The sequence below is a fragment of the Acetobacter cibinongensis genome, from assembly GCF_000963925.1.
Taxonomy (GTDB): domain Bacteria; phylum Pseudomonadota; class Alphaproteobacteria; order Acetobacterales; family Acetobacteraceae; genus Acetobacter; species Acetobacter cibinongensis.
On the sequence record NZ_BAMV01000003.1, the window covers coordinates 113,226 to 163,603 of the forward strand.

Below are 50,378 nucleotides of genomic sequence, written 5' to 3' on the forward strand. Positions count from 1 at the left end.
CTTATGGAACCAGTTGAACGGCTGGCTGCCCACCGTTCTTGCCTATGTTGGGCAAGTTATTCTTGCTATCATTGTGCTGCTTATCGGCTGGACCATCATTAATATGGTTATCCGGGCGCTGGACCGCATGATGGCAGCCAGCCACCTTGAACCAACACTGCGCGGTTTTCTGTTAAGCGTTGCAGGGCTGTTGCTGAAGGCGCTGCTGCTTATCAGTGTTGCCTCCATGGTTGGTATTGCCACAACGTCCTTCGTGGCGGTTCTGGGTGCTGCTGGCTTGGCCGTAGGTATGGCGTTGCAGGGTAGTCTGGCCAACTTTGCAGGCGGTGTACTTATCCTGCTGTTCCGGCCATTCAAGGTGGGGGATTCTATTACAGCCAGCGGGAGCTCCGGCACAGTCGTGGCTATCGAGATGTTTCGTACCGTGTTGTGTGATGCCAGCAACAAGTTCATTTATGTGCCCAACGGTACACTCTCCAACAATGTGCTGGTTAATTCGTCTCAGGCAGACAGCATTGCGGCGTCTGTCACCCTGTTGATTGACTATAATGACGATATTGATAAAGCCCGCGCCCTTATTCTGGGTCTGGTGCAGGATGACGCGCTGGTTCTTAAAACACCGGCTCCGTCCGTAACGTTCCTGCCGCAGCCTGCTAACGTGGCTGTGTCACTCAGTTTCTGGTGCGCTCCGGGAAATGCCACACCGTTGGTTGGTAAATATTCTGAAGCCGCTATCAAGGTGCTTAAAAAAGAAGGCTACCGCTTGGGCGTAAGTACACGCACTGCAGCGTAGTATTTTTGTGCAATGGCTTTGGTGCCATAGGCAAACGGGAAGGGCAGGCTGTTACAAAGCCTGCCCTTTTTTGTTCAGGAACGCTGCGGTTCCGCTTTGATAATTGTGCGGCAGAACCACGCACAGATAGCGCAAAAAACAATCAGGCCCGCTACAGCGGAAACAGGGGCAGGCACCCATGCGCCTAAGGAGAGTGCATCCTCCTTGCTCAGAGCGCCTGAGAGCACAGCCAGCGCCACCCCTGTCAGGCTCTCGCCAACAATGAAGCCGGATGCCAGCATGGTGGCAATACTGGCATCATGCTCTGGTGCGGCGGCGGGCATGATGCTCTCTGGCGCAAAAGAGGACGCACGGCGGTTACTCAAATGGCGTTTGAGCAGCCACCCAAGAATGGCCCCGACTGCCAGCGTTACGCTTACGGAAGGGGGAAGATAAATACCTACAGCAACACCCAAAGGCGGTAGAGCCAGTGCCCGGCGGCGTAGCAGCAGGTCCACCGCCACAAGCACGGCACCAAGCCCCATGCCGATGGACAACATCGACCAGTCGAGAGATTGCGTGAAAATACCTTTGGCGATCATGGCAATCAGGGCTGGTTGCGGGGCTGACAGTGCGTGTGCGGGGTCCATTCCGGGGCGCGGCATGGCCCCTGCAAACCCGTAAGCCTGATACAGAATATTGAGCACAGGCGGAATGACCGCAGCCCCTACAACGCACCCGGCTATCAGAGCCACCTGTTGCTTCCAGGGGGACGCCCCAACAAGCTGGCCTGTTTTAAGATCTTGCAGGTTATCGTTGGAAATTGCGGCTGTGGCAGTAATGGCGGAGAGCAGCAGGATGGTAAAGCCGGTTGCCAGAGCGTGGCCATTGGCCATCATTTCAGCGGGCATCAGGCCACAGGCCTCAAGGCCCAGAATCATCATGGCAGACAGAACGGCGGCAATAATGACAATGCCGGAAATGGGCGAGGAGGAAGAGCCGACAATGCCAGCCATGTAGCCACACGCTGCGGCCATGACAAAACCAAAGACCACACAGAAAATAACGGCAGCCGTGACAATAGGCCAGATGCCCTGCGCAACCGGAGCCAGAAAAGCTGCAAACAGCCCACCAAGCAACACAACCGTGACAGCCAGCAAAGCCCCTAATGTACGGGGGCCAAGGTCTTTATCCTGCTCCGTAACAGTTGTGGCGCGTTGCGCTTGCATCATGGAGCGCAACCCGCGTGCAACAGGGCCCATCAGTTCAATCAACGTCCAGATGGAGGCCATGGCAATAGCGCCAGCACCGACAAAACGGACCTTATGCAACCAGACGGATTGGGCAAATGCGGCAGCGGTCAGATGGTCTGTATTGGGTGTGTGAACAGTAAGCCACGGAACCCCAAAGCCCCAGGCCAGTATGCACCCCACCAGCATGGCCAGCCCTCCGGCTAACCCGACCAGATACCCAGCCCCGATCAAAGCCAGAGAAAGCCCCCCGGAGGCCTGAAACACCGCACTGCCAACGCTGGCTGTGACGGATACACTGTCTGACAGCAGGCGCAGGCCATTGCTGGCAAAGGTGAACAGCGTGGCCACAACCCCGCCACTGATCAAGGCGGACAGGCTTTTGCTGTTTCCCTCTTCCGCCCCGGCCCGCAAAATTTCTGCCGCGGCAACACCTTCCGGGTAAGGGAGAGCACTTTCCGTCACCAACGCGCGGCGCAGAGGAATGGTGAACAGCACCCCCGCCACACCCCCGGCAAGGGACAAGCCAGCCGTCTGCCAGAAGGGGAAGTTACTCCATAGCCCGGCCATAACCAGACCGGGGAAGGTTGCAAACACGCAGGACAGGGTGCCAGCGGCTGATGCCTGACTTTGCACCATATTGTTTTCCAGAATGGAGCCATTGCCCAAGGCCCGCAGCACCGCCATGGAAATAACCGCAGCGGGGATGGAGGACGCAAATGTCAGGCCAATACGCAGGCCGAGATAGACGTTGGATGCCGTGAACACGACGGTAATGAGCGCCCCAAGAATAAGGCCGCGCACGGTCAGTTCTCTTGGGGTCAGGGGGTGCGCCATAGGCGGGCCTCGTGAAAGCTGGTGTCATCAGAAAAATGCCCTGGCAAACGCAGGGGGCGTTCTTCTTCGATAGAACGTGAGCGCCCGTTTGTCGCCCTGAAAAGAACCGTTTATGGAATGAAAAAAGGGGCAAAGGCGCTTTGGCCTCTGCCCCTTCGCATGGTGCAGGCTGTCTTAGAATGTCAGTTCAAGGTTGCTCTGCACGTAAGCGCCGGATGATGCACCAGCCTTGACCATGGCTTTGGAGGCAAAGATATATTCTCCGTCCAAGCTAAACGTGACATGGCGTGTAGCACGCCACGTAAAGCTGGCCTGTGGCATGGTGGCTGTGTACCCGCCGCTGGGGCGGAAGCGGTACGCCGCAGTTGAGTTTGCGTAAATGGCATCATTGGTGGAGCTGCGCCACACCACGGGCACCTTCATCAGCAGGGTCGTGTTGCGGCTTGTGGCCACTGTGGCAATGGGGCCTACGTCAATCAGGTTAGCGTTGCCAATATAGGTGCTCATATCCAGATAGTAGGCGCTGGGCACAAATGGGCTCAGGAAGCTGTTCCATGTGCTGTTTGGCCCTTTATGGGTATTCCCGCCGGAAATATCATCGGCCTGTATGCCAATGGCCGGACGCCCCCACCATTTGGCAAACCGCCAGGAGACCTGAGCATTGAGTGAGTAGGCAGAAACCGCGCGTGTGGGGGAGGCTTGCTTGGCAGGCCGGAACTCCCCGCCCTGCCACATGCCGCCAAGCGAAAATTCAATGGGGCCAGCGTTACCCCATACGCGGCTTCCGGGCGTATCGCGCCGGGTGGAGCCAGCAATGGTGCCTGTGGCAGAGGCAATTGGGCTGCTGGCCAGCAGATAGCCCATATAGAACGTATCCACAAAAATCTGGCTGCTGCGGCCCATGAGCTTGAATTCCGGCACAGCGTAGGACGTATAGGCACCGTACCAGCGTGTGCGGTAGCCAACCTGATCATGGAAGGCCGTTGTGGGGGCATTGTTGGTGAGTGTCAGGTCAAACAGGTCAACACGGAAGCGCTTCCAGAAAGCGTAGCCACGGACACCGTTCCAGGAATACGGCACGGCAGGGTACACTGAACCTGCGGTAATATAGGGTGGCGCGTCCAGAAACGTCATGCGCCCGACCATCACGCCCATATTGGCGTTGAGCACATGGCCTTTTACTTCAACAAAGGCCTGCTGTGCATCCAGCTTGCTGCGCCAGCGGCCACCAGCATAACCATAATAGTTTGTACCGCCTGCCTGTGCGCTCAGCAGTTCCCCATAAAGCCGTACATGCTCGCCCAGATGCAGGTCCGCCCCGGCGTTCCAGCGCATGTTCTGGCGGTAGGCCGGAGCCGTGCGGAGCGTGCCAAAGCCCGCCTTCTGGTCATAAAAGTTATGCTGGCGGAAGTTGCCGCTCAGGGACAGGTAAATGGACCCGCTCTGATTAAGCGGAATGTATTTCAGTGGGTCCATCCAGTCTATGCGGTTCCGTTTGTCGCGCAGGTTCGACCAGTCTTCTGCCCAACGGGAGACGGCATAATACCCAACGGTGCCAAAGCCCGCAGCCGCCCCTGTGTTGCTGTTAAACACGCCCCACGGCCCCTGATGCAGCAGCGCTGAGGGTAAGGGGCTGAGTTCTAGAGACTGCGGCTGACCGTATGCTTCCGGTCGGCTGGTCAGAGGGGGCAGGAGCATGTTGTCCCAGAAGCCCCCCGTCTTTCTAGGTGCTGTGGCTGTTACGGGAGCAACAGGGGTTGCGCCGTGCGGGTCCGGTTGGCTGTTTGCAGATGCCTTATGGGTGGTTGGCGTATGCGGGTACTGCGGAAACGCGGCCAGAGGCGCTGTTTCCGCCGCAAGGGTGGTGGAGCAGCCTAGTGCGACCAAAAGGCCGACGGACCCTGCAAGGAGGGATGCTGTGAGGGTGCGGGAGTATGGGAGGCAATTATGTTTCATGTGAAAAAGCTCAAAAACATCATGTCCAGAAACAAGCATAGGCTGGCCGTTATAAGGGCCTGCAATGCTTACTGACTTTTGAGGAGAAAAGGGCCGAAGGTTTTAGCGTGTAAGGCGCTGACCTGCGGCAGGACGCGCCATAAGGCGCACGGAGCCGGACAGATGCGGGGGATGCCCGCTGTGCTGAAATAGAGAAGAGAGAACAGCGGTGTGGCATTGACCAAAAGAAACACACATAGAAGGCAGTCCCCTGTTTGGGAGGCATAGTTAGGAGTAAACTCCGGCTATGCTTTTTGTTTTTTCTGACCTGCTTAATAGGTATGCCTGTTTTGAGCGTCTGTCATATCGCAATTGCGTGTAGCGGTTGAATTTATACAGGCACTTACGCGGTGTTCAGGTGGCGCGGGGTATTGTGCCTAGCGCATCCAGGCAATGTTTGGCGCGCACCGCCAGACGCAGGTCATGCACGTCTGCCACAGCGCGCTTTACCTGTGCGCGCCACACGGCATTCATACCGACAGGTTTGCAAATTGTATCCGTACTCAGTGCCATGCCCTTGTCCTCCGTTGTTTCAGCCAGAACCGTTGCCGGGTGGTGGGGCAGGGTTGAGCGCATGGCCTGTTGTAGGGACCGTGCTGTGCCGGGGTCAGCCAATGGCATAAGCTCCGGCACCACACGGGCCGCGTCAGGCTGCCCGGATGTTACGGCCTGCCGAACTTCCGACCATTTATGATCGTGGCTGAGTGTTTCCGCCGTCTGCCGTGCGCCGTTGCTCTCAATCATTTGCAACAGGTGCTGTGAAGACGATTCTGTGGGCGCCCGCTCAATTGGAGTGGCGGTGTGCGTGCTTAGGGACAGCAAGGGCGCACCAATGGCCCCACCAATCAGCAGGAAAAGGACTGAAGTTCTGGCAAGGCGCATAGTGTCAGGCTCCTTTTTCAACAAAAGTGGTCTGGCGGGTGGCTGTTGTGCGCCGGTTTACCCCATGCAGGCCACCTGAAGTCCGCAGCTTGGTCTTGCAACACGGTCTCAACGCCAGCAGGCCGGAAAAAAATGGCGCAGTGAAGGCAGTAGCACGGAAAGGTTGCGGCCAAGGGGAGGGCTGTCCTATAGCGGGCGCATTAGGTCGTGCTTTGGGGGTGCCCTGCCGGTTGTCCGGTGCCAGCATTTCTGGAGCAGGCCTGCTTTAACCCACACCTTCCGAGGATTGAGTCTCCATGAGCGGCAGCACCCCTTCTCCTTCCGAAATTGCGCGTTTGCAGGTGTCTTTGCGCCGTCTGCTGGGCTCTCCCGGCCTTACCGTTAACCCACCACCGCGCGCTGGCATGTCTGTTGAACTCGCCGTCAATGGTGAGGTTATTGGCACCATTCATCGTGATGATGATGAGGGCGAAGTGTCCTACGCCATCAACATGGTGCTGCTTGAAGAAGACCTTCCTGCAGAAAAATAAGGGGCAACGAAGGCCTACGGGCCTTCAACCCAACAAAAAAGGCGGCCCGGTTTTGCTACCGGCGCCGCCTTTTTTATGCGGTGAGGCCTTGAGCCACTCAGGCGTTGGAAGGCGATGCAGAGGCCGTAAGTGTTGGCGTACGCTGAGTGGGGAATTCCACCTTGGTGACTTTCCAACGCCAGTTCTGAATACGCATTTCAACTTTCAGCGGTGTCTCGTTCTGGTGGCCGGGGAGTGGCACCTGCATTTCAAACTGGTCCAGCCGTGCAAACCGGAAGGAGGCATGGCTGATGAGGCTGGAAAGAGCCGATGTGTCATGCGTGGTCTGGTTTACGGCAGGCATGGCTTCATCCACCAATGTGCCAAGATTCGCCTGAGAGACATGCACATCCACCGCGTTGGAGACGGCTGTGGACGCGAAGGAAGAGCCGAATTCCGGCAGTTCATCCGATGCAGGTTGTAGCAGATGCATGCCAGAGAGCGCCTGCTGCTTGATGGAAGCATCCAGCAGGCCCCAGTTAATGGCGCTGCCAAGCGTCTTCATGTCATGGGACTGAATGCTGGAGCTTATGCTCCACAGTGCCGCAAAAGGTGAGGCCAGATACAGGCCAAATGCTGCGACTGAGGCCCCAATACACACCTTACGCGCTGTCTGGCGCAAAGGCAGACCGGCAGGCCGGGCAGCGTAGTGTCCGACTGAGGTGAAGGGGCTCATAAAATGCAATCCTCTTATGCTTAATTGACATTCCACCCATAACAGACGCACGAACCCGCTTCCAGTTCTATGACAAAAAATTCATAATTTTGTCTGCGGCACGAGGGGAGTATGAGGGGGGCACGGTCCGGCTTTCCACGCTCCGCAGGCACAGCCGGACATGGCGCGCAAGACAGATAAAGGGACGCAAACGTATGACGCTGGACTTCACTGAAAACGAGATTCAGCGCTATTCCCGCCATATTCTGCTGCCGGAGGTAGGGGGAACAGGGCAGGCGGCCCTGCGTGCTGCATCCGTGCTGATTGTGGGGGCAGGGGGCCTTGGGTCTCCCGCAGCACTCTATCTGGCCGCTGCCGGGGTGGGCCGCATCGGGCTTGTGGATGATGACGTGGTGGAACTCTCCAACCTGCAACGTCAGATTCTGCATGACACGGCAGCAGTTGGCCACCGTAAGGTCGAGTCTGCCAAAAGCAGGCTGGCAGCCCTGAACCCGGATATTCAGATAGACACATGGCCTGTCCGCCTAAGCCCGGATACGGTGGATGAACTTGTCAGCCAGTATGACCTTGTGTGTGACGGCTGTGACAATTTCGCCACCCGCTATCTGGTCAACGCAGCCTGTGTGCGGGCACGTAAACCGCTTGTCTCGGCAGCAGCACAGCGGTTTGGCGGGCAGCTTTCCACCTTCCGGCCCTGGCAGGGCGGGCCTTGCTATCATTGTTTGTATCCGCAGACAGACGGAGAGGCCGATGGCCTGAGTTGTAGTGACGCCGGTGTTTTTGGCGCAGTGACCGGCGTGATGGGCACCTTGCAGGCCACCGAGGCTTTGAAAGAACTTCTGGGGCTTGGAACCTCTCTGGCCGGGCGGCTCCTGATGTGGGATGCCTTGTCCACCCGCTTTACAACCATCGCCCTGCACCGGGACCCCACATGCCCGGTCTGCGGGCCTGAACAGGATGTTTGCGCATGAGTATTTCTACTGGTTCCCGCACGCCGCCCGCTTCTTTTCCCGCTCACCCGGCTCAGCCGCCTGTTGGGGCGTCCGGCCTCTCCGTAGCCATTCCGCAAGGGGATGCAGACGGGTGTGAACTGGCTATCATGATTGTTGAAGCCCGGTATGAGCGCCTGCACGCGGCCTTTATGCTGGCTGTTACGGCCTGCGCGCTGGGGCAGCGGGTTGTGCTGTTTGGCATGGGGGCGGGTGTTGCCGCGTTTTGCAAAAACTGGGACGGGCTGGAACAGCCAGAGCGTGATGCCGCACGCCAGGAGGCAGGCGTAGCCGGTCTTGAAGATTTGCGCACAGCCCTGCTGGATTTTGAGGAACCCACCCTGATGGTGTGCGACTCCGGATTGAAAGCTGTGCGACTGACAGAAGAGGCGCTGGTTGCTGGTGTAAGCTGTGTTGGCCTTCCCACTTTTCTGGACCACGCACAGACCGCCCGGCTGGCGGTTTTCTAAGGGTCATGCACGCTTATGGTGGCTGTGGCGCCTGCATCATGCAGCTAGCCTCTTGCCGCCACGGTCCGCTCTTGGCAGGGATGCAGCCATGATGTTCAAATCTTCCCTCTCTTACCGCTTTCGTCTGCTGTCCTGCATGGCAGGTTGTTTTGTGGCTTTGTCTGCGGCCCATGCTGCTGACAAGAAGCCTGAAGCTCATAAGCATCACGCCCATGCAGGGGCCGGGCATGATGCAGCAGGCAGCAAAAAAGCCGCCACAAAGAAGGCGGCTGGTAAGACGGCCGAAGCGCAGAAAAAAGCCGCTGCCAAACACCTGAAGCATGATGACAGCGCCAGTGCTGCCCATGCGGCAAAAGCACAGCACAGTGCGGCCCACCATAAAGCTGACAAACATCGTGCCGCCAAAGCGGCCCTTGCCGGGGCCGGTACGGCTGCGGCTGTCGGCGCAGGTGCTGCTGCGGCCACTCCTGCGGCAGACGCTGCCGGAGCTCAGCCCCCAGTGCCGCCTCCCTCATTGGAAGATCAGAGCAAAGGAGCCGTAACCGGACTGCCGTTGCCCCGCTATGCCTCCCTGCGTGCGGATGAGGTGAATTTGCGTGCAGGGCCGGGGCGTCGTTTCCCAATTCTGTGGGTTTATCATCGCCGTGGCATGCCTGTTCGTATTGAACGCGAATTTGATGTGTGGCGTCTGGTGGAAGATGCAACAGGCCAGAAAGGCTGGGTTCAGCAGGCTACGGCTTCTGGCGGCCGGGACTTCATGGTCCCCGGTGAGCCTGCGGGAGACGAAGCGCCACTGGTGGAAAAAACGGACCAGAACGGCGCAAAAGTCGCGTCTTCCGGTCATATGGATAGCCGCGTGCTGGGCACGGTTGCCAGCGCAGCCGAGGCCAAAGACCTGCCCGGTAGCGTGCTGATGCACACTGCCAGCAATGACCAGTCTCCGGTTGTTGCCATTCTCAAACCGGGTACGATCGGCTCGGTCAAGGAGTGTGCAGCCGGGTCAGACTGGTGCAGGGTGTCCGTCAAGCAATATAGTGGCTGGGTCCAGCGCCATGCGATCTGGGGTGTGGACGCGGAAGAGGTGATTGCCCCTTCCTGATACCGCCACCTGAAGGCCGAACAAGGAACAGGATAGACCATGCCGACAACACACGCGCTTCACTGCCGGACCAAAATTGTTGCCACTCTTGGCCCGTCTTCCACAGATTACGAGACTATTCGTGATCTGGCTCTGGCCGGGGCTGACGTCTTCCGTTTCAACTTCTCCCACGGCACGCATGATGACCACGCAGCCCGCCACGCCATTGTCCGGCGTGTAGAGGCTGAACTGGGTGAGCCGATTGGTATTCTGGCAGATATGCAAGGCCCCAAGCTACGGGTTGGCAAATTTGCAGCCGGCAAGGTTCTGCTGGAAAAAGGAGCGCCCTTCCGGCTGGACCTGTCCGATGCACCGGGGGATGAAACCCGTGTGCAACTGCCGCACCCGGAAATTATAGCTGTCGCCAAACCCGGCAGCCGCCTGCTGATGGACGATGGCAAGCTGGCCGTGGTGGTTGAGCATGTTGGCGCGGACTGGCTGGACACCCGTGTGGACGTTGGGGGTGTGCTTTCCAACAATAAGGGCGTAAATGTTCCTGACGTTACATTGCCCATTCCGGCCCTGACGGAAAAAGACCGGCGTGATCTGGCGTTTGCCCTTGGGTTAGGGGTGGATTATGTGGCGCTGTCTTTTGTGCAGCGCCCTGAAGATGTGAGCGAGGCCCGCGCCCTGATTGGTGAGCGCGCCAACCTGCTGGTCAAGCTTGAGAAACCACAGGCCATGGATAATCTGGAGGCCATTCTGGCCCTGACAGATGCCGTGATGGTTGCCCGTGGAGACCTGGGCGTAGAACTGCCGCCTGAAAATGTGCCGTTGGCTCAAAAACGAATTATCCGTCAGGCGCGCAAATTGGGTAAGCCGGTTGTAGTGGCCACCCAGATGCTGGAGAGCATGATCTCCGCACCCACCCCCACACGGGCTGAAGCGTCAGATGTGGCAACCGCCGTGTTTGATGGGGCAGATGCCGTCATGCTCTCTGCGGAATCCGCCGCTGGGCAGTACCCGCGTGAAGCTGTGCAGATCATGAATCGGATTATCTGGCGGACCGAGCAGGACCCGGAATGGCAGTCCATGATGGCAGTAGCCCGTCTGGCCCCGGAAGATTATGTGGCGGATGCCATTGCCAGTGCTGCCCAGCAGGTGGCGGATACCCTCAAAGCTGCGGCCATTGTGGCCTATACGCACCGTGGGGCCACGGCGTTCCGTATTGCGCGGGAGCGGCCGCTATGCCCGGTTATAGGTGTGACCCCCACGCATGAGGCAGCCCGCCGTATGGCATTGGTGTGGGGTGTACGGGCCTTTGTGGGAGAGAGCACAAAACCCGTCACCAGTGTGGAAGAAATGGTCGAAACGGCTCAGGCTGTTGTGGCCAAGGCCCGCATTGGCGGGACGGGCAATTCCATTGTTATTGCTGCTGGCGTGCCGTTTGGTGTGGCGGGGTCCACCAACCTGCTGCGGGTTGCAAAAATACCCTGATCTGTTTGGCACGACCCGTCATTGGGGCAGGTGTGCGGGCCGGGTGCGTGACAGGGCGCGCGCACCACGCTATGCCGGGCTAAGAGCGGCGGTAAGGACGGCGGGAGCGTAACAGACAGCATGAAGGCAGCCACCAAACACCTGCAACGGCGTGCCCTTATACAGGGTCTTGGTTGTTTTTCAGCGGGGTTGGCTGTTGCCGGTGCCGCTCCGCCCCCCGAAATTGCAGATACTGCCCGCCCGCCGGATGTTACAACCACCCCGCCGCGCCAGTGGGGGCCAAGTGCCCCGCCGTCCTACACGCCAGACCCGGACGTGGTGGTCATAGATCGTTCTTTCCGCGACCTGCTGTTTGGCGCGGCAAGCCTGCACCGCGTGTGGGATAAGGGAACATGGCTGGAAGGCCCCGCCTGGAGTTCTGAAGGACGGTATCTTATTCTGAGTGATACGGTCACCAGCCGACAGTACCGGTATTTATGGGAGACGGGAGAAGTTACCCTTTTCCGCCCGGAATCCTACCACGCCAATGGAAATTGTTTTGATTATCAGGGGCGGCAGATCTCCTGTGAGCATTTCTTTCGCCGGGTTATCCGGTGGGAGCATGATGGCTCCGTGCATGTGGTGGCAGACCATTACGAAAGCCGACCCCTGAATTCCCCCAATGATGTTGTGGCGCATCCTGATGGGAGCATCTGGTTTACGGACCCCAGCTATGGAACCGGATTTACCGAAGGCCATGCGGATGAGCCGGGGGGTGAGGCTAATCCAGACGGGCGTATCCGCTGGCGTATCGGGTCTGAACTCATCGGGGCGATTGGCGGTACCAAGCGTCAGGCCGATCACACTTTCAGGGTGGATCCGTCAGGCCGGATTGACGCCGTGCTGACACAGCAGCAACTCCCTAACCCCAACGGCCTGTGTTTTTCACCAGACCATAAGAGCCTGTATGTCATTTCCTCCGGTCGGCAGGCAGGCGGAAACGGGCATGATGGAGATTTGGGCGTGCATGTGTTTGACGTGCAACCGGACCACACTCTGGGCAACCCGCGGCTGTTCACCAATATGCGTTTTCAGGGTGTGCAGATGGGGCCGGACGGGATGAAGACCGATATTTTCGGCAATCTATGGTGTGGCGTGAGCGGCCCGCTTGGGCTGTGCGGCGTCTTTGTCTTCAATCCGGAGGGACACCTGATCGGGCGTATCCGGCTGCCGCAAGGTGTGTCCAACCTGACTTTTGGTGGCCCTAAACGGAACTGGCTGTTTATGTGTGCGGGAGAATCTTTGTACCGCCTGCAAGTAAATACCCAAGGCGCGGGCTCCTCCTGAGACGGGCTGCGGGCTGCGATTAGGGATGATGCCATTACATTCTGGTCGGGTTCAGAGCATAGTCTTATGCGTGTGCCAGAATAGGTAAACTACGGAACCTTAAAGACTACAGTAAATAGACAGCTAGTGCCCTACAATGACGGAGTGCGAGCCGGAACAGGGTCAATGCGGAATACGGAACACAAAAACAGCGATATCCTGCATCGTGATATCGCTGATAATGGCACCGTAGCGAAAGTGATTACCGCATGGCAAGTCGCTGCAGTTTTCTACGAACGTAGTTTGATGGTATTTTTTCTATGAAATTATATAATAGAGATGCAGCCAAAACGCATATTGTAGAAGAAAAAAAGATATAGAAGACAGTATTTTTCATGTAGGATAAAGCGTAGTAATCCAGCGCCTTATTCAAGAGAATCAGTGTAGTGAAATGCGTTAAATAAAGAGTATAGGATATACTTCCTAAAAACATTAAAAACTTGGCGGGTTTAAACCTCAAAATTGCATCTAACAATACAACTGTCGCGAAAATTGCTACTGAGGCCATCCCGTTTATATAATGATTATCGGGAATAGTCATCCAGTCTAATGAAAAAGCAACGCCAAGGCCGAGCAGGAAATAAGGAAGATAGGGAATTTGGATGATTTTAGCATGATATTTTTGTATATACAGAAAAATATAGGCAATAAATCCCCCAAAAAGGAATTCAAGCATAAAAGGATTTGCCATGATGTTGTAATAAGGTGGTGAGTAGTTTTGGAATAAAAAAGTATCAAAAGTAAATTTACCCAATTTCATGGGGATGAAGCAGACCGTTATATATATAAATAAAGACAATGCGATAAATCTATATTTCTTAAATAATAAACATACAGAAAAAACAATATAAAAATACATCTCAAAAATTAATGTCCAGCCTACAGCCAAGGGAATGCCAAAATAGAAAACATATGTTTCTGGGAGGAATACCATAGACCGAAAAAAGGCAGCGCGATTATGAGGAGAAAGAAAGTAACTAAATCCTGATGTTAGTAATATGTACAATAATGTTGCTATAAAATAAGGCGGAGAAATTCGCGACACACGCTTGATCATAAAATTCAAAATATCACGAATAGTTCCCTGATATTTGAGAGTAGATATAATCATGATAAATCCACTTATCATGAAGAATAAATCCACCCCCATTCCGCCAACTATTAGTATATTTTCGTATTTATTATGGACCTCAGGTGCAAGGTAGAAGCGTGAGTGGCAAAAAACCACTACTAAAGCTGCTATGCCTCGCAGCATTTGTATTGAATTTATGGAATTGTTCATTAAAAATAGACGTCCTTGAATGTGAAATATTTTTTAGCTTTTTATAGAGATAAATGAGTGTTTTCAATAATTTTTGTTCGATGTGTTTTGGAAAAATTACCTCTTTAGCATGCACTATAGTCTATTAAATGAGATGACTGAGACCATAATTAGGACGTTTTTCACGCCGCTTTGAGAGTAGTGAAAAAGGATGGAATTTTTATATCAAATATTTAAAAGTATTGTATCCTAAAAAATATACATTTTTCTATAAAATTACAGTAAGAGTTGGCGAATAATTGATCCAAACAGATGTTGTTTTTTGCTGCTTGCAAGTAAACACACAAGGCGCAGGCCCATCCTGAGAAGGGCTGCTGCGGTATCTCGCCAGACTATCCTGCTTATCAGGCGCTTTTTTTCAGGCAGAGCGGCAGGAGTGTGAACAGCCCGCACACTATTGAAACAAAGTAGGGCAGACCGTGCGGCCCCAGTTCAAGCGCGGTGCCTGCCAGTTCTGGCCCCGCAAAAGCCCCAACGCCCCATGCAACCGAACTGGCTGCATAAATGGAGACGAGGTCTCCCCCTTGAAATTTGCTGCCCACCACAGACATGGCCAGCATATACAGAGCAGCAAACAGACCATCCCACACAAAGAGAATACCATAGGCCCAACCGTGGTGGGTAATGCCCCATGGCCAGAGCAAGGCACCAAGGCATGATATGGTGCCAAGCGCGATCATCAGCTTACGGCGGTCCATACGGTCGCCCAGCCACCCAAGCGGGAACTGGAGTGCTATGGCCCCTAACAGCATGGCTGTGAGCAGGAGTGTGGCGGCTTGCTCAGCCCACCCATTGCGGATGGCATACAACGTCAGGAAGGATGATCCGGCTGCCTCTAGCATGGCCATAAGAAGGGTTACGCCAATGGCAATGGGTGCCAGCTTGACATAACGCCACAGGCCGCGGTGTTGGGGCGCTTCCAGTTTGGGATTTCGCATCCACGGCATGCAGATCAGAATAAGGGCCATCAGAACAAAGCCTGCGCTTATGCCAAAGGGAGCAAAACCATGCCGCCCCACCGCGGCCAGAATAAATGGCCCGGCCGCAAAACCCAGCGAGAGGGTGATGCCATACAGCGCCATGGTGCGGGTGCGGCTTTCGTCAGGTGTCAGATGGTTCAGCCAGCTTTCAGACAGGATAAGCAGAACCTCGGTCGCGGTGCCAAGGGCCAGCCTGAGCGGAAACCATACCCATACGGAGGGCACCAAAGGCATGGCGACAAGCACACACATAATCGTGGCAAGCGCCAACGTTAAAGGTCGCTTGGGGCCAAACCGTGCGGCAAGGCGTGGCAGGAAGGGGGCAATGGCCAGCACGCCCACCGCGTGCATCATGGCATTTGCCGCAATAAATTGCGGGCCGTAGCCTTTTTCTGTCAGTTCCAGCGTGAAGAGCGGAGCGCTCAGGCCATAAGTCAGGCCGAAAATGCACCCCACAGCCATAAGAGACAGCAAAGGCAGGACAGACACAGCGGCGGACGGACGTGCAATGGAATGAGGCATGTCCACGTCTCTATCGTGTCTGTCCTGCACAGGCAAAACCTGCGTAGGTTTTGGGGCGTTAGCGCCGTGCGTTACGGTGTGAATGCACGGGCAATCTGGTGGCGCATCTCGGCAATAACGGCGGGCAGGCCATCAAAAATAGCCTGACCAATCAGGAAGTGCCCGATATTGAGTTCCCGTATTTCCGGCAACGCAGCAATGGGGCCAACATTCTTATAGGTCAGGCCATGGCCTGCATGGACTTCCAGCCCACCTGCATGGGCCAGAGCGGCCCCGGCACGCAGGCGTTCCAACTCACCAGGGTGGTTTTCCGCATAAGCGCCGGTATGCAATTCAACAACCTGTGCCCCCGTTTTTATGGCGGCTTCAATTTGCGTGGGGTCAGGGTCAATGAACAGTGACACCCGAATACCCTTGGCAGCCAAGGCCTGAACCTTTGGGGTCAGGCTGGCAAGGTGGCCAGCAACATTCAGGCCGCCCTCTGTGGTCAGTTCCTCACGCCGTTCGGGGACAATGCAGCAGGCGTGCGGGAGTAGAGTGCTGGCGATCAGCACCATCTCATCAGTTGCCGCCATTTCCATATTGAGGGGCACGGTAAGCTGCTCGCGCAGATGTTTAAGGTCTGTGTCCCGAATATGGCGGCGGTCTTCGCGCAAATGCGCCGTAATGCCGTCAGCTCCGGCGTTTTGGGCCAGCAGGGCAGCCGCTACCGGGTCAGGGTGGTGGCCACCGCGAGCATTACGAACAGTGGCCACATGGTCAATATTGACACCAAGACGAATAGCGGGGCGGTGGGCAACGCTCATGGGGTGTTCTTTCTGTTATGGACCAGTGTTGCAGCAAGCCGCAGTGCCGCCAGCAGGCTGGATGGGTCAGCGCTATTGCTTCCTGCAATATCAAAGGCCGTTCCGTGGTCAGGAGAGGTGCGGATAATAGGCAGACCGAGTGTCACGTTCACGCCTTCAGCCATATCCAACGTTTTAAGCGGAATAAGCCCCTGATCATGATACATGCAGAGCGCCACATCATATTTGGCCCGAGCGTGCGGCGTGAAGAGTGTGTCTGGCGGGTAGGGTCCAGTGATGTTTAGTCCCTCAGCCTGAAGGGTGCGAATGGCGGGCAGAATAATGTTCTGCTCCTCCGTACCCATAAGGCCATTTTCGCCAGCGTGCGGGTTCAGGCCTGCTACGGCAATGCGCGGAGAGGGTAATGCGAAGTCACGCCGCAGCCCTTGCGCTACGGTACGCGCGGTCCGGATGATCAAGTCTGCGGAAAGCTGCTGGATGGCCTGACGCAACGCTACATGCACTGTAACTGGCACAACCCGCAGCGATGGGCCTGCCAGCATCATGACATCCTGCCCCGGCACATTGCAGAGTTCGGCAAGATAGGAGGTATGGCCCGGATGCGCAAAACCTGTTTTCTGCACAACCTCTTTGCTAATTGGGTTGGTCACAACAGCAGAGGCCTGCCCCTGCTGCACCAGTGCAACAGCGCGAGCAATGCTTTCAATAACGCTGGGGGCATTTCGGCTATCTGGCTGGCCCGCTAGGGCAGGGGTGGCTAGTTCCAGCGGCAGCACTGGCAGTGCATGCGGGAAAATAGTGGCAGCCTCTGCCGGTGCTGCAACCGTTTGCACAGGTACAAACGGTTGCAGCAGTTCCGGTGCGCCTAAAAACACAAAGCCAGGTCCATGCTGGCGGTTGGCCTGCCAGGCTTTGGCGGTAATTTCCGGCCCAATGCCGGCAGGGTCGCCTTGTGTCAGAACCAGCATGACTGTCCTTGGTGTCTTGGAGTGAAAGGTTATTCCGGAGCCTGCCCGGTCAGGGCGTACAGCACACGCACCCAGGACCGGATACCTTTATGGAAGCAACTCAGGTCATATTTCTCGTTGGGTGAGTGAATACGGTCATCATCCAGCCCAAAGCCGATTAGCAAAGAGTTCATGCCCAGAGCGTGCTGTATTTCTGTCACAACAGGAATAGAGCCGCCGCAGCCAATAACCGCCGCTTCCTGCTGCCATTCTGCGGCCAGAGCTTTAAGGGCAGGGGGCAGGAAGGGCATATCACCCGCAACAATGCTGGCGCGTGAACCGCCATGTTCTTCAAATTCTACAGAGCAGTCGGCTGGCAGGCGGGCCTGCACATGGGCGCGGAATGCTGCGCGAATTTTATCCGGGTCCTGATCGCCCACAAGACGAAAGGAGACCTTGGCCATGGCTTTAGAAGGCAGAACCGTCTTGAAGCCTTTTTCTTCATAGCCCCCGCTAATGCCGTTAATTTCGCAGCTAGGGCGGCTCCATGTCTGCTCCAGCGCGGTGTAACCGGCCTCGCCAGCGGGAAGGTGCAAACCAACCGGGCCTAAGCTGTCAGCATCGCTGGGGCCAATCTTGCGCCACATGGCGCGGGTTTCTTCCGGTATGACAGGCACACCCTCATAAAAACCGGGCAGTGTCACACGGCCAGTCGCGCCATCACGCAGGTCGGAGAGAATATCGCACAGAACCTGAATCGGGTTGCGGGCCGCATTACCGTACATGCCGGAATGCAGGTCGCGTGATGCGGCGGTAATGGTGACTTCCTCGCCCACCATGCCGCGCAACATGGTGGTAATGGCTGGTAGGCCACGGCCCAGCATGTTTGTGTCGCAAATAAGCGCCACATCGGCCTTCAGTTCGTCCCGGTTTGCTTCCAGGAAGGGTAGAAGATTGGCACCACCAGACTCTTCTTCACCTTCTATCAGCATTGTGACGGTCAGGGGGAGGGTGCCATCTGCCTGCTTCAGGGCGCGGCAGGCTTCTACAAAGGTCATGACCTGCCCTTTGTCATCCGCTGCACCACGGGCCGTAATTTCCTGCTCACCCGTGGGGCCTTTAACCAGAACAGGCTCAAAGGGGGCGGAATGCCAGAGGTTTAGCGGGTCAACTGGCTGGACGTCATAATGTCCATAAAACAGCACATGGGGGGCACCGGCAGGGCCTTTGGCATGGGCTACAACCATCGGGTGGCCGGGTGTTTCCCGCGTGCTGGCATTAAAGCCGATCGTTTTAAGCGTTTCTACAAGCCACTCGGCAGCTTTGCGACAGTCTGGCGCATGGTCTGCCTGTGTGGAAATGCTGGGAATACGCAGCAGGTCAAAAAGCCGGTTCAGGCTGGCATCCAGCCCTTTATCTGCTTCAGACAGCGCGGCCTGTATGGTCATGAGTAGTCTATCCCCTGCAAGGTCTTGAAACGGTGGGGCCGCCAAAGGGGCAACCCGTTGTAAAACACTACTATACCGTAAGACGGTGTTTCAAAAGTTCAGAGTTGGGAGCGGGCACAAAAAGACATACCAGCCCAGTGGGAGAACTTTTGACGCACTTTTATTGCGTGTGGGGTGACGTTTCAGAAACCGTTGGGTGTAAAATCAGTCAGGAAAAAATAAAGCAGGTTAGGGACGTACCCATATTCCACCATGGTGTGAGACTGCGGCACCGCCTTGGCGTACCAGATAGGGTCAAAATATTCAGACAAGGCCACACGGTCAGGCAAAGACCGGTCTGCCAGCAGGAAGTGGCAAAATGGCGCAAGCGCTTCCAACCCGTCATCCGCCGCGCGATGCTGCTGGTACATATCAGGGTTAAAGAACAGATGCCCCCGTACCCTTTGGGCAGCCCCTACCCGCAAATAATGGTCATAGCCATTTTTGTAACCCTGCTGCATCAGTGCGCTGGGTGTCAGGTTTTCGCCTTGCTTGATGTAATAGCGCTCTGAAAAAAGATAGTGTGGAGACTGGGTTTTGTAACCACGGTTGCAATAATGCTCAAAACCGGAGCGGTAGGTCTGGTTGGAAATACCTTCCAGTGCATCCGAGCAATTGCGCCGGTACCACTCCTCATCAAAATACGGGTTGGGGGAGTGACCGGAGAAGGCCCCTTGCGTTTCGTACCAGTGCTGGAGCCCCTCATCCGGCAGGGAGAGAGCTTCCCCCAACACGTCTTTATAGGCGGTCCGATACCATGTCGCGTCAAAGTCCTGCCACAGGGGTGTAAGCAACGGTTCCGTCATACGCCGGGCCTTCTATAAGCAAAAGGGGGTGGGAGCGTTCAGAAAGACAGCCTGCGCTCAGCTTGCCGCACGGCGACTGCGCCACAAGTCAGCAAAATCAATCTGCTGGATCACAATTGGCAGGAACCCGGCTTCACGGCTGAGCGTGGTCAGCAGGTTACGCGCTGCGGGAAAGAGCAGGCGGGGGGCTTCAACCAGCAACAAGGGCTCAAGCGTTTCCGGCGTTGAGTTCTGAAGGGTGAAAATACCTGCGTAGGTCAGGGACGCCTCAAAGAAGACCACCGTTTTCTCACCGCTGCTCATAGGGTTGTTCTGGCCCTGACAGCGCAGAATCAGTTCTACCTCAAAGCTGGGCTGGTTTTCGGCAAGCTGGTTGGCTTTTACGTCCACCACAAGCGCTGTGTGTGGGCGTTCCTGTGTTCTGGCGTAAACAGCGGGGGCGTTGTAAACCTGAAATGTGACCGCTTTGCTGTATTGAATGCCCAGCAACATACCGGGAGTAGAAGGGGTGCTGGTGCTTCCGCCAAGGGAATCCGTTGAATGCTGTTTACGGCCAGTCATAGTATGGGAAGGCTCCTTGGGCGCGGCGGCACTAAAGCGATGGCAGGAAAAAAGAATGACTTAAAGATGCAGCAGCAGTAACAGATAAGTTCTGGAAGTGCGAGACCCAACTCTCAGTTTGTAATGCATAAAAAGAGACGAGCAGAGCGTTACATCAGGCCTTGTTATAGCTGTTTTATTTTTTACCAACACTTCCCGGTCTGCCGTTTTCTTGCGCTTACCCCTGCCTGAGGCTAGGAGAAAAATATGATAAGACTGATCGTTGTTGTCCCATTCCTGCTTGCACTTGTGGTGTTCAGTGCCAGTAATCAGGATCCACAGGATATGTGGATGCTCACTTATAGCTGGAAATGCGCCATAGGCGTCCTGGCGCTTATTGTGGCGGCTGTTGCGTTTCTGGCAGGTGCCTTTTGTTTCTGGGTTGCTGAATTCGGGCAGCGCCGGCGTGCTCGTAAGGCCGAGCAGCGCGTGCGTGAGCTTGAGGCACAGGTAGCACAAATTCAGGCTGCCGCCGCCGCGCAGGCCCCTGTACGTGCCCCAGCAGATGCGTTGAATGCACCCCATACCGCATCTGGCACAATTGTCCCGCCCCCTTCAGAAGACCTGATATAATCCATGACACGCAAAACCGGCCTGATTGCCGCCCTTGATACGCAAGACCCAGCAACAGCCAAAGCCTGGGCACAGGCTGTTGCGCCCTCAGCCGGGGCTATAAAACTGGGGCTGGAATTTGCCTATGCCGCTGGCTTTCAGGCTGTGGCGGATGTTGCAGGCTCAGCCCCTCTGTTTCTTGACCTGAAGCTGCATGACATTCCCAATACGGTTGGGTCTGCTGTGCGGGCCTTGTCTCATCTTCGGCCCAAAATGTTGACGCTCCATGCTTCCGGTGGTCGCGCCATGATGGAAGCGGCCCGCCAAGCGTGTGATGACGCTTTTCCGGCGCATGAACGCCCCGCTTTGCTGGCGGTGACTGTTCTGACAAGTATGGATGACCACGGCTTGCAGGAGATTGGCGTGGCAGCCACCGCGCGGGATCAGGTGGTGCGCCTTGGTAAACTGGCAATGGCGGCAGGCATGGACGGGCTGATCTGTTCAGCGCATGAACTGGCCCCATTGCGGGATGTGTTGGGAGACAAGCCATTGCTTGTTACTCCCGGTATCCGTCCTGCCGGCAGTCAGGCAGGCGACCAGAAGCGTATCATGACGCCCGCTCAGGCACGTGCTGCCGGAGCAGACTGGATTGTGGTTGGGCGTCCCATTACGCAGTCAGACAACCCGGCCGCCGCAGCAGCAGCAATTGTTGCTGAACTGGCGGGCTGATGATGATGGGCCACAAGGAGAGCGCTACTATTGGCATCAAGATTTGTGGCCTGACAGAAGAAGCGGGTTTTGATGCCTGTGTTGCGCAAAAAGTAGATTGGGTGGGGTTCGTGTTTTTTGAGCGCTCCCCGCGCAATGTTACGGCAACGCAGGCAGCCGCTTTGTCCGCACGGCATAAAGGCGGCCCGCAAAGGGTGGGACTGTTTGTGCACCCTGATGACGCAACCCTTGATCATGTGCTCAACACGGTGGCGCTTGATGTTTTGCAGCTTTACGCCACGCCTGTCCGCGCTCTGGCTATTCGCCAGCGGTATGGCTTGCCAGTCTGGCTTTCCCAGCCCGTTGCAACGCAAGCCGAACTCCCGCAACGCTGCCTAGTGGACCGCCTGCTGATAGAACCAAAGCCCCCTGCGGATGCAACCCGCCCCGGCGGTAACGCACAGCAACTGGATTGGGACCTTCTTGCAGGATGGAATCCGACCTACCCGTGGATGCTGGCTGGTGGGTTGAACCCTCAGAATGTGGCGCAGGCTATTCGCCAAACTGGCGCTCCGGCAGTCGATGTCTCATCAGGTGTAGAGAGTGCTCCCGGCATCAAAAATCCGGATGCTATTGCGCACTTCGTCCAAAATGCGCGGAGCAGTAAATTTTTAAGCTGAAAAGTGCATTTAGGCTAAAATTTCCTCTTGCCTGTTTCGTCAATCTTGGTATTACCAACCCCGCGCCGGAGAGATGGCCGAGTGGCTTAAGGCGCACGCTTGGAAAGCGTGTGTACGTTAATAGCGTACCCAGGGTTCGAATCCCTGTCTCTCCGCCATTTGATATATCCCATGACAATCTTTAGCGTCCATAGCACATAAACAGTGGCGGTTTTCTGCTGTTTGTACACTTTATAGCGCTCTGTGATGTTCCTTCACGCTCAAGCATTGTGGGGGTAGATATGGGGGTATCGATGCTGACAGATTGTCAGTTACGCCGCCTCATTCAGGCGAGAAGCCATTCAAGCTGTCAGATGCGGGTGGACGTGCATTTTCGTGTAGACTGGGCCCAAGGCCTGCTAATTTGTTGAATTGAACGGTGTTCTGTGATTCACAGCCGTTCGCTCAGTTCTATAAATTAATAAATCCTGAGCCTAGGTTCTCCCCACTCAAACCTCGATCACAACCAGAATGCGGAACTCACTCTCTACAGATCAGGGTGTGTGAGAGCAGATTCAGGCTCCCGCTGAGTGGAATAGTAATGAGGGAATACGCTCCCACACACTTGGAAGCCTTGAGAACATTCTCAAGCGTTGAAGCGTTATTATCAGCGTAAATTAGGCAATTATTAACTAAGGTCGTGCTATCGCCCTCACGCTGGAGAATTCTCAAAACTTCTTCGTTTTGTATGCATATCTGTGATTCCATATCTTCTGTGGTAACTGGGTGGATGAATAATGAAGCAGCCGGGGGTCTTTGATATGGAAGAACGGCTTGCTTGTTCGAGAGAGTCTGGCGCCCAACTCGATGGCTTTTCCCAAATTGTGGAGTCTGAGGTATTCCGTCCAGATTTAGGCCTATCAGGCTTACTGCCTGATGCCAAAACGGTCTGCTTGTTCCGTGAGAGTCTGACACAGGCAGGTGAGATCGATAGTTTATTCAATCGTCATGACGCGATTTCGTTGTATGCTGGTTATTCTCCAATGCCAAGTCAGATGCTCAAGTACTCCAGTGCTGTGAAATCCGTCATCCGGTTCCCTGTCGAATCTATTTTTGCTGATCAGAAATTACAGCATGACTGTTCGTCAGGACACAAGGCATCACCCGTGCCACCGCATGGCCCCTTAGTGGGTGCAATACTCCACACGGGTAAAAATGGCACAACCCTGAAATTAGAAGGGAGGAGTTAAAAAACAGGTTTTCAACCTCTTCACCTTCTTTGTGCCAAGCAGCGCTATAGCCTCCAGTCTTATTTTCACCCTGAAAAGCTTACCTGCTGATGAGTTGGTATGGGGCGGGAAGATGGCGTCTGGGCGAGTGGAAAAGCAGCATTGTCATTGGGTGACTATCTCCCCAACAGGCAAATGAGTATTTTGTTGAGTACTATGCACTCGTCTCGTCCTTATAGCGTCCGCAACAAACACGCTGTCATGCCAGGAGTTAAGTCAGCGTAAATTCACAAAGAACTCGAATTACCAGGGCATTGTCCTTTTAAACCGACAGTTCCTTGTATTTCTCTTACGCAAAAGGAAAGTTAATATGGCGACTGGTGATGTATATAGTTCGTATGTAAGTGGCGCTATTGCTTACACCCATAATGACAGCACAACTATTCAGAATGGCGGGTCAATATCTGGCTATATTGACGCAGGCGGCACAGCACACCTCAATCAGGCCACTGCTTCAGGTACATTATCCGGCGCTACGGCGAACATGTATGGTGTGCTTCTTGCAGATAATTTCAATGGGAATACATCTGTTGACAGGAACGATCTGCTTCTGAGCGCCGTTATCAAATCGGGCGGTGGTGCATTTGCAGCCAATGGCGGGGTAATCAGCGGAGCCACTGTTTCTGCTGGCGGTGGTCTGGGTGTGGCAGCTGGTGTTTCCGAGTATGGCTCCCTTGATAAACCCGGGAAAATCATAGATCCCTATGTTATGTCAGGAGGAACAGTCGCGGCTGGTGCCTTCACGGCCAAGGGGCAAAGCTTCCTCGGTACAGGTATTGTCTCAGGTGGTAAGTTTGAGGTTGGTGCTACTGAACTGCTGAGTTCTTCCTATGCGTATGGGGGAGACTTTAAAGGCACGCAGCTTGTTCTCAATGGTGCCAGCGCATTTGGCGGTATTTTCCATGATGGTGGTGTGCAGCTTATAGGTGGGTATTATCTCTCCTCTGCAAATGCCTCTGGTGGTACAACAACACGTCTTGCAAATTCACCTGGAAGCGAAAGTGGCTGGGTTGCAAACAAGGGTTATGCCAGCGGTGCGCAGATTCTTGCTGGTGGTACAGCCATAGTTCTTGCTGGTGGAACGTCCGTTAGTGGTACAGTGAGCAGTGGCGGTACGGAAGTCATTTCTTCCGGCGGTGTTGCTAGCGGCACACTCGTGAGTGGCGGCACGGAAATTGTTCAGAGTGGTGGTGTGACCTCCGGGGCGACTGTCGTTTCTGGTGGTAAGGAAATTCTGAGCGGCGGTACGGCGTCTGCAACCACTGTTGGCAGTGGCGGTTCCCAGTTGGTAAGCGCTGGCGGGACAGCCGTAAAATCCCTTATCAGCGGCGGTACAGCAATCGTTACCAGCGGTGGCACAACCATTTCAGCCTCTGTATTCACGAGTGGCCTTGAAGTCGTGAGCTCCGGTGGTATTGCCTCTGCTTCTGTCGTGTCGGGCGGCACGCAGACCATCAGCGGTGGTGTTGCATCCAGCACGGTTGTGCGTGCAGGTGGCACGGAGGTTGTCGTTGCAGGGAAGACAGTTTCCGCGACCATCAGCAATGGCGGTGCCGCGGTAATCAGTTCCGGCGGTGTGGCTTCCGGAAGCGTTGTTTACAGTGGCGGCACGCAAACACTCAGTGGTGGAACTGCGTCCAATATTGTGATCTCTGGCGGTACGCAGACCATTTCTGGCGGTACGGCAATCAGCACGGTTATCTCTGGTGGCACGGAAATTGTGCAGACTGGTGTGACATCTGGTGCCACTATCGGCAGTAAGGGTGTCGGGATTATCAGCGCAGGCGGCACTGCTGTTCAGTCAGTCATTGGTAATGGTGGTACGCTAAGCGCATATAATGGTGCAACGCTTTCTGGCACGGTGACGGTGGCTGGTGGCGCGACCCTTGCTCTGGGTGGCAACAACGGCAATGCAGTTATTGACCTGGCTGGAACCACAGCAGCAACGCCAGCAAAAGTCGTTATTGCTGCGGGTGTAACAGATGTTCCAGAACAATTCACAAGCTGGAGCGATGGTGATCAGATCATCTTCAGCGGTGTTGCATCCAGCGTCTCCGCTGTCTCGTTTTCAGATGCAGACCACATCAAGTTTACGGTTGGTGGCAATACCTACACTCTCAACATTATAGGCATTCAGGGCAAGTTCAAGTTCGTGTCCTCCACCTCGGGGTTAACGCTTGAAACCTGCTTCCTGACAGGCACTCTGATCCGTATGCTTGATGGTCGGATTGCGGTTGAGGATGTTCGCCCTGGTGATAGCGTGATGGTGCGTAAAGGTGACGCGTTCGTGGCCAGCACAGTGACATGGGTTGGTAAGAACAAATCTATAGTCCGGTCTGATGCCGCCTATACAGATGAAGCAGGTTACCCTGTGCTCATCATGAAGGGGGCTTTGGCAGACGGCGTGCCGTTCAAAGATTTACGTGTGACACCAGAGCATTGCCTGTTCATTGATGGCCAGTTCATCCCTGCCCGTATGCTGGTCAATGGTCGCAGTATTCGTTATGACACAAACTATGCTGTCTATGACTACTACCATATTGAAACAGCAAATCATTCTGTGATCGAAGCTGACGGTGTGCTGACGGAAACATATCTCGATACTGGTAATCGTGCTTCTTTCGCACGTATTGATGGTTCGGATATTGTTTCTGGTTACTTTGATGCCGCTAAAGACTGGACACAGGCTGCTGCACCCCTTGCAACCAGCCGTGAGGTGGTTGAGCCAGTTTATAAAACCCTTGCTTCTCGTAGTGATGCGTTGGCTTTGGATGATGCGGCTAGTGACGCAGTGGTATGGTCTGATGACGCAAACCTGCATCTGGAAACAGAAGCTGGTACCGTTATCCGCGCAATGAAGCACGTCAATAACACAGTGTCCTTCATGCTGCCGCCGGGTATTCAGAAAGTGTTTATCATGTCCAGAACCTCTCGTCCGGTTGATGTGATGGGTGCTTTTGTTGACGATCGTCGTGAACTGGGTGTGAAGATTGGTGAGATCAAACTCTTCAGCGGCACTCACATTGCCTCTGTAACCAACCATCTTGAAACGGAAACATTGGATGGTTGGGCTGCACAGGAAGACGCTGCAACTGCACGCTGGACCTCTGGTCGGGCTGTTGTTGAGCTGGCTGCTGCATCAAGCGATGGGTTTAGAATGCTGACGCTCGACGTTGTTTCCACGGTATCTTACCGCGTAAATGACCAGAAGCAGACTGTTGCTCTAAGCGCATAATTTTTAAGTTCTGAAAAAATCTCCTGTTGCTATACTCGGCAGCAGGAGATTTTTGATTCAGGACACTTTTCGATAAGGCAGGTCTTATATGCTCGAAACACTTCTTCAGCAGTTACGGGGAACAAAGATATATGGCTCTGCTTTCGAAAGTGCATCACGATCATGGAGTTGGACCGGGTTTCTGGCAGATGTCAAAAAAACGGCTCGTGCTCTTGAAGAAATAAAGCAGTCAAGCCCTACACTTGTTGGTATAAGATGTGCGGATTATTACCATCATTGGGTCATTATTTTTGCGTTGGACAGACTAGGTCTGGCATCAGCATCATTTCAGAATGAGTACGGACCATCCTTCAAAACATACCTGGATGTCGTAAAGCCAGATCTGATTTTAACTGACTTACCGCTTGATGTTGGTATTCCAAATTTCACCGTTAATAGTAGATGGTTTTTAGATGTTCTGAGTAGTAAAAATGTTGATGTAAAACATTATGACAATGCAGGTGTCTGCCGTGTGGGTATTGCTGCGGGCACAGATGTCACACCCCATAAGATAGGGTTGACAAGAGAGCACATTAAACAAAATATTCACCAGTTAATAACGTCTAATATTTTCTCTCTTTCTGGAAGATCTGGCTTTTCTATTGTTTGTTGTATTGGTGTTGATATCCTGGCTGGTTACCAGATTGTTCTTGCCGCATTAACCACAGGGTATCCTGTCACAATTATTGATCGTAAGCAGATTGCGCTCGCTATTGCTCAACATAAACCGATTGTTCTAGTGCTCTCTCCTCTTCATTTAGAATATATCATCTCTTCACTTTCGCCTATTTCTATGGCGCAAGAGACTATTGAAGTCATTGTGGTCGGTGGGCGTCTTCCTGCAGAATTGGAAAAAACGACCAAGGAAAAGCTTACAAAGAAAATCCATATTTTATACGGCACAGAAGAGGCTGGTGTTATTGCCGTCAAAAAAAGTGACACCCTGTCAGATGCCAAAAGTGCCGGAACAATTTTGCCTTGGATGAAGGTGGAAATTGTGGATGAAGACGATGCCGTGCTTCCCGTCAACACTGAAGGACGAGTGAGAGTAAGTGGTCCAACGGTTATAAAACACTATCTTGACGCAGACGCCGCTTCAAATAGTCATTTCAAAAATGGCTGCTTCTACCCGGGAGACATCGGATTTCTAAACGAGAAAAACGAAATTTTCATAACCGGACGTACTGACTCTCTGACTTCTTTTGGCGGGGATAAGTTTGATCTGCGTGTCCTCGACCACATTTGCGAGACATATCCCGGCATAAAAAATGCCTGCACGTTTTCTGTTCCGGATGATAATGGCGTACCGACCCCTTGGGCCGCCATTGTTTGTGATGTCGAACTTGATGGGGCCGTACTGGGCGCCAAACTTCATGAAAAATATGAGAATTTACCACCAGTAACCCTGATCTGGGTCGATCGAATTCCGTATCGTAGCGATGGCGAGCCAGATCGTGATTTTCTGACAAATGGCATTATTCGTACTCGCCAGAAATAAGGATACAAGAAACTAACTTTCGGTCTATCGGAAATTTGAGGTCAGACATGAACAAAAAACAAGAGTTTGCTATTATTGGTACAGGACTTCGATTTCCGGAAAATATTACAACATTAAAAGAGTTCTGGGTTTTTTTGAATAGCGGCCAGGATGCCAGTCGTGATGTGCCGAAAGACCGCTGGAGCATAGATCGCTACTATGACCCGGGATACGAAACGCCCGGTAAAACCTACATGCGTCGCGGTTCGTTCCTGACACAGGAACTCGGGTATTTTGAGCCGCAAGTTTTTGGTATTTCCCCGCGTGAAGCAACGCTTATGGATGTCCAGCAGCGGCTCTTACTGGAGGTTGCGTGGGAGGCTTTTGAAAGCGCAGGCATTATCCCTGCGCGGATGAATGGCAGTAATACAGGCGTTTTTATAGGGTCTTTCTCGCTAGATTGGCTTGTCTATTGTGGAAGTGCACTCAATCGGGAGTCCATTAAAGATCATTTCTCAACAACAGCCGCTTCTGCCACAATGCTCTCAGCGCGTTTGGCACATGTTTTTGGGCTGTGTGGGCCATGCCTGACCATAGACACTGCGTGCTCTTCTTCTTTGGTGGCTATTCATAATGCGTGTCTTAGCCTGAGTAATGGAGAGTGTGATGTTGCTTTGGCAGGTGGAGTCAACTTTATCATTAACCCACAAGGTGCCATGCCAATGTCACGTGGGCATTTTTTGGCCAAGGATGGACGTTCCAAAAGCTTTTCAGCAGATGCCGATGGTTACGGGCGCGGCGAGGGTGCTGCTCTTCTGATAATCAAACGGTTGGAAGACGCAGTTGACGCAAAAGATCCTATTATGGGTGTTATCTGCAAAAGTGGCGTCAACCATGACGGCAGAGGGACGGCGATTACTGTTCCTAACGGTGCCGCGCAAGAAGCTCTGATTAAAGATGTTCTCCGCAGAAGTCATCTGACAGGTCAACAACTGGATTATGTAGAAGCACATGGCACCGGCACACCGGTGGGTGACCCGATAGAAACAGCGGCGATTGGCAATGCAATAGCGCAAAACAAATATGGTGAAGAACCGCTCATCATTGGGTCTGTTAAAGCAAATATAGGGCATCTGGAAGCAGCCGCAGGTGTGGCTGGGGTCTTAAAAACACTGCTGTGCCTGGAGCATAAGGAAGTCCCCGCACAAGTTAATATTGAAGAGATTAACCCGAATATTGAGTGTGAAAAGTGGAATATTCATATTCCCCAAGGTAAAAATATTCCGCTCTCCTCTAAAAAACCCGTTTTGTATGCGGGCGTAAACTCTTTTGGCTATGGTGGCACAAACAGCATGGTCATTATGCGGTCACCGCATAATTTTGAAGCAAAGCCTATTCGTTCCAAACGCCCCGAAAAAGCTGCGGTAAAAACCTATCTGCTACCGCTTTCTTCAACGCATGAAAAAGGTCTGGTTAAAGCAGCACAAGCCTATACTGCGTTTTTGCAGGATAATACTACTGTTGATCTGCACAACGTTTGTTATTCAGCGGCAATATGCAGAACGTGGTTTCAGCATAGGGCAGTTATTCTGGCAGATAGCAGGGAGGAGTTGCTACGCAATCTTTCCGATCTGGAAAACGGAACACAAAACCAATCAGTCGTGATTGGGCGTAGCTTCGTTGCGCCAAAGCTTGGCCCGATCATGGTTTTCTCTGGCATGGGGTCGCAGTGGGAAGGAATGGGAAAAACCATTCTGGCTACACTACCAGCAAACGTAAGGCTGGTTGCAGAAGCTTTTGACGCTACGTTTCAGCAACTGTCAGGTTGGTCTCTTCTAACCGTTCTGACAGGCGAGGAAAGTGCTGAAAGCCCAGTTCATAAAACGGAAATAGCCCAACCAGCGATCTGTCTTCTGGAAATTCTCGTTTACAAAACGCTTGCCGCATATGGAGTATGTCCTTCAGCTATTGTCGGGCATAGCGTGGGGGAAGTAGCTGCCGCTTATTGTGCTGGGGCATTGATGCTTCAAGATACGGTACGTGTTATTTATGTGCGTAGTCAGCTTCAAGCTCGTTTGGCTGGTTCCGGCACAATGCTGGCTATCGGCGCAGAGCGGGAAAAGGTTGAAGAACTTATACAGAAGCAAGGATTGACCGTATCAATCGCAGCTATCAATAGTCTGAAATCCTGCACAGTGTCAGGCGTGACAGAAGACCTGAAAAAGCTCGAAGACCATTATGGCAAGCAGGGCGTATTTGTCCGCATGCTGAACGTTGAAGTGCCATATCATAGCACTTTGATGGAAAATATTCAGTCTGACATGTATGAAATGCTGGCTGACCTTCAACCCATAAAACCTGAGGTGCCTCTTTATTCAACGGTTACAGGCAAAAAATGGGATAATGCAGTTCGGCACGATGCTGAATATTGGTATAAAAACTCTAGAAATCCAGTTGAATTTTTCAAAGCAATTTCCACTATACTGCAAGATATCGATGGTCAGGTTATTCTCGAAATTGGGGCTCATCCGGTTCTTCTTCCTTCTGTGAAAGAAATTATCTCCAAATCTGATCTCCAAATTCAGACGGTTCATTCTCTGCGGCGGAACGACGTAGGGCATCATTGGGCAGAACTCTGTCTAGCACGGTTGGCAATAGCCGGTGCCCCATTAGACTGGCTGCGCATGACAGGTGGCCAGCGTGTGGCCATACCGTATTACGCTTGGCACCGCGAGTATTACTGGTCGGAATGTCAGGAAGCGGCGGCTGACCGTTTGGGGTTGATTGTGCACCCGTTGCTGGGACTGCCAATGGTGTCCGCAACGCCTCGCTGGCGGGCAACAATCAACCAAAACTATCTTCCTTGGCTTCCAGATCACGTTATTGAAAATAATGTTATTTTTCCAGCAGCCGCTTATATGGAAGCCGCTTTGGCTGTGCATTTTCAAATACATGGTACGCATCAGGCTATCTTAAAAAATTTCGAGATTCATTCTCCTATTCTCATTGAAAACCAAGTTAATTGTGACGTTGAGTGGTCTTACAATGTTCAAACAGGAAAGTTGGAGGGAAGCACCTTAACCCGACGTGATGAGGACAGTGCCCCACTTTGGCGTAACCATGTTGGCGTGGAAATTTTGACCTCATCACCTTGGATAATGGATGAGCGTAAGGTTTTTGCGCCCGTTGCTACCAAAGTATTTGATAAAAATAGGTTTTACACAACGCTCGCTCAGAACGGCCTGCAATATGGTGAACAGTTTCAGGTTGTAGAAGATATTGCGACAGTTCCAGAAGGACTCTGGGCAAAATTAAGCCTCACACCTGAACGAGCTAGCCAGAGCGAAGAGTATGCTCTCCATCCCGCGCTCCTTGATGGTGCGTTTCAACTTATCGCTGCCGCAGTTTTTGAGCATAATCCAGATAACGATTATGCGTATGTGCCAGTCAGTGCTGAGCGCCTGATATATCATGGACAGAAAAACGCCACGCTGACGGCCATTGTCAGCTTAAGAGCAATGTCCTCAAAACAGCTTGTTGCTGACGTGCAGTTATATGATGAGTCAGGTCATAATGTGCTCGGTATTGATAAACTGATCTGCAAGGCAGTTCCCCGTATTACCAAAAAGAAGAAATTTGAAAATCTTCTTTATAAAGCGACATGGAAAAAAGCTGAGACCTTACCGCTTCTGGTGGACCCACACACTATCCTTGCTGTGGGGGGCGTAGCCCAAATTAACGCATTTAAAGCGGTGTCTGAGCAATATCTTCTGACTGTTGATACTGTGTTACTACCAGATAAGTGTGATTATTCTTTTTTTGAAAAATCTTTTAAAAATAAGGTCTTTAACGATTACAAATCGATAGTTTTTTTCGGTTCCCTAGAACACAACCCTAACCAGATGGGTGATGTCGAGCGGCTCCTTGCGTGTGTTCAGGCGATCCCGCATCTTTCTATCGAAGAGGCCTCGCCGCGTTTGTGTGTCATTACAACCGCAGGGCAGGATATTTCTTTGGGCCAATCTGCTCTTCGCGGTTTTGCGCGCGGTATGGAGCTTGAGCGCTCAGACTTGCGCATCAAAATTATAGAGGTTGAGGCAAGCACTGAAGATGCCACTTTGGCCAGTATTGGCGCAGAAATTATACAGGACGATTGCGAAGACCATGTGCTTATACGGAGCGGGGAGCGCCTTGTTGCCCGGGTTGTACCGACTTCATTAAAGAATGAAAACACAACAACAGTTCCACTTATCGGGCGCGCAGATCTGTCTGCTATTCTTAAAGTATCTGATACGGGGTCTCTGGATAAACTGTATTATGAAGTCAGCAGGATGCGCGAACCTTTAGCAGGTGAAGTTTCCTGTCAGGTTTTGGCTGCGGCACTGAACTTCAAAGATGTTCTCAAGGCCATGAACCTTCTGCCAGATAGTGTGGTTGAGGGTACTTTCTATGGCCACGCGCTGGGTATGGAAGCGGTCGTCCGTATTCTGGATGTTGGCGCTGGTGTTGAACATTTCGTAAAGGGGAAGGACTACATTGTTGCGGCGGCTGACTGTTTTGCAACATCTTTCACAGCAGATGCCGGTACACTGTTTGCAATAGAAAAGCCTGCGTCTCTTTCTGCCTCAGACGCAGCGACGCTCCCCGTTGCGTTTCTGACCGCATGGTATGGCCTTTCACATCTGGCACGGTTGCAAGCTGGTGAAACGGTCCTAATCCATTCTGCCAGTGGTGGTGTGGGACTTGCTGCTATTCAGGTAGCCAAAATGCTGGGTGCAACGGTATTTGCAACAGCCGGAACGGAAGAGAAAAGAGACTATCTCCGTAATCTGGGGTGCACGCACGTATGGTCCTCGCGAACATTAGAATTCGCTGATGAAATACGCGCAGTGACACAAGGCCGAGGGGTGGATGTTGTTCTCAATTCTCTGTCTGGTGAGGCACAGGCCGCCAGCCTTGCCTGTGTTGCTTCTCTGGGACGATTTGTAGAAATTGGAAAAAGAGATATTATCGAAAATAGCTCTCTAGCTATGAGGGTTTTTAACGAAAATATTTCATTCTTCTCGGTTGATCTAGACCGCCTTCTGAACGAAAAACCACAGCTTATCAAAGACATTTTTAGTGCTATGGCTAACATGATGAGCGATGGCTCCCTTCAACCGCTCCCTTCAACGGTATATCCGGCCGGGAAAACGGTGGATGCCTTTCGCTATCTGTCCAGCACCAAACATATTGGTAAGGTTGTTATCGACTATACCGACCTGACGGATGTTGTGGGGAAAGAAAAGTGGCCGCCACGTCCCCACATTGACCCCCAGGGGGCTTATCTGATTACCGGCGGCTTTGGTGGTCTTGGTCTGGAAATTGCCGAGTGGTTGATTACCTCTGGTGCGACATATCTGGTGCTGACAGGTCGCAAGAAAACCGACAATGATGTGATCTTGAACAGGATTAAGGTCTGGCGGGATTTAGGATACACAATAGAAGAACGTTATTTTGACATTGCGGATAAAGACAGTTTGAAAAAATGTCTGTCTGAATTCGGTAATAAATTACCTGCTCTGAAAGGCGTATTTCATTGTGCGTGTGTGTTTGATGATGCCTTGTTGAGCAATATTACCCCCGCTCGTTTGGAGAAGGGATTTGCAGCAAAGGCCATCGGCGCGCATCATCTGGATGTATTAACACGTCATACCCCACTCGATTTTTTTGTTTTATTTTCTTCTGTTACCACCATGACCGGTAATATCGGCCAAAGTGTCTATATTGCTGCTAACGAAGTGCTCAATCAGATTTGTGAAAACAGGCACGTGCTCAATCTTGCAGGCCTTTCTCTCAATCTGGGGCCGATTGATAGCGTAGGGATCCTGACCCGTAACCAGGTTGCAGCAGATGCCTTGCGGAATGCAGGCATGAATTTGCTTGATATTCACAATGTTCTCCGCTTCCTGCCTGATATAATGGAGCAACGCTGGCCGCAGATTACGGTAGCAGATATTGACTGGGAAAAATGGTTCCGTGTCGTACCGTTGGTTGCTGATCTTTCTCGGTTTACGGCCATGCATCATCTGGTAGGAACACTGGAGTCTACTAGTGAAACGATGTTGTCACTGTTGAACCTGCCAGAAGAAAAAAGGCTGGATTTCATAGTCGACCGCCTGAAAGCAATTATAGCGAAAACCTTGCATTTGCAGGAAGAGACGATCGAAGATAACGCTCGGTTGTCGGAGTTAGGGTTAGACTCCTTGGCTGGGGTAGAGCTACAAACCGGCATTCGGGTGGAATTCGGAGTAGAAGTTTCGGCAATGATGTTGGCTAAGGATGACAGTATTCGCAGTCTCGCCAAGAAATTTTATAGCCAGATACAGGTCAAACTCTCCACTCTGCGCCCTGAGGACGTATGATAATGGCAAGCGCTTTTCGGTTAACACGTGGTGCACAGAATGAAGAGATCATCGACTGGTGTACAGGTTCTGTGGCGGAAGGGTGCCGTTATAGAGCCGCGAAAAATCCGAACCTCGAAGTTCTGACTTTTCTGGGGGATGGTCAAAACCCAACGGCACGACTGACGGCGCAGATGCTGGATAAGCAGGCAGGATGCCTGAGTTTCTGGTTAAACAAGCTTGTTCAGCCAGGGCAACGTGTTGTGCTGTTGTTTGAAAATGGTCCTGATTATCTGATAGGCCTGTTTGGCTGTTTGTATGCGGGGGCTATCCCGGTCTCAGGCGTGTATCCGACCGATTTTGGCAGTAGGCAGCGCTTTTGCCATATTGTCCGTGATAGTCAGGCAGTTGCTGTTGTCGGTTGTAAAAATGTATTATCGCTTTTTCAGAAAGAATGCGCTTCGGAAAATTTGGGAATATCATGGATCCCGGTTGAACTTTCTGAAAAAGGACAGGACTATGTCTATGCGCCGCGTGAAAATGAGCAGGAAGCACTGATTCAATATACATCAGGCTCTACAAATATTCCCAAGGGCGTTATCATTACAAACAGGAACATCATCTTTAATCTAACGCAGCAAGGTGAAGAGCTTGGATACGCACAGGGTGATGTCGGGGTAAGCTGGCTACCACTATCGCACGATATGGGCTTAATGGGCTCAGTTCTCATGGCAATCGGAGCGGGAGGACAATGCATCTTACTTCCGCCTGAAAAATTTTTGGAAAAACCTCTTAACTGGTTACATGCTATCAGCACCTATAAGGCGACTCTTTCGGGCGGTCCTGGGTTTGCCTATGAGATGTGCCTGAACGCGCTGACGGGTCCAGTAACAGACCTCGATCTTTCTTGCTGGGATCAAGCCTTTATTGGTTCAGAGGCCATTAGCAAGGATATGCTGGATCGTTTTACGGAGAAATTTTCTCCCTATGGTTTTCGGGATTCAGCATTTTGTCCCTGTTATGGATTAGCCGAAGCAACACTACTGGTGTCTTCCAAGCCACGGGGAACAGAGCGGATTGCTTACCCATTTTCTAGGGAGGCTCTTTTGCTGGGCGAAGTGGAGGTGACTGATAACCCCGCCGATGCACGTGAGCTCGTATCCTGCGGTCAGGTAATAGCGGATACTGATGTTGTTATTATGAAAAATGAGGCGTCCCTCTCTCCCGCGTCTGAGATGGAGGAGGGGCTAATCTATATCCATGGACCGGGTATGGCGGCTGGTTACTGTGGTTATGGCTCTGAAGTATCAAGTCATTTTGTCTATCAAGAGAAAAATTATTTTGCCACAGGTGATAAAGGCTTTTTCGTGGGAGAAGAGTTGTTTCTGACAGGAAGAAAAAATAATGAAATCATCCTCAATGGGTTCGCTATCGATCCTGAGGATTTAGTTTTTTCCGTGTCTAAAAAAACACCCTATGTTTCACAACATAATGCCACAGTCTTTTTGCATGGCAATATTGATCCTGTGCCTGTTTTTGTGTGCGGCTTGCCTCACGATGTTCTGGTTTACGCTGATGATGTGTTTCAGGATATTCAGGAAATTTTGTATGATAAATTCAGAATAGAGAAGGGATATGTTTATTTTGTCAGTCCGTCAGCCTTAAACAGGACCCCAAGCGGTAAAATTATCATCAAGGATACAAAGATATTTTTACTTGAAAACCCTAAAGCCATTCTAAGAAAAATGGAGATTTTGCCTCGTTCAGCTCATGGCTTTCGGGTTATAAAACAGGAAAAATACTAGTGAAGAAGAACGATCCAGCATGACTCAGGATGCCTCAGTTGCTGTCCCCACACAGCACGGCCCCGGTGGCATAAGGTTTGACTTCAATGATGGAGCAAGAGTTTTTCTTCCAGAAGGCGCTCAATGGCGCGTTGATATCTGGGACCTGGATACTAAAACGCTAATTTATAGGCACGAGTTGCAGGGTGGCACAGTACAGACGCGTAAGCGGTATTTTGTACGTTTTGCCGTCGATATTTGGAAAAACGACGATCATATATTCCGGCATGAGTTTGATCTGACTGAACGGGCCGTTGCCATCAAAATGGGCGAGGGGGGCCTTGGTGATCATCTTGCATGGATCGAGCATGTTGAATTCTTTCGCAGAAAGCACCAGTGTCAGGTTTTTTGCCAGATAAGGTCTGATTTGCTGGTTTTGTTTCAGGAAAGTTATCCTGAAATAGAATTCAGACCTAATAATATTATAATGCAAGAGTCATTTTATGCCTCTTACAAGGTGCTGGTTTTCTATAATGACGAAGACCTTGACTACAGCCCGGTCGATTATAGAGAAGCCGGATTAGCACTCTCTGCGCCTTATATTCTCGGCTTACCATGCATTGAACGGCGACCACGCCTGACTATTCCGCCTTCTGTAAGGCCAATTGCCGAGCCATATGTGTGTATTGCCACGCAAGCATCCAGCCATTGTAAATATTGGAACAATCCAGAAGGCTGGATCAGACTGGTTCAGTTTATGAAAAACCGAGGCTATCGCGTTATCTGCATTGACCAGAAGATGGTGGCAGGTGAAGGGCGTGTCTGGCATTATATGCCTCCGGGAGCGGAAGATGAAACCGGTAACAGGCCGTTGTCAGAGCGTGCCGTGTGGCTGAAACATGCCGATTTTTTTGTCGGACTTTCAAGCGGATTGTCTTGGCTATCTTGGGCGTTGGAAAAGCCTGTTGTTATGATCAGTGGTTTCACGGCTGAAAGAAATGAGTTTCGTACGCCGTGGCGTGTGATTAACAGGCATTTATGTAATAGCTGTTCTAATGATATTCGGTGCCAGCTTGATATCACTGATTATTTCTGGTGCCCCAGACACAAAAATACACCTCGAGAATTCGAATGCTCCATTGGAATCTCAGTGGAACAAGTTGTTTCTGTAGTGGAGGGATGCATTCAACATATTGAAAGTAAATCAGGCTAGATAATTTGAAATTTTGAAAATGATTTTAGTGAGTTATTTTTTTATAGTGGAGTCGTTTGTGTGAACGACGTATGGTGCTTCTCTTGAGAAAGACAGTGCCACGCAAAGCAGTTTAAAGTGCTTTGCTGTGGCTTGCTATGTCAGGTCTTAAAGGGCGAAGCTATCGCCCCTAAGTGCCATTATGCGTTTTGGGGAATCAGACACTCCCCATTGCAGGGTCGGTCTGTCCGGGGCGACCGGTTTCAACCCGACCACAGAAACGCCATAGGAAATCAGGCTCATCAGGACAGGTTAATACAACATCATACCAGAGTGCGCTTGGTACCAGATCAAAGGCAATTTCGGTCTTTTGCCCAGGGCGCAGGACTATAACTTTTTGTCCGCTCTGACCTTTTATAACGCTGACAATATGGGCCACTTTTTGTCCGTGATTGGTAAGCTGTAAAATCAGGTCTTTCTTTGCCGCACGGAGATAGTGCGTTTCAGCATTGAGTTGAAGGCCTTGCAGCGCGCCTTTGTATCCCCTGTAAAAACCATTGGGCGCATGGACAGACACGTCATATGTCTCGGTTTTAAAAGCAGATGTCTCGAAGGTAGTGTTTAGCGTGTCACCTGCTGCTACGGCATAGGTTGCTGCTTGCATTCCGGAAGGCGTTTTTACGTTATGATAGTACACATTGTAAGGCAGGCCTGCTGAAAGGCTGCCATGAACACGGTTTCCAGCCCGGAATTGCAAAGCAATGGCTGAGCCGTTCTTGGCAAGCCCGCCATCACAGTAAGGTTCATACGGCAGTGCGCTGGCAGGGCGGGTGCCGGGTTCCTGCTGTACGGTCTTGTTTACGTCTGATGGAGCGATCCGCAAGGCTGAGACTTCAGACGCAGCAAGTGAACGAAAGCCACCGGGTAGAGGTCGGTCGCGCGCCTCTTCAATCATGTGTAAATGGGCGTCACGGTTAAGGTACGGCAGGGTAGGGACAGACCCATCATAAGGGCGGAAACAGGACGTTAGGTCCCCGCTTATTGCACGCCGCCAAGGAGAAATGTTGGTTTCCTTGATGGTCTTACTGAATTTTTCCTGAACGAATGATTCCAGAAAACGGAGCGTTGAGGTGTGTTCAAAAAGCTGTGAATTAACCCACCCACCGCGGCTCCAGGGCGAGGCAATAATCATGGGCACACGGAAACCCAAGCCAATTGGTCCGCTGCGGGCCAAGTGAGCGGGCACCCCTAAATCTGTTTCGTCTTTGGCTGTGGTATATTCCAGACCATCTGCTCCAATACTTGTGGACGAGGCACCTGTTTCAGGCGCGTCCGGGTTTGGCGCAACGTAGGAACAGCAGTGGTCAAAATAGCCATCGTTTTCATCGTAAGTGATGATGAAAATGGTCTTTTTCCATACCTCAGGGTTCTCGGTCAGAATGTCCATCACTTCTGACACATACCATGCCCCATACCATGGAGATGTTGGGTGGTCAGAAAAATGCCCTGGTGCAGAGAGCCAGGATACCGTTGGCAACTCTCCCGTTTGGACATCCTGACGGAACTGGTGCAAAATATCGCCCTTCGGAGCTTTCATGTGGAGAGATTTCTCACCCTCCTGAAACTCTAAATTCTCCAGCTTACGGTAGTTTTTATCCCCCGAATTGATAACAAAGGCTTTTTCAAAAAGTGACCGCTCTGAGGGTGTCAGTTTCTCTTTTGTACGCCCTGCAGATGCGCGTCTGCGCTGGAGCACTGCCATGAGGGCACGTGCCTCAGCCAATTGTTCAGCATGGCTTTCTGATATCAGCATTTCCCGGCTATCCAGCCGGTCTATATGATTTTGGCACTCACTGATGCGGTCTTCCAACCAGTCGTCAAATCCAGCGTTGGCAGAAACACAGTATTGATCAAAACATTCCAGAACGTTTGTGCCAAAATTACCAAGCCATGCGCGTTCCGGCTCACTCATGCCGCCAGTCTGTGTCAACTCATTCTGGTAATATTTCCAGGACACACCAGCCTGTTCCAAGCGTTCGGGGAAGGTGCTCCATGTCATGCCACCATCGAGAATCTCTCCATTGCGCATGTAGACTTTTGATGACGGGTCCTGCTTGTCCCGCACAGTGCCTGTCATGAATAAAAGACGATTAGGTGTGGTGCTGGTCATTGCACCACAGTAATTCTGGTCACAAACGGTAAAGGCATCCGCTAAGGCATAATAAAAGGGCAAATCTTCGCGGGTGTAATAGCCCATTGTCAGAGGATATTGGTCATATCCCTTGTGGTGCGATTTCTTGGCGTCAATCCACTGGTCATGGCCCCCGCTATTCCAGGCATCAACCTGACTGTCACGAGAATGAGGGATCGAGCCCATCCAGGTTATACGTGTATCCTTAATGTTGAGGCGCCACGGCAGATAGGTTTCACCAGATTTACTGGTTTGTGCAAAAACCGGAACTCCATCTGGCTGGCGTATGGCGCGTGGGTCGTTAAACCCACGCACGCCCTGAAGCGTGCCGAAAACATGATCAAAAGAGCGGTTTTCCTGCATCAGGATCACAACATGCTCAGCATCTTTCCAGGTTGAACCGACATCAGGCGCAATAGCGAACGCCCGTTGGATGGAAGCAGGCAACGCTGCTGCAGACCCTGCCGCTGCCCCAGACAAGAGAGCATATTTTAAAAAATTTCTGCGTGTTGTCACTGTCTTACTCTCTTGTCTGTGTGCGGTAGGATTGACGTTCGGGTGGTCTGGCGCTGTAAACTGTTGATAATGCAGCAGGGGTGATACGTTTTGGCAAAAACATATCAGTCCTACAGCGTTGCTCCGGGCTAATCGCGTAAAAAAAAGTTAAATAATTATGACAGTTTTATAGCGCCCAGCGTCAAAAATCTGCGGAAATAGTGCCCATGGCCACAAAGGGAGACCCGATGACGTAGGTTGGAGCAGAGCCTTTGATGGTTGTGCCAAGTATCCCTTTTTGCGTCGTGGCAGCCGCTGTATAACCGTATGTTGAGGACAGGTAATGTTCGTCACCCATGTTAACCAGATTGAGTTTTATTTTGGGAGTTACATGACCGATCTTAGGTAGATTTCTCCCGACACCCAGATTGGCAGTGATATAACCGGGAAGACGCTGGTCGTTCATGAGTGTTGCATACTGTGACCCAGTGTAAGTTAAAGTGAAATTGCCAAACCATGTGCCGTCGTTATAGGTCAGGCCGAGGGAACCGGAATATCTGGGCGCACCGACCTCTTCTTTGCCTTTTGTGCGCAGGTAATCACCACTATAGGCGAGATTGTTACCATTTTTAGTGCGTAAATACTGGCCGGACGCATAGGCGCTGACATGATGCCATGGGTGTGTCGCAATTTCTGCTTGCACACCAAAGGCTTCCATGCCGCCAGCGTTGATCAACTGGGTAATGGTTGAGGTTGAGCCTGCCACGTAGCTTTCCGCAGAAACCTGATGGTTGGTAACGTTGTAATGGAAACCAGCAACATTGGCCATGAGCAGCCCAGAGTAGCGATACCCCAGCTCTTCAGTAATCATATACTCAGGCTTGTAATCAATTAACGGTGCAGATTCAGCTTTACCTGTTGTACGGCTATATGAGGCGAGCTGAGAGCTTAAAGACGCAGGAAGATGATAGCCTGTTGTCCCGTTTACATAGATCTGATGATGGGGGTTAAAATTATAGTTGATCAAAACCTGTGGGGCGGGAACGAAAACATTCTTGACAGTTTTATAATTGGCCCCCACCAATTTTGGCAGATCCTGTGTGTATTGACGGTTGACCATGGCCATTCTTATCCCGCCGTCAAGCGTCAGACGCCCGTTCAGGAATGACATTTTGTCATCTACAGCAAAACTATTCAGTTGCTGTAAACCATTTTCGTTATCCTCGCTCACCGGTATGCCGCCGTTGGCGGTCAAGGCGTTTCCGCTCCATTGCCCGCTTCCATTAACGGGATAAAACCTCATTTGCGCGGCTTCCTGTGCGTAGGAATACCAATAAGTCAGGCTCAGTGTATTAAATTTATGCTTCCAGTGCCCTGTTAATAACAGGCCCGAGGACAAGGTATACCAGTTTGAAACCTCGGCAGTGGTTAGGGTCTTGCTGGAAGAAGAGTATCCGGGAAGATTTTTATAATCGTCTAGAGAACTGTAGCTCTCTGCACCCACAAAGCCATTTTTAACAGGAACAGTTGCGCCGTAATAATAGGGACCATGAAATTCAACAGAGTAGGCTTGAGCATCAAGGCTTAAACCATTCCCAAAACTGAAGTGGTTTTTAAGTGTTCCATATACTGCGCCGGTATTTTTGCCATTGAGGCCAACATAATGGGTCGCACCCGGGCTATATTGGTCGCTCAGACCATATTTCATCCCGTATGTTTTCCAGTTTGCAAGAGAAGGGTAAAGCCATTCACCCTGTGAGGCCTTTGTCCAACCAAAAATAACTTTTGACTCGCTTCCCCGGGCCCACTTCTTGGTCAAGGCAGAGTCAACATGCCACCTCTCAATGTCACCAACACCGCGCCACATATCCCCACGGGAATAGGAGCCAGAGGCAAATGCATACGCACCTGTATGCCCAATTTCTCCAGTATCGTACCGGATGAAATCCTTGTTTGTTCCATATGACCCACCGGACCCTGCAACATATACATGGTGATGATCTGCCGGCCCCCTGATGGTGGCAGATATTTCAGCGCCGGTTGCGTTATAGGTCGGGGAATTGATATCCACCGACCCCTGCATAACATTGACCTGCCCCATATTCTGGCTGTCAACTAGAGAAGGCGTGTAGGTGCTGTAGGTGAACGGGTTGGCAGCAGGCATCCCTTCAAATGTCATGCCAATTTCAGCCTGACCCATACCGCGAATATGAATTGTGGAAAAAGATGTGGTGAGTGGACCTTCACTGGTTGAAACCACACCGGGCAGTGTTGCAATCAGAGACTCTATTGTAGAGGTAGGTGACTGCATCTCTATATAAGAATGGGAGAGCGAACTGACCGTTTGGGCGACAGTATGCCTTACCATCATGCCAGTACCAGACACTTTGCGGCGTTCAGTCACATCAATAGCTTCGTCTCTGTTCCGGGGCTTTGCCGCATCTTTCTTTTGACGGCGAGAGTCCTTTTTCTTGTCTGAGGGAGTGTGCGCCGCGCTCGCCTGAGCATGTACGGTGGAGACGGCAATATGCTCGAAACAAAAACAGCATGTTGTGAGGAACAAGAATTTTTTCATGTTGGCTGCCCAATACACCAAAGGTAGGGCTTCCATTTCCCGAAAAAGTTTATGTCGACAAGCCTGATCAGGATATTTCATTATAACACTATAAAAGTGTCATATTATATTAATAACAATAGAAATAATAACGATGTTTAAAAATTAATTTAATGTCAATACTGAAATTTATGCAGCCAATTTTCCAAAGGTTGTTTGTTATGCAGAAACAACAACAGGACTCTTTTTTAAATAAGAGTCCTGCCACGGGTACTATGAAAATAGGAACCAAAGACGTGAGTCTTTTTAATACCCGCTATAGCCTTGAGCCTGATTGGCAATGATGTTGGAAATGACGCCCGTTGCAATAGCTGTCAGGAGAAAAGTTCCACCGTAGTTGATCCAGCGGTAACCATTCGGCGGGGCATAAAGGCCATTATAGCCGTGCCAATTATCAACATAATATCCGCCGCCATCATAGCGCTCGCCGCGGTGCCAGTCTCTTTGCCGTTCACCACCATTCCATCCGCCACGGTTGCGGGCTTGTGGTTCGGGTCCACCGCGTCTTTGGTCAAAATTCTGTCTGAGGGCAGGGGGGCCACGGTCAGCATGCGCGTCTGGCGGGCCGCCGGGGCCGCCTCGGTCTGGGCCAGGAGCAGCGTTGGCTGCGCCAGCTGTCAGCATAAGTGCAATCACAAGAAAACCTGCGCTGAGCTTGTTAAAAAAAGTTGCCATTGTTTATCTGCTCCACTGAGTCACTCAGTTACTTAAATCTGAACTGGTGGCGGAATTGTGGTTGCTTTTGTAAGGGTTTTGACACGAAACCCTTACAAGGCAGGCAGACTATTTTTGTGGATATTACAAAGCTTTAGAGGTTTGCAATAACTTTCAGGCCCACAAGGGCTGCGTCCGGAATATGAGATGTTTCACCCGGTCTGATCATGTACTGAAACTGCGGTTGGATCAGCACGCCCGGAAAGGCATCAATGGCGTAATAGGCCTCAATGACGTGAGAATCTGTTTGCGGAGCCAGTACCTGCTCACCCAGAGATAATCCTGCGTCCCGTGCCAGCATTTGCCCCAGTTCTTTACGGTGGCTGACATGGTACCAGGAATACAGAATACCGAGCCGGTCAGTGACTCGGTTGGGGAAGATGCTGTTGAAAGACAGGCCACCATATGCCTCGTCGGAAATGGAAGAGACGTGAGGCGTGTTATGGATATACCCGGCCATTAAGTACCCGCCCGCCATCTGGTTACGGCCACCACGGCGGTAGATCATCTGGTCGCCTTCAAACCAGAACATATCCATCGGGGCGCTATGCAGACGGTTGGCATTTACAACCAGATTGGCGGGTTTGGTTCCCAGCACGTCAGGGTAGCGGGATGTGTCATGCGCATACCCAAACACATAATGGCCAGGTAGCCGGTTACGGGTCAGGAAAGGCTGCCATGTAAATTCAATGGGCAACATCAGACCTGTTGAATCTTCACTGCCCCAAGACCAGCCGCTTGGATTACTGGCAAGCGGGCTGACCTGATAGGCACCCACCTGCAACAGAGTGTCTCGTGTAGGGCGAAAGCGCAGACGACTGCCCCATGTTGCTTTGGGGTAAACGGCAAAGCCCGGGTCAACTTTCAGGGCTACGGGAGCCGAGCAGGTCACCATGAAAGAACAGATCAACGGAGATGTTGCAAAAACGTGGGTCAGGGACATACGGCCGAAAGTAATATCCATGCGGTTCTGCAAGAATTTCTTTTCCGCGTAAAAATCGACAAGATGCGCGACCACGTGCCCGGACAGACCATAAACTTCCATCAGGTTGACATAGTAATCCCCCACGCGGTCATGGGAGACTTCACGTCCGGCACGGTTCATGAGGAGTGTATGAACAGACCAACCATTCAGGCCTGCCATTTTACCAAGGTCAAAGTTCATCTGTAGCGTTAGCTCGTGCACATAATCCATGCCGCGCCGCATGCCGCCATTAATGTCGGCCATGGATTCTCCTTTATAAGCAAAGGAAAATACGAAGCCCTTTTTCTGCAAACGCTGGCGGAAAGGCATGATGACGGGCAATAGATGAGATGAACCCGTTGTCGGCACGTAATATGGATCTTCCATATCCGTGTGGCGGAGCGCGTCTATTTCTGAGGGAAGAAGCCATGAAACTGCTTCACCACCACTGAGGGAGTCTAGCTCCATCTTGTGAAAAGTTTTTGCGCCTTCATAGTTATCTGTTGATGGCACAACCATGGTTGCAAAACCTGGCCATGGGGAAAGAGGCACACCACTTAATGGAAGGGGAGAGTTTTTAGGTCTTTGCAGCACCCGTGGGTCCGGCAATTGGCCAGCAGTAGCGTCTGTTTTAGGGGAGACATCAATATAGACGGTGTGCGGCATTGTGGGTGGTGGTGGCGATGGAGGTTTTTCGGCTTGCTGCGCCTGCGCAACACCCAGGCACCAAAGAAGAGAAACCCCTCCAGCAAAGAGAGACAGAGATGAGAGATATGTGTTGCGCGGCATGATCGGACCATCGGTAAAGTGTGGCATCAAGCCATATGGGAAGAAAAACCTGAAAACTTGTGCAGCAGAAGGGTTTTTCCATTTGCCGCCAAAGGAAAAGCCATCAAGGGAATGCAAAATTTTCAAGCTGGATTAGGGGAGTGCCCGGAATAGTGTTTGCAAAAGCAAGCCACATCGTAGGGGCGTTTCAAGGTGTTCCTGATATTAATAAAAACTTTAATCAGGATACCATATTTTATGACAAGTGCGTGAAAAAACAGGAGTATTTTAGTACACAAAAACGTTAGCAGCGGGAACCAATCATAAAAAAAGCCTGCCACCGCTTTTACGCAGTGGCAGACTTTTAAAAAAACTGTCTGATTTAAAAAATTAGATTAGACAGCCTGTGGTTTGCGGGCATTGGCAGATGCAACGCGCTTGCCCCATTTTACTAGTGTTTCGGTGCAGTCGGAGCGTTCAATGCTGCATTCGATGATGGTTGGGCCACGACGGTTTGCTTTTGCCTGTTTGATGGCATCTTCAAGTTCAGCCGCTGTTTTTGCGTGCAGACCCAGACCATGACCTTCACCAGCGTTGAACACTTCCATCAGACCGGCATAATCCCAGTTTTTGATGTAGTTGTATGGGCCGTCATGAATTGCAATTTCGATGACATAACCACGGTTGTTCACCAGGAAGATGATAACCGGCAGTTCGTAGCGCACCATCTGTGCGACTTCCTGCGCGGTTAGCTGGAAGGAACCGTCACCCACCATCACAACATGCTGGCGATCCTGAGACCCCATGGCATTGCCGAAGGAAGAGGGAACAGACCAGCCAATATGGCCCCACTGCATTTCTGTCTCAACGCGGGCACCGCGTGGCAGATGCATACGCATGGCGTTGAACCAGGAATCACCAGTTTCAGCAACCAATGTGGTGTCAGATGTCAGCATGGCGTTAATCTGACGGGCCATTTCATCATTGGTCAGGCGCGCATCAGGTTTGCTCGCAGCAATTTCAGGCTTCGTGTAGGTTGAAGTCTGAGCAGAGTGCGGACGAGCTGAAACTTTTGCCGTCAGCGCTGTCAGGAATTCCGGCAGGGTAAAGCCTTCAAAGGCCTGACCTTTTACCGTTACGCGGTTGGTTTCTGCCAGCAACACTTTGTCGCCCTTAGGCCAAGCCGTCCAGCCAACAGTGGAGTAATCGTTAAAGACTGGGGCCACGCAAACCAGCGCGTCTGCTTTTTCGATCAGATCCTGTGTGCCGGGAGAAGACACTTCGCCCCAGTATAGTCCACGGAAGCCAGCATGATCTTCCGGGAAGAAGCCTTTAGCAGCGGCCATAATGGCAACGCCACATTCCAGCTTGTCAGCAAGAGCCTCGGTTTCTTTCAGGGCGTGTGCTGCCCGTAGCTTGCTGCCAACCAGCATAGCCACATTTTCAGCACCGTTCAGGAAGCTGACTGCGGCATCTACAGCAGCATTCAGGCTAACCGTGTCTGTGGATGGGTGTGAAAGCAGGCTGGAAACAGGGCCCGGACGGACGCATTCCTGTGCGGACACGTTACAGGCAATTTCCAGATAAACCGGCTTGCTTTCACGCAATGCAGAGCGAATGACGTGGTCAATTTTTGCTGGTGCGGAGGCTGCATCGGTAATGCTCTCAGCCGCACAGGTGACGTGGCGTACCATTTCAAGCTGATAGCCATAATCGGTCGTGCCAATTGTATGGTGCAGCACATGGCCAGAGCCGTAGTCGTTGCTGTTGGGTGAGCCAGACACAAGAATAACCGGCAGGTTTTCTGCGTAGGCACCGCCAATGGCGTTCATGGCGGAAATGGCACCAACGCTGAAAGTGACCACTGCAGCAGCAGCACCGTGTGCGCGGGCATAGCCTTCAGCGCTAAAGCCACAGTTCAGTTCATTACAGCAATAGATCTGCTGCATGTCTTTGTTCAGGAGGAGCTGGTCCAACAGAACAAGGTTGTAGTCGCCCGCTACAGCAAAATGGTGCTTCAGTCCGATCTGGGCGAGACGATCGGCAAGATACATACCAACAGTGTAAGTCATATTAAATGTCTCCTCACTTTGCTTTAACGAAGCAGAGCCTTTACGGCTTCCTAAAGGCTCCTTCAGCACACAAATGTCCAATATATGAACGATACAATTTGCATATTTATTTTATATGGGAGAGGAAAGTTTTTAGTGGAAATAAGGACTAAAAAACTAGAAAAAAGCTATATAAAACAACACGTTAATTGGTTTTTAATTTTTTGACTAAAATTAGGTTTTGGGTTCTGAGATTGGCAAAAAATAGCAATTTGCAGTTATCACGAACCCGTGATTTTCATGAAATTGTCAAGAAATCAGCTACAGCCAACATTGGAAAATTAAAAATAAAATTAAAATTTTTCCTTACTTATTTTAAAATAAAAAATAACTGATTCATGATAAAGCTTATTTATATAAAACTATTCTTTATATATTGTTGTATTTATTATTCCTATGAGGTAGATAAATGATACTTATACAGCCGTGAACATTCCTCTTTTACCTAGATATAGCTTCCGGCGGTAGAGTGTTCAGCGAGTATTTTCAAAAGGTTGTTCATATTGCCTACGTTTTGGTCTGGCTTTCTTGACATGTATCAATGAATTAGACACAGAACGGTTTCCTTCCCTCCAGAACGGCAAAGGCAAAACAACCGTATCTCAAGGTTGCCGGACATTTTCCAAAAATATGTTTTAGAAAATTGTCAGCAGTGTGTCGTGGCCGGGTTCCGAGCACAGGTCGCGCAGGCTTTCAGGCACCTTCAGGCGTATCTGGGGGCATTTTCCAACAGGGTCTTGTCTTACATGCGGGGCAGGGCATTTTTTCTTATAGTGGAGTGATAGCATGGGTGAAGGTCAACCCGCGGGGGGCCAGTCAGCCTTAGGTAATGCCTATCGTATCTTGTTTGCGGTCATCAGTTTTCTGGTGGGCGCAGTGCTTGTTTATGGTGGTAGTAAGCTGCTTCTTTTAGGCGGCTCGGCATATTACCTTCTGGCCGGTCTGGCATATTGTGTTCTGGCTGTTCTGTTTTTCGTAAAGCACCGTTTGGCTCTGCTGTTTACGGTTGTCATTTTTGCAGCAACTGTTGTGTGGGCTTTCTGCGATACGCCAGAAATCGGATATTGGGCTCTGCTGCCCCGTCTGGTTGTACCTGCCATCCTGTTTGCGTTGGGTCTGTGGGCTGCGGCAACGCTGCCGACTACGGTGTCTGCCACAAAACGCGTCAGTGTTTTCTCTGGTCTGGGTATTGTCGGGGCACTGCTGGTCACGCTGGTTGAAGCGTTCTTCCCGCATGGTCAGATCAGCAACCCGCAGGCAGCTGCCCCGGATCAGGTTGCGGAAAATACCAAAACCGATGCCCCGGAAGACTGGGAGTTCTTTGGTCGTAATGCTGCGGGCACGCGGTTTGCGCCCTATACTCAGATTACGCCAGATAACGTCAGCAAACTGAAAGTTGCCTGGGTTTATCATACCGGTCGCCGCACCAAAGGTGCAGGGACGGGTGTTGATGAAAATACGCCCCAGCAAATTGGGAATGTGCTGTATTCCTGCACCCCGGAAAACCTGATTACGGCACTGGATGCGGATACAGGCCGCCCAATCTGGAAGTTTGACGCCAAAGCACACTCTGCTGAGCACGTTACCTGCCGCGGTATCGGCTATTATGACATGGACAAAGATGTCAGCCTGACCGCCGAGGAAAAAGCCGCCAGCCCAGACCCGCTCTGCCGCCAGCGCATCCTCACCTCTACAGTTGATGCTCGCTTCATTGCTCTGGATGCCCATACGGGTGCCCTGTGCCCAGCGTTTGGTGACAACGGTGTTGTCGACATCAAAAAACAGATGGGCCCAACCGAAAACGGTAAACGCTATCACCCTACCTCCATTCCGGTGGTTATGGGGCATATTGCTGTTATTGGTGGCTGGGTGCGTGACATTGTGCACGGTGAGCCATCAGGTGTTGTGCGTGCGTATGATGTTCGCACCGGTGCTCTGGCATGGGCGTGGGATGTTGGTCGTCCTGATGATACGCAGGCTCCGGCTGAAGGTCAGGACTTCACGCAGGAAACGCCAAACGTCTGGACTATCCCGACATACGATAAAGACCTGAACCTCGTTTACCTGCCAACCGGTAACGGCCCGCCAGACTACTGGGGTGGGGACCGTAATGCTGTAAAAGAGAAATTTGGCGCAGCCATTGTCGCGGTTGAAGCGACTACGGGTAAAACCAAATGGGTCTTCCAGACCGTGCATCATGACGTATGGGACTATGACCTGCCGTCTCAGCCTGTTCTGTATGATGTGACCAATGCGCAGGGTGAAAAAGTTCCTGCTCTTATCCAGACAACCAAAACCGGCCATATCTTTGTTGTGGACCGTCGCACCGGCCAGCCTGTTACAGAAGTGCAGGAACGCTCCGTGCCAACGTCACCCGCAGCACAGGGTGAGCACCTGTCTCCCACGCAGCCTTTCTCTGTTGGTATGCCCATCATTGGCGCAGACCCGCTTACAGAAAGCTCCATGTGGGGTGTCAGCACCTTCGACCAGCTCTATTGCCGTATCATGTTTAAGGATTCGGTCTATGAAGGTCCATTCACCCCGCCGGGTGAAAAACCTTACATCGAATGGCCCAGCCTGCTGGGTGGCATGAACTGGGGCGGCATCTCTATTGATGAGCGCAAAGGCGTCATGTTCGTGAATGACATGCGTATGCCTCTGCGTATGACCCTGGTGAACAAAGAAGAAGCCAAGCACTATAAGGTCTCTACCGACGAAGTGCCGGGCTTTATGGGCACAATTCGTCCGCAGGTTGCCGGGCCTTACGCTGGCGTTCGGATTGATATTCTTCAGTCTCCGCTGGAAGTGCCTTGCAACACGCCGCCCTTCGGCACCATGAGCGCCATTGACCTCAAAACCAAAAAACTGCTGTGGCAGGTCCCTATGGGCACTACGCAGGATCTGGGGCCAATGGGTATCAAAACCCACCTGCCGGTACCAATGGGCATGCCAACGCTTGGTGGCCCAACGTCTACGGCGTCCGGCCTGCTGTTCTTTGCAGGTACGCAGGATTACTACCTGCGGGCACTTGAGTCCGCTACAGGTAAGGAAGTCTGGCGCGAACGTCTGCCGGTTGGCGCTGTTGCGGCACCGCTGATCTATAAGTCTCCCAAAACAGGGAAAGAGTATGTGGTCATCTCCGCAGGGGGCATGAGCCATTCACCAGACGTAGGGGATTATATTATCGCCTACACTCTGCCTGAAGGCACAGCACACTAATTTAGAGTGTGTTGACCCAAGGAAAATCCCCGCGAGAGCGGGGATTTTTTTTGCCTAAAATTCACAAGCAAAACGGCGAGCAAGCGGGAGGGGAGAACTTTCTCAAAACCCTACCGAAAGTTAACGTAATATTTT

General features: G+C 51.9%; 33 protein-coding genes, 1 tRNA gene and 1 pseudogene (1 of these 35 only partly in view). 18 read left to right on the plus strand and 17 right to left on the minus strand.

Annotation, left to right across the window (positions count from 1 at the left end):
- Positions 1–793, plus strand: the 3' portion of a protein-coding gene (locus Abci_RS01750) for a mechanosensitive ion channel family protein (RefSeq protein ID WP_048837426.1). The gene continues 20 nt to the left of window position 1, outside the view; 793 of the gene's 813 nt are visible here — the last part of the coding sequence; its start codon lies off the left edge, out of view; it ends in the stop codon at positions 791–793.
- A gap of 74 nt (positions 794–867) precedes the next feature.
- Here the strand turns inward: Abci_RS01750 and Abci_RS01755 are convergent, their stop codons facing one another.
- The 4 genes from Abci_RS01755 to Abci_RS01770 form a co-directional block, all read right to left on the minus strand.
- On the minus strand, positions 868–2,859 hold the full coding sequence (locus Abci_RS01755) for an OPT family oligopeptide transporter (protein ID WP_048837427.1): 1,992 nt from the start codon (positions 2,857–2,859) through the stop codon (positions 868–870).
- Between the two features lie 174 nt (positions 2,860–3,033).
- Positions 3,034–4,815 carry an alginate export family protein gene (locus Abci_RS01760; RefSeq protein WP_244877555.1) on the minus strand — a complete coding sequence of 594 codons (1,782 nt, stop codon included), beginning with the start codon at positions 4,813–4,815 and terminating at the stop codon, positions 3,034–3,036.
- Positions 4,816–5,208: 393 nt separating this feature from the next.
- Positions 5,209–5,736 (minus strand): hypothetical protein, encoded by a 528-nt coding sequence (locus Abci_RS01765; RefSeq protein WP_048837428.1) that lies wholly within the window; start codon positions 5,734–5,736, stop codon positions 5,209–5,211.
- Between the two features lie 4 nt (positions 5,737–5,740).
- Positions 5,741–5,983, minus strand: a complete 243-nt coding sequence (locus tag Abci_RS01770; protein ID WP_048837429.1) for a hypothetical protein — start codon at positions 5,981–5,983, stop codon at positions 5,741–5,743.
- Positions 5,984–6,032: 49 nt separating this feature from the next.
- Between Abci_RS01770 and Abci_RS01775 the strand changes: the two genes are divergently transcribed.
- Entirely contained in the window at positions 6,033–6,266 is a 234-nt protein-coding gene (locus Abci_RS01775; protein WP_048837430.1) for a DUF3126 family protein, read from the plus strand.
- Between the two features lie 97 nt (positions 6,267–6,363).
- On the opposite strand, the gene Abci_RS01780 is transcribed toward Abci_RS01775, so the two are convergent.
- Positions 6,364–6,981 (minus strand): DUF2939 domain-containing protein, encoded by a 618-nt coding sequence (locus Abci_RS01780; protein WP_048837431.1) that lies wholly within the window; start codon positions 6,979–6,981, stop codon positions 6,364–6,366.
- 194 nt (positions 6,982–7,175) lie between these two features.
- On the opposite strand from Abci_RS01780, the gene Abci_RS01785 reads away from it, so the two are divergent.
- The 5 genes from Abci_RS01785 to Abci_RS01805 all read left to right on the plus strand — a co-directional run bounded on the left by Abci_RS01785 (position 7,176) and on the right by Abci_RS01805 (position 12,341).
- A complete protein-coding gene (locus tag Abci_RS01785; protein ID WP_048837432.1) occupies positions 7,176–7,952 on the plus strand; it encodes a HesA/MoeB/ThiF family protein in 777 nt (258 codons plus the stop codon).
- Positions 7,949–8,440 carry a DsrE family protein gene (locus tag Abci_RS01790; protein ID WP_048837433.1) on the plus strand — a complete coding sequence of 164 codons (492 nt, stop codon included), beginning with the start codon at positions 7,949–7,951 and terminating at the stop codon, positions 8,438–8,440. The genes Abci_RS01785 and Abci_RS01790 overlap by 4 nt, the downstream gene beginning before the upstream one ends.
- Positions 8,441–8,528: 88 nt before the next feature.
- Positions 8,529–9,539 carry an SH3 domain-containing protein gene (locus Abci_RS01795; RefSeq protein ID WP_048837434.1) on the plus strand — a complete coding sequence of 337 codons (1,011 nt, stop codon included), beginning with the start codon at positions 8,529–8,531 and terminating at the stop codon, positions 9,537–9,539.
- Positions 9,540–9,578: 39 nt separating this feature from the next.
- The gene (pyk, locus tag Abci_RS01800; RefSeq protein WP_048837435.1) at positions 9,579–11,015 is read left to right on the plus strand and encodes a pyruvate kinase; all 1,437 of its coding nucleotides are present in this window, start codon (positions 9,579–9,581) and stop codon (positions 11,013–11,015) included.
- Between the two features lie 120 nt (positions 11,016–11,135).
- A complete protein-coding gene (locus Abci_RS01805; protein ID WP_048837436.1) occupies positions 11,136–12,341 on the plus strand; it encodes an SMP-30/gluconolactonase/LRE family protein in 1,206 nt (401 codons plus the stop codon).
- 241 nt (positions 12,342–12,582) lie between these two features.
- Here the strand turns inward: Abci_RS01805 and Abci_RS01810 are convergent, their stop codons facing one another.
- From Abci_RS01810 to Abci_RS01840, 7 genes are all read right to left on the minus strand, one after another.
- Positions 12,583–13,662, minus strand: a complete 1,080-nt coding sequence (locus Abci_RS01810; RefSeq protein ID WP_048837437.1) for an acyltransferase family protein — start codon at positions 13,660–13,662, stop codon at positions 12,583–12,585.
- Between the two features lie 383 nt (positions 13,663–14,045).
- Positions 14,046–15,203: an MFS transporter gene (locus Abci_RS01815; RefSeq protein ID WP_048837438.1), complete on the minus strand. Its 1,158-nt coding sequence runs from the start codon at positions 15,201–15,203 to the stop codon at positions 14,046–14,048.
- Between the two features lie 71 nt (positions 15,204–15,274).
- The gene (locus tag Abci_RS01820; protein WP_048837439.1) at positions 15,275–16,009 is read right to left on the minus strand and encodes a pyridoxine 5'-phosphate synthase; all 735 of its coding nucleotides are present in this window, start codon (positions 16,007–16,009) and stop codon (positions 15,275–15,277) included.
- Positions 16,006–16,977 (minus strand): 4-hydroxythreonine-4-phosphate dehydrogenase PdxA, encoded by a 972-nt coding sequence (pdxA, locus tag Abci_RS01825; protein WP_048837440.1) that lies wholly within the window; start codon positions 16,975–16,977, stop codon positions 16,006–16,008. The genes Abci_RS01820 and pdxA overlap by 4 nt, the downstream gene beginning before the upstream one ends.
- Positions 16,978–17,006: 29 nt before the next feature.
- Positions 17,007–18,404, minus strand: coding sequence for a dipeptidase (locus tag Abci_RS01830; RefSeq protein ID WP_048837441.1), 1,398 nt, complete (start codon positions 18,402–18,404; stop codon positions 17,007–17,009).
- 182 nt (positions 18,405–18,586) lie between these two features.
- Positions 18,587–19,249, minus strand: coding sequence for a hypothetical protein (locus Abci_RS01835; protein WP_048837442.1), 663 nt, complete (start codon positions 19,247–19,249; stop codon positions 18,587–18,589).
- Between the two features lie 57 nt (positions 19,250–19,306).
- Entirely contained in the window at positions 19,307–19,810 is a 504-nt protein-coding gene (locus tag Abci_RS01840; protein ID WP_048837443.1) for a protein-export chaperone SecB, read from the minus strand.
- Between the two features lie 246 nt (positions 19,811–20,056).
- On the opposite strand from Abci_RS01840, the gene Abci_RS01845 reads away from it, so the two are divergent.
- The 10 genes and pseudogenes from Abci_RS01845 (at position 20,057) to Abci_RS01890 (ending at position 37,188) form a co-directional block, all read left to right on the plus strand.
- Positions 20,057–20,422, plus strand: a complete 366-nt coding sequence (locus tag Abci_RS01845; protein WP_048837444.1) for a LapA family protein — start codon at positions 20,057–20,059, stop codon at positions 20,420–20,422.
- 3 nt (positions 20,423–20,425) lie between these two features.
- A complete protein-coding gene (gene pyrF / locus Abci_RS01850) occupies positions 20,426–21,130 on the plus strand; it encodes an orotidine-5'-phosphate decarboxylase (RefSeq protein WP_048837445.1) in 705 nt (234 codons plus the stop codon).
- On the plus strand, positions 21,130–21,789 hold the full coding sequence (locus Abci_RS01855; RefSeq protein WP_244877556.1) for a phosphoribosylanthranilate isomerase: 660 nt from the start codon (positions 21,130–21,132) through the stop codon (positions 21,787–21,789). The genes pyrF and Abci_RS01855 overlap by 1 nt, the downstream gene beginning before the upstream one ends.
- 67 nt (positions 21,790–21,856) lie before the next feature.
- Positions 21,857–21,947, plus strand: a tRNA-Ser gene (locus tag Abci_RS01860).
- Between the two features lie 618 nt (positions 21,948–22,565).
- Positions 22,566–22,942, plus strand: a pseudogene (locus Abci_RS14120) (hypothetical protein); the annotation flags it as partial.
- 425 nt (positions 22,943–23,367) lie between these two features.
- On the plus strand, positions 23,368–26,292 hold the full coding sequence (locus tag Abci_RS01870; protein WP_048837447.1) for a Hint domain-containing protein: 2,925 nt from the start codon (positions 23,368–23,370) through the stop codon (positions 26,290–26,292).
- Positions 26,293–26,380: 88 nt separating this feature from the next.
- The gene (locus Abci_RS01875) at positions 26,381–27,829 is read left to right on the plus strand and encodes an AMP-binding protein (RefSeq protein ID WP_048837448.1); all 1,449 of its coding nucleotides are present in this window, start codon (positions 26,381–26,383) and stop codon (positions 27,827–27,829) included.
- Positions 27,830–27,876: 47 nt separating this feature from the next.
- Positions 27,877–34,212, plus strand: coding sequence for a type I polyketide synthase (locus tag Abci_RS01880; RefSeq protein ID WP_048837449.1), 6,336 nt, complete (start codon positions 27,877–27,879; stop codon positions 34,210–34,212).
- The gene (locus Abci_RS01885; RefSeq protein WP_146806870.1) at positions 34,209–35,996 is read left to right on the plus strand and encodes an AMP-binding protein; all 1,788 of its coding nucleotides are present in this window, start codon (positions 34,209–34,211) and stop codon (positions 35,994–35,996) included. Before Abci_RS01880 ends, Abci_RS01885 begins: the two co-directional genes overlap by 4 nt.
- A gap of 19 nt (positions 35,997–36,015) precedes the next feature.
- The gene (locus Abci_RS01890) at positions 36,016–37,188 is read left to right on the plus strand and encodes an autotransporter strand-loop-strand O-heptosyltransferase (RefSeq protein WP_048837451.1); all 1,173 of its coding nucleotides are present in this window, start codon (positions 36,016–36,018) and stop codon (positions 37,186–37,188) included.
- A 196-nt stretch (positions 37,189–37,384) separates the two neighbouring features.
- On the opposite strand, the gene Abci_RS01895 is transcribed toward Abci_RS01890, so the two are convergent.
- The 5 genes from Abci_RS01895 to Abci_RS01915 all read right to left on the minus strand — a co-directional run bounded on the left by Abci_RS01895 (position 37,385) and on the right by Abci_RS01915 (position 46,985).
- Complete coding sequence (locus Abci_RS01895) at positions 37,385–39,874, minus strand: phosphocholine-specific phospholipase C (protein WP_048837452.1); 2,490 nt, start codon at positions 39,872–39,874, stop codon at positions 37,385–37,387.
- Between the two features lie 181 nt (positions 39,875–40,055).
- Positions 40,056–42,428, minus strand: coding sequence for a TonB-dependent receptor (locus Abci_RS01900; protein ID WP_048837477.1), 2,373 nt, complete (start codon positions 42,426–42,428; stop codon positions 40,056–40,058).
- Between the two features lie 285 nt (positions 42,429–42,713).
- Complete coding sequence (locus Abci_RS01905) at positions 42,714–43,142, minus strand: RcnB family protein (RefSeq protein WP_244877557.1); 429 nt, start codon at positions 43,140–43,142, stop codon at positions 42,714–42,716.
- Between the two features lie 133 nt (positions 43,143–43,275).
- Positions 43,276–44,961 carry a carbohydrate porin gene (locus Abci_RS01910; RefSeq protein WP_048837479.1) on the minus strand — a complete coding sequence of 562 codons (1,686 nt, stop codon included), beginning with the start codon at positions 44,959–44,961 and terminating at the stop codon, positions 43,276–43,278.
- Positions 44,962–45,308: 347 nt separating this feature from the next.
- On the minus strand, positions 45,309–46,985 hold the full coding sequence (locus Abci_RS01915; protein ID WP_048837453.1) for an alpha-keto acid decarboxylase family protein: 1,677 nt from the start codon (positions 46,983–46,985) through the stop codon (positions 45,309–45,311).
- Between the two features lie 825 nt (positions 46,986–47,810).
- Between Abci_RS01915 and Abci_RS01920 the strand changes: the two genes are divergently transcribed.
- Positions 47,811–50,243 (plus strand): membrane-bound PQQ-dependent dehydrogenase, glucose/quinate/shikimate family, encoded by a 2,433-nt coding sequence (locus Abci_RS01920; RefSeq protein ID WP_048837454.1) that lies wholly within the window; start codon positions 47,811–47,813, stop codon positions 50,241–50,243.
- Positions 50,244–50,378: the final 135 nt, after the last annotated feature.

Bases quoted from the DNA above. Each gene is read 5' to 3' on its own strand.
- pyk (WP_048837435.1), top strand. From the start codon at position 9,579: ATGCCGACAACACACGCGCTTCACTGCCGGACCAAAATTGTTGCCACT.
- Abci_RS01795 (WP_048837434.1), top strand. From the start codon at position 8,529: ATGATGTTCAAATCTTCCCTCTCTTACCGCTTTCGTCTGCTGTCCTGC.
- Abci_RS01805 (WP_048837436.1), top strand. From the start codon at position 11,136: ATGAAGGCAGCCACCAAACACCTGCAACGGCGTGCCCTTATACAGGGT.
- Abci_RS01765 (WP_048837428.1), bottom strand. From the start codon at position 5,736: ATGCGCCTTGCCAGAACTTCAGTCCTTTTCCTGCTGATTGGTGGGGCC.
- Abci_RS01785 (WP_048837432.1), top strand. From the start codon at position 7,176: ATGACGCTGGACTTCACTGAAAACGAGATTCAGCGCTATTCCCGCCAT.
- Abci_RS01770 (WP_048837429.1), bottom strand. From the start codon at position 5,983: ATGCTGGCACCGGACAACCGGCAGGGCACCCCCAAAGCACGACCTAAT.
- Abci_RS01835 (WP_048837442.1), bottom strand. From the start codon at position 19,249: ATGACGGAACCGTTGCTTACACCCCTGTGGCAGGACTTTGACGCGACA.
- Abci_RS01815 (WP_048837438.1), bottom strand. From the start codon at position 15,203: ATGCCTCATTCCATTGCACGTCCGTCCGCCGCTGTGTCTGTCCTGCCT.
- Abci_RS01775 (WP_048837430.1), top strand. From the start codon at position 6,033: ATGAGCGGCAGCACCCCTTCTCCTTCCGAAATTGCGCGTTTGCAGGTG.
- Abci_RS01760 (WP_244877555.1), bottom strand. From the start codon at position 4,815: ATGAAACATAATTGCCTCCCATACTCCCGCACCCTCACAGCATCCCTC.
- Abci_RS01810 (WP_048837437.1), bottom strand. From the start codon at position 13,662: ATGAACAATTCCATAAATTCAATACAAATGCTGCGAGGCATAGCAGCT.
- pyrF (WP_048837445.1), top strand. From the start codon at position 20,426: ATGACACGCAAAACCGGCCTGATTGCCGCCCTTGATACGCAAGACCCA.
- Abci_RS01900 (WP_048837477.1), bottom strand. From the start codon at position 42,428: ATGAAAAAATTCTTGTTCCTCACAACATGCTGTTTTTGTTTCGAGCAT.
- Abci_RS01780 (WP_048837431.1), bottom strand. From the start codon at position 6,981: ATGAGCCCCTTCACCTCAGTCGGACACTACGCTGCCCGGCCTGCCGGT.
- Abci_RS01755 (WP_048837427.1), bottom strand. From the start codon at position 2,859: ATGGCGCACCCCCTGACCCCAAGAGAACTGACCGTGCGCGGCCTTATT.
- Abci_RS01820 (WP_048837439.1), bottom strand. From the start codon at position 16,009: ATGAGCGTTGCCCACCGCCCCGCTATTCGTCTTGGTGTCAATATTGAC.
- Abci_RS01855 (WP_244877556.1), top strand. From the start codon at position 21,130: ATGATGATGGGCCACAAGGAGAGCGCTACTATTGGCATCAAGATTTGT.
- Abci_RS01790 (WP_048837433.1), top strand. From the start codon at position 7,949: ATGAGTATTTCTACTGGTTCCCGCACGCCGCCCGCTTCTTTTCCCGCT.
- pdxA (WP_048837440.1), bottom strand. From the start codon at position 16,977: ATGCTGGTTCTGACACAAGGCGACCCTGCCGGCATTGGGCCGGAAATT.
- Abci_RS01905 (WP_244877557.1), bottom strand. From the start codon at position 43,142: ATGGCAACTTTTTTTAACAAGCTCAGCGCAGGTTTTCTTGTGATTGCA.
- Abci_RS01870 (WP_048837447.1), top strand. From the start codon at position 23,368: ATGGCGACTGGTGATGTATATAGTTCGTATGTAAGTGGCGCTATTGCT.
- Abci_RS01875 (WP_048837448.1), top strand. From the start codon at position 26,381: ATGCTCGAAACACTTCTTCAGCAGTTACGGGGAACAAAGATATATGGC.
- Abci_RS01920 (WP_048837454.1), top strand. From the start codon at position 47,811: ATGGGTGAAGGTCAACCCGCGGGGGGCCAGTCAGCCTTAGGTAATGCC.
- Abci_RS01845 (WP_048837444.1), top strand. From the start codon at position 20,057: ATGATAAGACTGATCGTTGTTGTCCCATTCCTGCTTGCACTTGTGGTG.
- Abci_RS01880 (WP_048837449.1), top strand. From the start codon at position 27,877: ATGAACAAAAAACAAGAGTTTGCTATTATTGGTACAGGACTTCGATTT.
- Abci_RS01840 (WP_048837443.1), bottom strand. From the start codon at position 19,810: ATGACTGGCCGTAAACAGCATTCAACGGATTCCCTTGGCGGAAGCACC.
- Abci_RS01885 (WP_146806870.1), top strand. From the start codon at position 34,209: ATGATAATGGCAAGCGCTTTTCGGTTAACACGTGGTGCACAGAATGAA.
- Abci_RS01910 (WP_048837479.1), bottom strand. From the start codon at position 44,961: ATGCCACACTTTACCGATGGTCCGATCATGCCGCGCAACACATATCTC.
- Abci_RS01830 (WP_048837441.1), bottom strand. From the start codon at position 18,404: ATGACCATACAGGCCGCGCTGTCTGAAGCAGATAAAGGGCTGGATGCC.
- Abci_RS01890 (WP_048837451.1), top strand. From the start codon at position 36,016: ATGACTCAGGATGCCTCAGTTGCTGTCCCCACACAGCACGGCCCCGGT.
- Abci_RS01915 (WP_048837453.1), bottom strand. From the start codon at position 46,985: ATGACTTACACTGTTGGTATGTATCTTGCCGATCGTCTCGCCCAGATC.